Below are 57,671 nucleotides of genomic sequence, written 5' to 3'. Positions count from 1 at the left end.
TGGAAAATTATGAAGCTCAATTAGATTGGGATATTTTGAGTGATAAAGAACAGATTGGAAATCTCTTGTGGAATAAAGCTTTAATAAATAGATTTAAAAATAAATGGAATTGGCATATTTTGTGTAATAATCGTTCAGAATATTTGTGGACAGATGAGTTATATCAAATTTTTAAAGAAAAATGGGATGAACGAGATCTATGCTATCCAATTAAATACAATATAATACAATGTCCCAATTTAGAGTTGTCTATTTCATATAAGGATAATATTAAAAATTTCCATGAAAATCTTTCTTTGATATTGACACATCGGGATGAAAATACATTTTGGGTAGATCTGAATGAGCTTTATAAAAAGATAAAGTGGGATTATTCATTGCTTTCTGTTTTAGAAAATTATTTTTCTCAAATAAAGTTATTTTTTTACGATGAAAATTTTTATCGCTTTTGTGAAGAAAATAATGAAATACCATGGAAATTGTCATGGATACTGCGCTTTAAGGAGAAAATAGAAGTGCATACATTGCGTTCAAATCCATATTTGCCACTAGCCCCTCAGTTACTAAAGGAGATGAATGAAAAATGTGGTAATGATTACGAATTTGTACATAATATTTTGTTTCTTGAAAATATAGAATTGCTTTCTAAATATTGGGATGAGGGTAAAATATCATCTCTCAAATCTGTTAAGATGGGAAACGAGATTAATAGTGACAACTGTTTTTTTAAAAATACTACACCTATTGTTGATTGTTCAATCAGAAGTGGTTTAGAAGAATATCAGTCAGTTGCTGAGGTGAAGGAAAATAGTGTATCTCCTTTATTTTCGATTGAATATATAAGAGCTAATAAAAAAAGTTTGGATTGGAATACTTTAAGTCTTGATGAAAGTTTAGTTTGGTCAGATGATTTTATAGATGAATTTAGAGATAATTGGAATTATTCAAATCTTAGTCGAAATAAATCGATTCCTTGGTGTGAAAATCTAATAGACAAATATATAGATAATTGGAATTGGAAATTGTTATCTTTAAATAATGCTGTTCCATGGAATAAAGACTTAGTTTTGAAATATTTTAGCCGATTGTCAGTGCTTTATATAAAAAATCGTGTCTTATATGATGATGAATGTAAAGAATGCAAAATTGTTCATTTTTTGGAATGTCCAAGTATGACTATTAATAGCGAATGGGAGAAAGTTGAGTTTCTTGAAATAATTAAAAATAATTTAATTAATTATAAGAGAAATATCCATTTTGGAGAAAAGAGTGTAAACAATATATATGAAAAAATAAAACTTGATAAGTGTTTTAGGAGATATTCTGGACTAGATGATGATTTTTAGTATAAATATTGTAAATGATTTGTCTATATTCTTTTATTTGCTGTAAGGCATGAACGTTGAATATGCTTTAAGGAGTATTAATGAATAGCATTGAAATTATAATAGGTGAAAAATATAAAATAGAATGATACTTGCTCCCATCATCATTTCGGCCAGCCGGTCAACGGATATTCCGGCCTTTTATGCCAAGTGGTTCTTTAATCGTTTGGCCAAGGGGTATTGTGTTTGGTATAATCCGTTTAATCGGCGGAAGATGTATGTGTCGTTTGAGCGGTGTAAGGCAATCGTGTTTTGGACAAAGAACCCGAAGCTGATATTGCCTTATTTGCATGAGTTGGATAGGAGGGGTATCCATTATTATTTCCAGTTCACGTTGAATGACTATGTGAGCGAAGGCTTTGAGCCGAATGTGCCGAGCGTTACGCAACGGGTGGAGACATTTCGGGAGTTGTCGGAAATGATAGGGAAGGAACGGGTGATCTGGCGATTTGATCCGTTGATTATGACTCCATCTATCACGCCTCGTGTCCTGCTTAGCCGTATTTGGAAGATCGGCAATCAGTTGAAAGGATATACTGATAAGCTCGTGTTCAGTTTCGTAGATGTAAAGGCGTATCGTAAGGTACAGAACAATCTTATAAAAGAGACGAATTGCTTTACGAAAGAGGATGTGGAAACCGCTGAGATGAATGCGATGCAACGTCAAGAAACTGTAGAGGGATTGGTGAAGTTGAGGGAAATTTGGGCTTCTACTGGTTGGAATGTGACACTCGCTACTTGTGCCGAGGACATTGACCTTGCGGTTTATGGCATTGAGCATAACCGGTGTATCGACGGTGATTTAATGGAGCGTGTGTTTGGGGAGGATTATGAATTGGTTTATTATCTTCGAACAGGCCAATTACCCGAACCGGATCTTTTTGGTACGTTTCCCGCTTTACCCGACAAACGCAAAGAGCTAAAAGACAAAGGCCAACGGAAAGCCTGTAGTTGCATGATAAGCAAAGATATCGGTAGGTATAACACTTGCCGCCATTTCTGTGTCTATTGTTATGCCAATACAAGTAGGGAATGCGTACAAAAGAATGTGGCTCAGTGTTCAGAACGCTCGGGTTCGGGCAATTGCTCCGGTGAGAGCAGGGAGAGATAACCGATTTTTCCAGTTCGTCACGAACTCGCAAGGCCGTGTACCCGCAGTCTTTGTGCCGTAGGCGGAACAGGCGAAGCGGTCGCTATGGTTATTACGGAATATTCCACCAAACTTTCTATTGCATGCATTGACATAACTACAGTAATTTATTAAGGATTGTCTGATTCAATATGAGATTCATGGCAATTCGGAAAGATACTGCTTGATCGCTTTGTCTTTTACCACATCCGCTACATTCTTTTTGCCGACCTGTAAACCGGCTCCATGTTCCACTAAGTACTTCACTATTTCAAGCCCTCCTTTTTTGCAGGCATTCCCCAATGGGGTCTTGCCTTTCTTGTCTTTTGCGTTTAAATCTGCCCCTTTCTCTACCAGCAAAGGTATGATTTTCGGCTTGAGCAAATGGCAGGCATACAGCAAAGGGGTGAAACCTTTATATCGTTCGCGAGTTTCTAGGTTAGCTCCGTTTTCTATCAACATTTGGGCAGCTTCGACATTATCGTGTGTGGCAGCATACAACAATGGGGTCATTCCCATCGTATCGACATTATTGACATCCGCGCCATGCTCAATTAACAGTTGCACAATCTCTGCGTTAGCCCAACGGGCGGCTTCTCCCAACACGCAACAGTTGTTTTCAGTTGTCCGTATCTTCACATCGGCACCTCGTTCTATGAGAAAACGTACCATTTCCGGGTCGTTTCTTGTTACCGCGTCCATCAGTACGGTTCGGTCGCCATCGTTCTTGTCGTTGGCGTCCGCACCTTTATCTACCAAGTATCGGACATCGGCAAGGCTTCCTTTTATCACGGCATAGAACAGGACTGTGTATCCCCAGTTGGCTCTTGCATGAATATTTGCGCCTTTTTCAACCAAAAAACGCATCATGTCGAAATGTTTGAAAGAAGCGGAAGTCATTAAGGCAGTCCAACCTTCCTCGTCACACGCGTCCAGCTCCGCCCCATTCTCCAGCAGGTATTCTGCAATGTCGATGACATTGTTTTTGGCCGCAGACATCAAGGGTGTCGCACCATCGGGCAACCTGTCATTCACGTCAAAGCCTTTTTCCACCAGTGTTTTGACCAGCTCCAGGCTTTTCCGATAAACGGCATGGAACAAGAGACTGCAATTGTATTGGTCCTTGTAAGACGGTTCCAGCATGTAGCCCGAACGAATCATAGACAAGGCTTTGTCAATGTCGTTTTCATCCCGTACGAGTCGAAAGAGTTCTTCCATAAGAAATATTTGTTGACAAATTAAATACCACTCTGTTACCGTAAGCAAAGTTACAGATATTTATTATTCAACCGATGATTTTCCCTAAGAATTTGCACCGGATGCTGTCTGCATTAAATTAAGCCGTCTTTTATAGTAATCGAGACCAATACTATCCTAGAATAGTGTTGTATAACATGCCGGATTTATCTATTTTTGCGCCCAATACGAAAGGTTAAGAATAGGAAGTTTTAGGTATGGCAAAAAAGAAAGGTAAGCCTCAACCCCGGAAAAGCAAGAAGAAGCGGGCATCATCATTCATGTCTTCTGTAAAGAAGATGCTTCTTGGCGCTTTTGCGGTAGTTGTTTGTTTTATCGGTGTATTATTCATATATAACTGGTTTTATCCGGTATCCAAGACACGGCCTGTAGAGAAGAAACAGGATCGGGCGGAGACAATAGTCCGTCCGAAGATCTCGGACAAGGGCGGTTCCGGAACATCGGGTAAGAAAGCCGCGCAAGCGACGAAAAACAAGCAAACGACGAACCCAAAGAAAGAGACCACCGCTTATACTTTTCAAGAGGGAGCTGAGATACCGAGACTAAAGAATAAACAAAAAGAGCAGGTTATAAAGCATGAGGGCTATACGGTTTCTTATAATTCCGATTATAAGATCGCCAATTGGGTAGCCTATGAACTGACCTCGAAAGAGGCGACAAGTAAGAAGAACGAGCGGTCTAATAAGTTCGTCTCGGACCCCATGGTGAAAGGGGCTACCGCCATGAACGAGGACTATACCCGTTCCGGCTATGACCGAGGGCATATGGCGCCTGCCGGCGATATGAAATGGTCCGCCAAGGCCATGCGGGAATCGTTCTACCTAAGTAATATCTGTCCGCAAAAGCCCGGCTTGAACCGGGGTATCTGGAAAGATCTGGAAGAGCAGGCTCGTTTGTGGGCGAAAGAGAATGGCTCTTTGTTGATCGTGACCGGCCCGGTGATCACGGACGACCTGAAACGGTTAGGCAAGAATCGGGTGGGAATCCCGAAGACCTTTTATAAGGTAATCTGTACGATAACGAACGGTAAACCAGAAGGGGTAGGTTTTCTGTTTGATAATAAAGACTATGGAAAGACTCCGTTGAAATCGATGATGATCCCTATCGATAGCGTTGAGAAGGTTACCGGAATTGACTTTTTCCCTTCTTTGCCTGATTCGATAGAAAATCCGATGGAAGCATACGTGAATGATGGTAGTTGGTCTTTTTAAGGCACGTTATGCTCAACAATCTCTAGGCGAGAATGTTTTATATTTACTGTGAAGAAAAAGAAATCATAATTAAATAACAAAATGCAAGTTATCATGAAAGGAAAATTAATCCCTGTGTTTGTTTTGGCAGCATTGGTTTCCTGTAGTCAACCACCCGTTAAGGAGCAAGGTCCTCGTCCAGTTAAATTGGCGGACGTTACTTCTCTGAACATGGTTGAGAAATCATTCAGTGGAGTGGTATCGCCCGATCAATTCAGTGATTTGGCGTTTAAGATGTCCGGCCCGCTGATCTCATTAAACGTGGATGAAGGCCAGAAGGTCCGTACGGGACAGATCGTGGCCGAGATCGATCCGCTGGACTTTAAATGGGAATATGAGGCGAAGAAAGCGTCTTTCCAGACCGCTGAGGCGCAATTGCAACGTGCGAAGAAGTTATTGTCCAAACAAGCTATCTCCAAGCAAGAGTATGAGTCTACGGAAGCCTCTTACTCAAATGCCAAGGCGGCTTTCGAGTATGCGCAAAATACATTGAACCAGACAAAGCTTCGTGCGCCGTTCGATGGATTTATCCAGAAGAAATATGTGGAGAATTACCAGAAGGTACAGGCCGGACAAGGAATCGTTTGCTTGATCAACCCGAATAAGTTACAGGTCGTGTTTACGATGCCGGAGAGTAATATCAATTACTTCTCTTCTCCTTATTCTGTTTATGTGGAATTCGATAATTACAAGGGCGTTCGCTTCAAGGCGAAGGTGAAAGAATACGTGGAAGCCTCTCCGGATGGTTCCGGCGTTCCCGTATATCTGTATATCGACGATCCGAACTTTAATTTAGAGAAATATAAGGTAGCTGTAGGTTTCTCTTGCCGTGTGATCTTGAACGTGGATAGCGAGAGTTTCACGCAAGGCGCCGTATTGGTTCCGCTAGCCGCTGTCGTGGCTGACGATGCCAATAGCGATAAGTATGTGTTTGTTTATAATGGGCAGTCTCAAAAGGTTGAGCGTCGCAAGATTACCGAGTCTATGCTGATCGGCAAGGATGGCGTGATCGTAACGGATGGCTTGCGACCCGGCGAACAGGTTGTCTCAGCCGGAGCCACTCGTTTGGTGGATGGACAACAGGTAAAAGTATTAACAGATTAAGAGATAAACAATGAATATTCCAAAATATTCCTTAGAGAATCAGAAGATTATATACTTTTTCCTAGCGGTCATGCTGATAGGAGGTATATATTCTTTCTTTAAATTGCCGAAGAAGGAAGATTCTCCCTTCGTAATCAAGCAAGCGGTTTTGGTTACCCAATATCCGGGAGCGACACCTCAGGAGGTGGAGAAGCTGGTGACTGAGCCGATCGAACGGGAGATTCAGGCTATGTCGGATGTGTTCCAGATCAAATCTGAGTCTTATTTCGGTATGTCCAAGATTTCTATTGAGTTGCAGCCTACCTTGTCTCCGGATTATATGCCGGTCAAGTGGGACGAGTTGCGTCGTAAGGTGGCGAATATACAGCCCCGCCTTCCGTCTGGCGCCTCCTCGATATCCGTTAGTGATGACTTCGGTGACGTATTCGGAATTTATTATGCCTTGACGGCCGATGAGGGATATACTTACGACGACCTGCGTAATTGGGCGCAAAAGATCAAGACGGAGCTATCTCCTGTACCGGGTGTACAGAAGGTCTACCTATTCGGTGAACAGACACAAGTTGTCAACGTAAAGATCTCTATCCCGAAACTGGCTAACCTAGGTATCGACCCGAACGCTATCCAGCAGGTGATGCAAACGCAGAACTTGTTGGTGAATACGGGAGATATCAATACCGGTAATTATCAATTGCGTTTGCGTGCGGAAGGTACGTATAAGGATATACAAGATATCCGGGACCAATTGATCGTGACGAAAAGTGGCGGTGAGGTTCGTTTGGGAGATATCGCTACGGTAGAGCGTGGTTATATGGACCCTCCCTCGAACCTGATGCGTGTGGACGGTAAGCGTGCCATCGGTATCGGTGTCGCTACCGGTTCGAAAGACGATGTGGTTGCCGTGGGTAACGCCGTGGCGGATCATTTAGCGGAGATGGAGCAGCTGTTCCCGGTGGGTATGGACCTGAAAACGATCTATCCGGAGAACAAGATCGCGGATGAGGCGAACAACGGTTTTATCTTGAACTTGATCGAGTCGTTGTTGATCGTTATCGTGATTATCTTTATCGTGATGGGGTCTCGTGCCGGTATGTTGGTCGGTAGTTCGTTGTTGTTCTCGGTAGGTGGTACCTTATTGATCATGTTGATCTGGGGTGTCGGCTTGAACCGAACCTCGTTGGCGGCCTTTATTATCGCTATGGGTATGTTGGTGGATAACGCTATCGTGGTGACGGATAATGCCCAAGTCGGTATCAAGCGGGGACTTTCCCGTTATCAGGCGTTGATCGATGGCGCGACGAAACCGCAGTGGGCGTTGTTGGGCGCTACCTTTATCGCCGTATGTTCTTTCTTGCCGATGTACTTGGCACCGGCATCCGTGGCCGAGATCGTGAAACCGTTGTTTATCGTATTGGCGGTATCCTTGGGATTAAGCTGGGTCTTGGCCTTGACGCAAACGACTACCTTCGGTAATTTTATCTTGAAAGAGGCGAAACCGGGTGAGAGCAAAGACCCGTACGATACGAAGCTGTATCATAAATTTGAGTCGGTATTGGGCCGTTTGATCAAGCGTAGATATGTAACGATCTCTACCGTGGTAGCTACGTTATTCCTTTCCTTGTTCGTGATGAGCATCATGCCGCAGAGTTTCTTCCCGATCATGAGCAAGCCTTATTTCCGTGCGGACTTGATCTTCCCGGAAGGATATAGCATCTACGACGTGGAGACGAACGTGAAGAAGATAGAGGAGGAATATCTCAGCAAGAATGAGAATATCAAATCATACTCGTTTACCTTGGGAGGTTCGCCGGTACGTTATTACTTGGCCAGTTCTTCTATCGGTCCGAAGCCAAACTTCGCCAATGTGTTGATCGAGACACAAGATCCGGAGGATGCGCAAGCGGAAGAGGGTAAGTTCTACGATTATATGGTCGCTAACTATCCGAATATATTGACCCGTTCGGCTTTGTTCGCCTTGTCTCCGGTTCCGGATGCGGCGATCGAGATCGGTTTTATCGGCGATAACGTAGATACGTTGGTTGCCTTGACGCAAAGGGCGCAGGAGATCGCCCGGAATTATGATCAGGTGATGGAGGTTCGCAATAGTTGGGGTAACAAGGTTCCGGTATGGAAGCCGCTATATTCCCAAGAGAAAGGTTTGCGTCTGGGTATTACCCGTCAGCAGGTGGCTTATTCCTTGCGTTCGGCTACGAATGGCGTACCTTTGGGTGAGTATCGTGAGGGCGACGTGTTTATGCCGATCTTACTGAAAGATGCGGATAAGGATTCTATCAGTCTGAATGATATAAAGACTTTGCCGGTTTATAGCGCTAAAGGCCGTTCGGTAAAAGTGGAGCAGGTGATCGATGATTTCTCGCTGGATTATGAGTTTAACGTAGTGAGACGATTCAACCGTGAGCCGTGTATGCTTATGCAGTGTGAGCCGAAGCGTGGCGCCAATACGATGGCTGCTTTCAGTCATTTGTGGAAAGAGGTACAGGAGAAGATTCAGGTGCCGGAAGGATATAAGATGACGTATTTCGGTGAGCAATCCGAGCAAGATAAAGGTAATAAGGCGATCGCCGCTAATATCCCGTTGATGTTCGGTTTGATTTATGTCACCTTGTTATTCTTATTCCCGAAATATTACCGGAAACCGGTATTGATCATGGCGATGCTGCCGTTGATCTTCATTGGTGTGGTATTGGGATTGTTGGTGTTCGGTAAGTCCCTCGACTTCTTTGCTATGCTGGGTCTGTTGGGCTTGATCGGTATGAATATCAAGAATGCGATCGTGCTGGTGGACGAGATCGGTTTACAATTGAACGCGGGCTTGTCTCCGGTGAATGCCGTGATAGAGGCAACGAAAACCCGTATCGTTCCGGTGACGATGGCTTCCGGTACGACGATCTTAGGTATGTTGCCGTTGTTGGGTGACGCTATGTTCGCCGGTATGGCGGCTACCATCATGGGTGGTCTGTTCGTATCTACGATCTTGACGATCTTCGTGCTTCCGGTTACTTATTGTGTTTTCTTTAAGATTAAATCAGAGTAAAAGGTATGAGAAATAAAATAATCATAGGTTGTTTATTGTTGGGTGCCTTGTCCGCTAAAGCGCAAGACGCCCGGCTATCGGCTGTGGAATATAAGGAACGGGTCCTTGAATACAGCCGTCAGATCAAGCAAAGCTCTGAGGAGCGTATCGCTATGCAGCATGCGATCAAGGCCGCTAAGACCGGTTTCTTCCCTTCTGTGGACTTCTCCGGCAGTTATCAGTACCGTATCAATAAATATGATTTGGATTTCGGACCGGGCATGTCCGTAGAGATGGACCATAATACGTATAGCCTAGGCGCTACGGTGAGCCAGCCCATCTATGCCGGCGGACAGATCTATAATAACTATAAGGCAGCTCAGGTACAAGGCAAGATCACCGAGCAAGCGGAAGAATTGACAACGGATAATATCGTTTATTCCGCCGATTTGAACTATTGGACGGCCGCCGCACGTAAAGGTATGTACGATGTGATGTGTCAGTATGTAGACATTGTCGGGGAGTTGGCGAACGTGTTGACGATCCGTTTCAATGACGGCCAGATCAGCAAGACCGATTTATTGCAAGTGGAGTCCCGCTTGAAAGAAGCGGAATTGAATAAAAGCTCGGCTTATAAGGAATATCAGATCGCGTTACAGAACTTGAACTCATTGATGGGTGTGTCTCCGTTAGACCCGATCGAGGTGGAAGATTCCATTACGACCTATCTGGCCTTGCCGTTGCAAGTAGGAGAGGATGTAGCTCTTCGGAATCGTCCGGACTACGCTATTTCCGAGTTGAACATAGAGTATCAAAAGAGACAGATCAATTTGTCGAAGGCGAAATATAACCCGTCTTTGGCGATCGGTTTTCAAGGTACTTGGGGTACGCCGATGTTGAACGTGAAAGGTTCGGACCAGTTGTGGACTCCGGCCGTCTTCGCTTCCTTGAAGATACCTTTGTTCCGTTGGGGAGCCCGTTTCAAGGAGGTAAATTCCCAGAAGGCCATCCTTCGTAGTAAGGAATACGCCTTGGACAATACGCGTGATAAGATCGCTCAAGAGGTAGCGAACGCATGGACAAGCCTAACCGAGTATACGAAACAAATTACCGTCGCGGAAGAGGCTTGTAAGATTGCCGAGGAGAACCTTGATTTGAATACCTTCAGCTACAACGAGGGTAAACTACCGATCTTGGATGTGCTCTCCGCCCAATTGTCATGGATTCAGTCTTACAGTAGCTTGATCCAGACTTGGTATCAGCAAAAGGCTTCTTTAGCCCAATATAACAAGGCTATAGGTATTCGCCGTTTGCAGTAAAAGAAACATATTTATACTTAGAAGACAAGGTCCCTTATTTTGGAAACGAGATAAGGGACCTTCTTTATGAAATAAAACGTCCTTTATTCCGTTAGGTAAACTGAAGATTGCTACATTTGCATACAATCTTGTCTGTTTGGGATACTCGTCGGAATCCGGACTTTTTAAGTAGAATGATGAAATAATAAGATGTATACAAAGTTACTAGATAAACAAACAAAACTTGCCCTAATCGGACTAGGATATGTCGGGCTTCCTATCGCGATGGAATTCGCTAAACATGTTTCCGTTATCGGATTTGATATCAACGAGGATCGCTTGGACAAGCTTCGGAACGGTATAGATCCGTGTGGTGAGCTTTCCTCTGAGGTATTTGAACATAAGGACATCACATTTACTTCTTCTATAGAGAAGCTAAGGGAGGCTTCTTTTTACGTGATAGCTGTTCCTACCCCGATAGACAGCCATAACGAGCCGGATCTATCCCCTTTGTTGGGTGCGACTCGCACGGTAGGCAAAGTCCTTAAACGAGGCGATTATGTAGTATACGAATCTACCGTATATCCGGGATGTACGGAAGAGGATTGCATCCCGATCTTGGAGGAGGTTTCAGGGTTGAGAGTAGGAGAGGACTTTAAGGTTGGATATTCACCGGAACGAATCAATCCGGGTGATAAGGTACATACCTTGGTAAATACCGTGAAGATCGTTTCCGGCTGCGATGCCGAAGCTTTGGAAACGATATCGGAAGTCTATAAGCTGGTCGTTCAAGCGGGGGTGCACCGTGCGCCTAGTATCAAGGTAGCCGAAGCCGCCAAGATTATCGAGAATACCCAGCGTGATGTGAATATAGCCCTTATGAACGAGCTTTCCATTATTTTCGATCGAATGGGGGTAAATACGTTTGATGTCTTGAAAGCCGCCGGAACGAAATGGAATTTCCTGCCTTTCTCTCCCGGATTGGTAGGTGGGCATTGTATAGGGGTAGATCCTTACTATCTGGTGCATAAAGCCAAAGAATTGCAATATCACACGAAGATGATCAACTCTGGTCGCTACGTGAACGATTCCATGGGACGGTATATCGGAAAGAAGGTCGTGAAAAAGATTATCTCGCAGGGGAAAAATATCCTAGGAGCGCATGTGTTGGTGATGGGTATGACTTTTAAGGAAAACGTATCGGATATACGTAACTCGAAAGTAGCCGATATTATCAATGAGTTTAAGGACTTCGGAGCCGAGGTCGATGTGATGGATCCGTTCGCTTCCCCTTTGGAAGTATTGCAAGAGTACGGTATCCGGTTAGTAGAGAGGCCCGGGAAGAAATATGACGCGGTAGTGGTAGCTGTCGCTCATACGACTTATTTGAAGCTGGATGAGTCCTACTTCATGTCGATCACGAACGAACATGCCGTGTTGGCGGACGTGAAAGGAGTCTATCGAGGTAGCATCCATCAGATGATCTATTGGAGTCTGTAATTGTTAAAAAGTAACACAAGCTGCAAAGAAATTTCGATAAACTTAAAAAAATGTGTTGTACAATATCTTTTTTTATTTGCTCAATTATATTAATTAGCCCATCTTTGCATGCAGATAACCTAAACAATCTTTTTGCCTTAAAGACTAATACCTATTAAAAACCTATAAAGAGAGCCTTTGCGAAAAGGCTCTCTTTATGATTTTCAAGGGATTAGTAGTTCGTTTCCTCTATCTTTGAGGTGATTCTGCTAATAGCCTCATTCAGTTTGTCTTCGGGTAATATTACGTTAAAATCTCCCCAGAAACCCTCGTCGTAGTTGAAGTGAGTATCCGAGAAAACCGTGCGGGTGGGAAGGGATTCAATGCGTGAGAAGCGGTTCACATTGGCTGTATCTATCTTACAGGTAACCATTTCGAACCAAGTATGTAAAATATTTGTGTTAAAAAGTTGTCTTCTTTTTTTAATTTTAAAATGCAGATCTCCCCGGATATGGTTAATGTAGTAGGTGCCATTCCATTGCTTGTAAGATACCGTATAGGCTACTTTCTGGGGCGTGATCCGTAAATTCCGGCTTTTTCTCTCGACGAACATGCCGGCCGCTTGCTCGATATATTGGGGATTGACCTCAAAGTCCACTCTTAATAAGGCATTATTTTCCATGTCGATATATATCTGTCCCCGATAAAGCGGTTCATTGATACTCTTTCGTTGCTCGAAAGAGATGACGTTAGCAAGTCGATCACCCACTACCGTGATGTCGGTATGGGCGTATGTATAGGGTGAATCCGGGCTAGGATCCAGAAACTCCGGTAACTGTTTCATCAAGTCCAAGACAAGGCAGGAGTAGATACCCGACTTCATTTTTGTGATCAATGTGTCCTTTTCCTGCTCGTTACTGATGCGGCGCATCTTTAGTAGTTTCACTTGATCGGCCAAGGCATTGCTGTGGTAAGATGCCTTATATACCTTAAAAACAGCCTCGGTCAGTCCTACGAGTCCTTTTTTACGTTCAACGCCTTCTCTGTAAAATGTGGTAAGGTAAATCGGGTGCTGGGAATAATTGCTTCTTCTCTCGTCCAGCATCTCCTGTAATAAGCGTTTCGGATTGGTTAGACGCACGATAACTTCTTGGATGGAGATTACTTTAGGCTCTAGGGATAAGACGGTATGTTTATCTATTAACTCCCGACCATCTATCTCTTGGGGAAGATAGCCGATATGAGAGAAACGTACCTTGGATAATCGGAGTGAGTCCGGTAATTTCAATCGGAACTCTCCATTCTGGTTGGTGATGGTGCCGATAGCGGCCTCGCCGATTCCTACCGATCCGAACGCGATTGGCTCATGGGTATATTGATCCTGTAAAGAACCTTCTATCGAGAAATAGGTTTGTATGGAATCGGGAGTTACGGATGCGCTTTTAGGAGCGGAGGGACTCTCTGGCAGATAAAGCAAGAGATGGTTCTCTATCGTACGGATCGCCAGATTTTTATTACCGGTAATAGCGTATATAGCTTCTTGTATCGTATAATCTCCACCTTTTATCGATGTTGTTTGTTCATTATCGATAATCTTACTGTCGTATATAAAAAGATAGCCGGAACGTTCCGTGACGAGTCCCAGCAATTGGTAGATATTTCCTTTTGATTTAGGCAATCGTATGACCTGTCCCAGTACGTTACCATTCTGGGCATTCATAGGGATGAGAGCTACGAGTAACAGCAACCATCCTACGATCAGCTGTCTCAAGGTTCGGAAATCATCCATATATTATTTTGTTGCGTACATTTTAGTTTTAACGCCGCGCAGATCAGTTCAGCCATCGTTGCGGGTGAGTTATTATAGAAACTAACGGTCAGCCGTCTATTCTCTAAATCAGCCGTTGTCTTCAATGGCATCATCGGATACTCCAGATTAATTACATGCAAGATATCTCCTAAGCGCTCATCCTTAAACTGGATACGGCGGGTGTAATCGGAAAATTGTTCGTTATCTTGAGTCGGAGCTACTTGTAAACGGTTGGAGAATAAGGATACGGTTTGACCGGCCTTTACCAGCGTTTGTTCTCCGTTCTTCTTGAGTGTCACTTTCACTAATCCCCGGCGAACGGCCAATTCAAAGGCGCTTTTATCCGAGCTTTTGATATTGAATGAGGTTCCCAATACCTCGATCCGGGCCTGCTCTGTCTCGATTAGGAAAGGACGTTCCTTATTCCCGCTTACATCAAAAAGGGCGTTTCCTAATAGAGACACCTCTCTTTTTTCTCTTTGGAAATGTTCCGGATAGCTTAACTGGCTGTTATCGGCCAGATAAACGATAGACCCGTCTTCCAAAGTCGTGACCAAGGTGGTGGAAGCCTCGTTATTATGCAGGGTGAGCAGAGTGGTCTCCGGTGTCCGTTCTTGTCCAAGGAAAATAGCTGTAGCTACCGATACGCAAAGTATAATGATAGCGGCGGCCCATTTCATGAGTCCGATCCGGTATGGGATTTGTGTACCGGAAATTGGCTTATCCAGCAGCCCGTCTTGCTCCAAGCGAGTGTATAATTGTGCCCATGCTTGGTCTGTCTTCGATTTATTTTTTTCTATTTGATTCATAACTGTTAGGTATAATTCTCGATTTCTTTTCTTAGTGTTTGTAGTGCCTTGGTCATTTCCGCTTCTACTGTCTTTATGGACAATGAGAGGCTGGAGGCTATCTCCGCGTATTTCATTCCTTCGAAACGGTGCATCCGAAAGATCCGGAGGCGGCGTTCGGGCAATTTACCTAATGCCCGGTTGACCAAGGATTGCAATTCTTTGTACTCAAGTTGATCTTGCGGGGTATACGATTCGGATTCCGGATTCTCTCCGGCTAAAACCGTATTCCGGTATCGGTATCGTACTTCCCGATGCTCCAGATATTGTAAGGACCGGTTCCGGGTAGCTCCATAAAGGTAGTTCTTGATGGAACGTAAGATTGGAAGAGATTCTCTTTCTTTCCAGAATACATAAAACAAGTCCTGAACGATCTCCTCCGCGACTTCCTGCTCTCCTGTTATACTGGTTGCGTACAGGCAAAGAGGGGTATAATAAAGCCTGAAAATACTTTCGAATGCTTTAATATCCCCTTCCTTGATCTTTTTGAGTACGAACAAATCCATAATAATTTGGTTTCAACAGATAATTGATAATGGACAAAGATAATGATTTGTCCATATCATTGTCGATAGTATATTTACACGGTCAATTTTTATGTTGCTTCTTTAATTTATATACCGCATTCTCCAAAGACTCGGTAGGCTCGATAATGTTGTAAGCTCCCCAGAAGTTCTCGTCGGCGAAGTCCGATACCTTGTCGGATAGAGACTGATCCGCTTTAAAAGACATCCGGTAGGGGATGGAGTTATTTTGTTCTTTACCATCGGTAACGACCATCTCGGATACGATCGTGTAGTTGGTAGAGAAGAGTTTTCGTTTCCAATCGCATTTAAAGCGAACCTCATTGCGGATATAACTCAGATAGCTCATGCCGTCACGTTCTTTGTAAGTTACGAGGAAAGCTACCTCCACGGGTTTAAATCGCAAGCCAAAAGGCTTTTTGCGGAGGATGGCCTCGGTAGCCTTATTCCGGTCATCCATGCTGAGGGCGAATTCCGCACGGCTGAAGGAAAGCCGTTCCTTATCGATATATAATTTGCCGTAATATAAAGCGTAAGGCAAGATCGCTTGAGGTTGGAAACTGATTACGTAATGCGGTCGGTCGTTTAACATCACGCTTTCTTCCATACGGAAGGCGTAATAAGGTAAGATATTCGGGTCGAGCAATAAATCCGGATTCTTCACCACATCCACGTAAACGGATAGGTTTGGGCCTCCCAATAATTTCACGGCTAATGTATCGCTAGCCTTCTCGCTCAATAATTTACGTCCTTTATAGATCTGTACCCGATCCCGTTCCACGTTCCTGTCCTTATAGGGAGTTTTGTAAACATCGATAACCGCTTCCGAGATATTGATGTAACGACGGCCTTTTTGTGCGGTCTCCCGGTAGAACCCGGTAAGCATGCTACCTGTGGCGATGTAATTCTTATTTACTTTCTCAATCGCCTCCTCTACGATATATCGAGGATCTCCGGCCCGGATAATGACTTCGCTAAGCGTATTCATGTTCGGTTCGAGTAATACCGTACATTCTAATATGTCCTTATCGTTCACGGGGATCAAGCCATTCAAATATCCGATATGCGATACTTCTACTTGTCTGGCATGGAGGCCGTTTTTCACTTTGATAGAGAACTCACCGTCATTATTGGTGATCGTTCCCACGTTGGTTCCCGGAATAGAGATATTTACGTATTCCAGTTTTTTTCGTGTTTGCTTGTCTTTTACTACACCGCTGACAGTGATAAACTCATCGTCTGCGCTATCCTGTGCCTTTATAGAGGTTACACCGCAAGCCAACAGTATCATCAGGATAAATCCCATAGTTTGTTTACAGAGCGCTTTCATATTTGTATTGTTTTAATGGTAAATAATCACTTTGTACTTATAGGATCGCTCAGAAAAGAAATACCCTATGGGATTTATCGAAAAAATCACACAACCTTTTGTCCGGGCTGCAAAGTCAACATTTCTTTAGGTACCGCTTTCTTGATGCTCTCTATTAAAATACCCGCTACGGTATGCCGGATAAAATCTTTACGGGTGACAAAGACGATCTCCCGTGTCGGCTTGGGAATGGCGAACGGACGTACCAATTCTTTCTGCTCTTTACTTAATTGCAGGGTAGCCAATTCCGGGATGAACGTAATACCGTTACCGCTTTCCACCATACGCATAAATGTCTCTAGGCTACCTAAACGGTAAGCGGCTTGGCGAACCTTTACCTTTTCCATCTGGCAGAAACGCATCAGCTGGTCACGGAAGCAATGTCCCTCGTCCAGCAGCCACAACCGCTCGTCGTTGATATCGGCGGTACGGATCAAATCCTTTTTGAAGATAGATTCATTATGAGCCACGTATCCGAAGAATTGCTCATAATATAATATGTCTCCTTGTAAATAGGATTCTGTGGGTTGGTTCGCTATGATAGCGGCATCGATTTCCCCGTTTTGCAGGGCGGCCATAGTGGGAGCGGTTTTCATTTCCAGCATACGGATGTCAAGATCCGTATGCTTTTCCGATAATTGCTGGAAAAAGCGAGGTAGCAAATAAGGGGCGATAGTCGGTAGCACCGCTAAGCGGAACGTACCTTTCAATGACTGTTCCTCCTCGTTCACGATATCTTTGATAAGAGAAGCTTGATAGAGGACATTTCTCGCTTGCTCAATAACCTTACGTCCGGCAGGTGTGGGGCGAACGGGCTGCAGGTTTCGATCGAACAATTTAATACCTAGTTCGTCTTCCAGCTTTTGGATCATCATACTCAATGTCGGTTGTGTCACCCTACAATGCTCTGCTGCCTTTGCGAAATGACGATAAGTATCCACCGCTAGGATATATTCGAGTTGCTGTATATTCATAGTACTTAATTTTACAAGCGTTAGAAATTAATGAAGACAAACTTACGGAAAAACGCTGGAATAATCGAATAAAAGTGGAAGAATAAAGCAACTTAATTTGAGTATTAGGCATTTAGGGGGAAATCGGGGAAGTTGGGTGAAAAGCCAAAATACATTTGCTTATCATGGAACAGACGAATGGGCTAACTGGATGATAGATTTACACAGAAAAAATATGTAACTTTGGAGAGTAATTTACAAATGGTTTACAGTCGTATATATAATGAGCTAAAAATTAATTGATTAAAGTATATGTCAGACAGTATCGTCATTATTCCTACATACAACGAGAAGGAGAATATTGAGAATATCATTCGTGCCGTGTTCGGGCTGGAGAAAGTGTTTCATATCTTGGTGATCGATGATGGCTCTCCGGATGGGACGGCGGCTATCGTGAAGGGCTTGCAGAAGGAGTTCCCGGAGCGTCTTTTTATCGTGGAGCGTAAGGGGAAGCTGGGATTGGGTACCGCTTATATCCGGGGTTTTAAATGGGCTATCGAGCATAAATATGATTTTATTTTCGAGATGGACGCCGATTTCAGTCATAATCCCAATGACCTGCCGAAGCTATACGCCGCTTGTACCGGGCAGGGTGCCGACGTAGCCATCGGGTCGAGGTATTGCAACGGGGTGAATGTGGTGAACTGGCCGTTGGGCCGTGTGTTGATGTCTTATTTCGCCTCGGTGTATGTCCGTATCGTCACGGGTATGAAGATACAGGATACGACGGCGGGTTTTAAATGTTACCGCCGTGAGGTGCTGGAGACGATCGATCTGGACCGTGTCCATTTCAAGGGATACGCCTTTCAGGTGGAGATGAAGTTTACGGCTTATAAGTGCGGCTTCAAGCTCGTGGAGGTGCCGATCATCTTTATCAACCGTGCCTTGGGTGTCTCCAAGATGAACTCTTCGATATTCGGGGAGGCTTTATTCGGCGTCCTTCAATTGAAATGGTGGAGTTTCTTCAGGAAGTATCCGAGGAAACATGCGAGCCATGCCTAATGAAAACAGAGTTTGACAATTTATAATAGGATAAGAAAGATGAATAAAATAGTAATCCAAAATCCGAGAATCATCAACGAGGGCCGTTCTTTTATCGGCTCGGTGTTGGTGGAGGGAGATAAGATCGCGGCGGTGTTCGAGGGGGAGGTTCCCGGGAACGTGCGTGCCGAGGCGAACCAAGTGATCGACGCTACGGGGAAATGGTTGATACCGGGCGTCATCGATGATCAGGTGCATTTCCGGGACCCCGGGCTTACCCATAAGGGGGATATCGGGACCGAGAGCCGTGCGGCCGTGGCCGGTGGCGTGACGACCTTCATGGACATGCCGAACACGAAGCCACAGACCACGACGATCGCCGATCTGGAATGGAAATTCAACCGTGCCGCCGAGGTCTCCCGTGCGAATTACTCCTTCTTCTTCGGTGGGACAAACGATAATATGGACGAGATCCGCAGGCTGGATCGTAGCCGTGTGCCGGGACTGAAACTCTTCCTCGGCTCGTCTACGGGAAATATGCTGGTGGACAAGAAAGACTCGTTGGAGCGTATCTTCGGCGAGGCTGGTATGCTGATCGCCATCCATGCGGAGAAAGAGGAGGTGATCCGGCGTAATATCCAGTATTACACGAACCTGCATGGCGAGGATCTGGATATCTCTTTCCATAGCAAGATCCGTAGCGAGGAGGCCTGCTACCAATGCTCGGCCGAGGCGGTTGAACTGGCTACCCGCTTGGATTCCCGTTTGCATATCCTGCATCTCTCCACGGAGAAGGAATTATCGTTGCTCAGTAACCATCTTCCCTTGAGCGAGAAAAAGATAACCGGCGAGGTCTGCGTGCACCATCTGTGGTTTCATGACGGCGACTACGCCCAATTCGGTAATCGTATCAAGTGGAATCCTTCTATCAAGACGATCGAGGATCGCACGGCGCTGCGTGAGGCGGTCAATAACAATACGATCGATATCGTGGCTACCGACCATGCCCCGCATCTACCGGAGGAGAAGCAAGGCTCTTGCTTGAAGGCGGCTTCCGGAGGACCGCTTATCCAGCACTCCTTGATCACGATGTTGGAGCTGGCGATGGAAGGCCGTTTCACGTACGAGAAGGTGGTCGAAAAGATGGCGCATATGCCGGCGGAGCTGTTCCGTATCGATAGGAGGGGATACATTCGTCCCGGATACTACGCCGATATCGTATTGATCGATCCGGAGCAGACTTGGACGGTATCGAAGGAGAATATCTTGTACAAATGCGGCTGGTCTCCTTTCGAGGGCTATACGTTCCACCATGGCGTATGGAAGACTTTCGTGAATGGCGAGTTGGCCTATGGCGATGGAGAGGTGAATGACGCCGTGAGAGGTAAAGAAGTCCGTTATCTATAGCAGTAGAGACGGGGCATGCCCCCGTCTCATCCTATCTATTGGATATCGATCAGTTTATGGGTTTGCAGACTTAGTCTCCACCGGGGATGCCGGAGGATGTAATCCACTACCTCTTTCGTATTTTGGCAGGAGCAGGGTTGCAGGAAATGGTACCGTGCGGGGATTTCGGCGTATGCGGACAGGTCTTGCCCGGTATAAACCACCTTTATCTCGTCGACTCTTTCCAATACCACCGGGGCGTTCTCCTTGGGCGAGCAAGTCACCCAGTCGATGCCGTCGGGCAAGGGGCGTGTGCCGTTGGTCTCGATACAGATCTGTTTCCCCGCCTCACGTAAGCGGGATATAAGCGCCTTGTCGATCCACAGGCTAGGTTCTCCTCCCGTCAGGATTACCATCCGTGCGGGAAAGGAAGATACCTTCTCCACGATCTCCTCGTCCGTCATCATTACGCCCTCCTCGTGGCGGGTGTCGCAGAAGCTACATCTCAGGTTGCAACCGGAGAAGCGGACGAATACGGCGGGAGTCCCCGTATGGAACCCTTCGCCTTGCAAGCTGTAGAATATCTCGTTAATCTTCCTCATAGATCGCCGTGTTACCCTCAGACTCTTTTACCTCTACCTTGAAACAAGACGGGATCTGCTCGTATACCCAAAAGGCTATGTTCTCCGCCGTCGGGTTGAAAGGTAAGATATCGTTCAAGTTCTGGTGGTCCAACAGGGATTTCACCGATCTCTTGATATGACTGAAATCGACTACCATGCCATCGGCGTTTAATTCCTTGGAGCGGCAATAAACCGTGATCATCCAATTGTGACCATGTAGATTCTCACATTTGCTGGGGTAGGACAATCTCAAGCTATGGGAAGCGGAGATCTCCATACGTTTAATTACGGTATACATACGATAATAATGTTTATACGATAAATAATAATGTACCTAATGTCACCTCGGCACACAAAAAAATCCCGGATATTAATCCGGGATGCAAATATACGAAATATTTAGTTTGTTTGTACGACACTTGTCTACGATCGGTAGAGACAGGCGGTACGTCGATCGGCTATGCCTCTTGGTTCAGCGCCTTCATCGAGAACAGGAAGGTCGTTCCTTTGCCCTCGCCCTCGGACTCGAACCAAAGCTTTCCTCCATGAAGCTCCACGAAGTCCTTGCAAAGCATCAATCCCAGACCGGAGCCTTTCTCGTTCTTCGTCCCGTAGGTCGTGAAATGCGAGTCTTGTTTCAAGAGCTTGTCTTGATCCTCTTTCTTGATGCCCTTGCCGGTATCTTTCACGCTAACGGTTACGAAATCCCCCTCGGAGCGTGAGGATAAGGTGATCGTGCCCCCCTCGAAACTAAACTTCATGGCGTTAGAGATCAGGTTACGGATAATCGTCTTGAGCATATCGATATCGACCAAGCCTACCAGCTCTTTATCCAGATTTTCTAGGATAATCTTCACGCCTTTTTGCGCCGCCATCGGGACATACATCTCGGCGGTACTATCGATGATACTGTTTATGTCGGTCTGTTGCTTATATACGTGCTGCTTGTTCAAGCGGTTCTTGGCCCATTTCAGCAGGTTGTCCAGCAAGAGGAAGATCTCCTCGGAGGTCTTGTTCATCATCTGGATCATCTCGTACACCTCGTCGCCTACCCGCTCCTTGTCCACCATCATCAAGATGGCGTTATTCATCATTTTCAACGAGCCTAGCGGGGAACGCAGGTCATGGGCGATAACGGAGTATAGCGTATCCCTAGACTCGATCGTGTTCTCCAGCTCGGCCTTGATGCGCTTGATGCTGTAAAGCTCGTAGCGGTGGGCCACCCTCTTCACCAGCTCCTCACGTTGGAAAGGCTTTGTGACGTATTCGGTGGCGCCCAATTGGTAACCTTTCACGATGCTTTGCATATCGCTTAGGGCGGACATGATAATCACGGGTATATCCGTAGTCTCGGGATTGCTTTTCAGATGCTGGAGGACCTCATATCCGTCCATCTCAGGCATCATGATATCGAGTAATATCAGATTTGGGTGTTTCTCGTTAGCTATGCGTAGCGCTTTTGTCCCGCTGTCGCAAGTCAAAAGCGTATATCCCTCTTTCTTCAGTATGGCTTGTACTAGCATGACGTTTGTAGGGACATCATCTACGATAAGAACTTTATACTCTGAGGCCAATTTATCCATTGTATCTAAATTGTGTTCTAGTTTTCTTGATATTCAAATAGTATCAATAGCGCAAAAGTATTAATTAAAGTCGACATATAACGACTATTTATCCATCTATTTTTTTATTTTTTTATCCCGCGCCTCGTTTGGCTTTTTCCCAAGCGCCTGTGCCTTTATGCTTAGCGAGATAGCTATACCCTCGTATGACATTGATATTCATGAATAAAAAGTAATAAGGAATGAATAATAGCTTGTTCCGGATGTTCCGTTTTTCCATTTTATACCCCAAGTATCCCAGCAGGTAAAACGCTAATTGCAGGGCAAGGATGACCGTGTAAAGGGTATGCCCGGTACAGGCTAGGAGAAGGTTGAGGGGCAGGAGGGCGAAGAGCACGACCGGCGTCAGCGTCCAGCGCAGTACCCGGTGGCTGATGTATTGGAAGCTCAGTATCCCGTACCGGAAGATATTCAATAATCCCCGTAGCCGCCATACCGATTGCAATCCTCCGGCCGATATGCGTACTTTACGTTTCTCCTCCTCCCGCATGTTCAGGGAGGCGCTCTCGAGGGCGTACGCCTCTTTGCTGTAGGCGATCTTGTAGCCTCTCATCGCTATGCGCAGGGAGAGGATGAAATCGTCCAGCAGGGTATCCGGGGGCATCTGCTCGAAGAGGGAGGTGCGGATGGCGAAGAGCTCGCCTGCCACTCCGACGGCGGAGTATAGGCGGTAGTCCAGTCGCTTGAGGGCGGACTCGTATTTCCAGTATATGCCTTCTCCGGCGGTGGCTCCCTGCTCGGCTTGTATCTCTACCCGTTTCTCTCCGGCCACGCAGCCTACCCGTGGGTCGCTGAACTGGCGTATGATCTCCTTGATGGCGCCCTTGTTCAGCATCGTGTTGGCGTCGGTGAAGATGACGTAGGGGGTATTGACGTAGGGGAGGGCTCGGTTCAAGGCGGCGGTCTTTCCTTGTCGCCGCGGTTGGTACAGTACGGTGACCTCCGGGTACTCTTTCAGTCTCTCATTCGTGTTGTCATTGCTTCCATCGGTGATCCAGACCAGTCTCAGCTTATCCGCCGGATAATCCAGTTGTCTGCAATTCACCATCTTGCTCGCCACGATCGCCTCCTCGTTGTAGGCGGCTATCAGCAACGTGGCCTCCGGTAGTGTCTCGGGAAGGCGGGGGAGCCGGGGTTTAACGAACAGCTCCTTGATCTTTACCATAAGGTATAATACGATCCCATACCCCAGATAGGTATAGAAAACGATCCCGATGCCGATCCAGAAGAGGATCTCAATGACTTGACAGCTCTTTTCCATAATTCATATCCTTGTTGATTGCGATTAATCCGTTTATTAATCCCTTGCCTAGCGCCCCGATCAGCCGGAATTTCCCTTTTACGAGATAGATCGAGAGGCGTTTCGGGAAAGCCACTAGGGTTTGGTAGATGTATGAGTAAATCCTTTCATCCCTTTTATCGATCGATCGTTTGGCGAATAAAAGGCGGTTGCGGGTATGATAATAGACCTGAAGCGGACTTTGTTTCCCTACGCTCATGCTCTCCTTATGATAGACGGTGGAGGTAGCCTCGTACCAGATTTTCAGCCCGGCCCGCCTTATTTGCACGCACCAGTCCAGCTCCTCGTAATAGAGAAAATAAAATTCAGGCATCATCCCGAACTTCTTGATATCCGTGGTCCGGATCATCATGGCCGCACCGTGGGCGAATGCCGTATAGCGGGATTTATTGAATTGTCCCGTGTCGGTTTGACCGAATCCGATATTCTCGTTGCGGAGGGTAACCGGGCTCATCGGGGTGGAGCCTGCGTACTGTAGCTGCTTCTTCTCAGGCCAGCACGCTATCTTGGGGGAGACACATCCTATTTGCGGATTGTTGTCGAGAGCCCTTGCTAGGTTCTCCAGTATCGGTTGGTTGATGATCGTGTCGTTGTTGAGAAACAGGATATAATCACCGTCGGCGTATGAAATCCCTAGGTTGTTCCCGCCGGCGAACCCGAGGTTCTTGTCGCTGCGAATCACTATTGGCTTGGGGCTATATTTACTGAGTACATGGTGTTCGCCGTAATTTTTCGAGCCATTATCGATGATGATAATCTCATAAGGATAGGTTTCGTACCGACCGAACGACTCGATTAGGTCTACGGTATCATCCTTCCCATTGTAATTGATGGTGATGATGGATACTTTTTTAGCCATTATTTTCTTTATTTTTTATCGTTATGTCATGAGGAGTACTCTGGAAGCTGGTGTCCTTCTCCTTCACCCGGCGCAAGGAGGCTATATATCCTTTTATCAAGACGCAAAAGAGAAAAGGGAGCTTCGACAGGTTCATGTAGAGCTTCCGGGTATGCATCTTCCGGGGGATAGCCAGCGTATACGTCAAGATGCTGACCAGTATTAGCCCATACCATTTCAGGGCAAGCGGGAAAACCGTGAGGCTCCATGCCAAGGCGAGGAGGGACGGGATGATCAGTTTTAATATTCTCGGGAGCGGGAACCATTGGACCGCCTTGTCCATATAATTCCAGTTGAGGGTACGGAGGTCGAGATGCCGTATGATCAAAGAGAATGCCAGCAGTTGGGCGTGGAACCAGCGGGATCTTTGCCGTGCCATGACCTCTTGGCGTGAGGTCTTCTCGTCGTACACGAGGATGTCCTCGGCGTAATCGACAAAGATATTTTCCGTGGCGAGATAGATCTCCAGCTCCTTGTCCTCGGCGAAAGTGCCGCATTGGGGCATGTGGGATTTCAGCCATCCGAAGTCGAATACCATGCCGGAGCCTATCAAGGAGGAGGAGATCCCGACATTGACCCGCCCCTTGCGGAAGATGGTGTTGTTGATCTCCTCGGAGATACCGTCCCATACCGCTATCGGCGTATTGTCGTTCTTGAGGGTACGGTGCGCTTGCAGGGCGATGTTGTCTTGCGTGATATCGTTGACCCGGGTCAGGAAATCCGTATCCGTGAGGTTGTCGGCATCGAGGATGACGACCTTATCGATTCCCTCTTTCAGGTATTCCAAGGCGTAGGTGATGGACTTATGTTTCATGCTATGCTTGAAATCCGGCGTGAGGAGCTCGATCGGGAGCTTGGCGAGCGCTTGGTTCGTTTCCTCCCGCATATGGTCCGATACCACGATCACCCGGTATTTGTCCGCCGGATAGTCTTGCAAGAGGATGCGCTCCACGGATTCCTGTATGACTTGGTCTTCCTTATAGGCGGCGAAGATGACGGCGAACTTCTGGAGCCGTATGCTCCGGTGCTTCCGGTGCCTCCTCCGAAAAAAGGACGCCAACGTAAAAAATAGGTCATAGCCTATGAAAAAGGCGATGAAAATGAATAGGGCGATATCTATGTAGATCAACAAGTGCATTCGCTTTTTTTTACAAAAGTACTTATAATTTTCAATAAGAGTTTGATTCTGCCGTTTTTTTCTCACCTAAGGGGGCCATATCTTTCCCAGCGAGCTCAGCGCCGCCGAGAGTATCAGCCCCCAGCCCAGCAGGTTCAAGGGGCCGGGCGAGGGGTGGACGAGAGCGAGAGTATCGCCCCGATAGCCGCCAGCGCCGCCTCCCGCATGTCCAGCAGGAGGGAGAGTACCGCCAGCAGGAAGAGGCTGGCCAAGGCGAGCAGGCGGAAGTGGGGGAAAGGGGGGCGTGGGCTCCGTGGGAGTGTCGGTCGTGTCATGGGGCGGTTGTTTTTGGGGCGTGTGAGATCCTAGGTTTAGCAAGAAATCCAGCAGGCTGCGGACGAAGGCTAGTATTTGTCGTATCTTATTCATATCAATTGTTGTTTTTTAGGGATGAGTAAATCGGTTCGATCTCGCGGCAGAGCTGTACCAGCGTCTCCCGGTAGCGCTCCCGGTTGTCGCCGTTCAGCTCGCTGATGTAGGGGCTGTAGGCGATGGCCTTGGCGTAGTCGGCGGGGAAACGGCTCATGGCGGCGGCCTGCGGGTAGGAGCAGACGAGGAGGCGGGCGAAGTCGAGGTAGGAGTTGCGTGCCGAGTCGTAGCGGCGGAATAGCAACTCGCCCCGCTTGTATCGGGCGGTGACGCGGCCCCCGTGCCAGAAGGCGTTGCTCGCCCCGTAGCCGGTGATGCCGAAATGGTTGTTGGCCTCCCGGGCTAGGCGGGAGGTGCCCCAGCCGCTTTCTAGGGCGGCTTGGGCAAGGAGGATGATGGGGTTTAGGTGGAAGCGGTCGCCGGCGGACTGGGCGTCGGCAAGGTGGGTGGAGATATAGGCTTGTTTCATGATATATACGATGAATTATGGTTTGATTTTTCTTGGAAAATTAATCTTAAATTACTATCTTTGAATAAGTTAATAAATAAACAGCATCAGTATGGAAAAGCGGGAGACCGGTGTCGGCGCCTATTATTTTTGTGATATAGCGATGAGTTATTTTCCCTTATTGTCGAAGAAGAAAGCCTCGGATAAGCTGTCCCGGTGGATACGTGTCAGCGGGAAGTTGATGGAGCGGCTGGAGGAGTGCGGATGGCATCCCCGCCAACGGATCTTATCGCCCCGTCAGCGGGAGTGCATCGTTTCTCATCTAGGGGAGCCCTGAGTCAGATCTCGTCGGGGGATTCGCTGTCGCCTCCTCCCGGGGCGGGTGCGTCGGGCACGATCTTCTCGAACTTGGCGAGGCCGGTGACGCTCTTTAGCGTCACGCTCGGACGGAAGACGATCCGGGGACGTTTGATAAGGGAGGCGTTGAAGTCGGCCTCCAGCTTGGTGCCCTTGCTGCCGATCACGGCTTGGAAGTGGCCGAGATCGCCCAGCTGGACGGTCTCCCCTTTCTGGAGGCGTTGCTTGAGGATGTAGAGAAGGCCGTCTACCACGACCTGCACGTCGCCCCGGGAGGCGGTGCTGCGGTCGGCGATCTGGTCGCACAGCTCCTCGAAATCGCAGGTGCCGGTGGACTTGTTCACGGCGTAATACAACTTGGAGCCGGCGGCGGCTCCCTTGGTCATGTCTTTTCGTAAGACTAATCGGTACTTGATCGGCATAATGTCTGGTGTTTTATTGATTACGTCGTAAAGGTACGACATGCCGCCGGTGGGATTCCGGTCAACGGGGACGAAGGGGGGCGAGGTCGGGTGAATGGGGGTAAAGAGGTGATTTTAGGGGGGAGAATGCTTGTTTGTCAAGAAAAATAAGCGTATGTTTGCCTTATCAAAATTCGATTGACATGAAAAATTTACGGTATGAAAGAGAAAGACAAGCGGCGAGACGCGAGAGGTGAGTCCCGTGAACGGGCGAAGTGCCAGCGTGAGACGTTGGGCAAATATTTTTACGATTTGTCAAAACTGACGTTCACGGCGTTGGTGCTGGGTGGAATAGCTATGTTATTCCAATCGGAAAAGATAGAGATAAGTATGATTGGAATGTTCATGGTAGGGATCTTGTTCTCTGTCGGGTTAGCTTTCTGTGGTAATAAAATCTTGAAATAATAAAGAGCTATGAATCCATTGACATTTCTTTTCGGGGTAATGCTATTGATACTTGTGGTGTTTATCGTTTGGATGTACACGCCATCCGGCAAGCGTTGGTTGGATAGCATGAAATAAAAGGACTATCGTATTTCCGGTCCGGACACTACTGTGTTTGGCTTCGGATACTACTGTGTTGGCTTCCCAACACAATAGTGTTCGGTGCCAAACACAGTAGTGTTTTTTTGTGGGCGGCTGATGGTTGGCGGGTCAGCCCTCCACCCGCCTCACGCTCTGGCTTCCCAGCACCCTCCCGATCCGGTCGCTCAAGGCGAAACAATCCCTTAGTTCCCCGAGGCATGCCGCCCGCTCACCGGTCGAGGTAGCGGAGCGGAGGCGTGCGGCCGTGCGTTGTAGCCGGTCGTGTATGAAAGGCTCGGCGTAGAGGAAGAGCTGGCGTTCGGCCTCGTCGGGCAAGAGTTCGTCGGGGAGCCTTTCCGGCGGTCCCTCCTCCGGGTAGGAGGAACGGAGGGAGAGGATGAGGGCGGAAAGAGACTCGTCCGTGATCCCGTCCGGATGGCCGCCTCCCGAGAGGAGAGTCAGCAGGTCGAGATGGGCGGGTTCCGTCAGGGGCATCCCGCCGGTGGACAACTCGGAGGCGACCCATGCCGGGAGGGAGATACCGCTACCATCCCCGGCGTAGAACATCCGGTCGTGGTTGGCGAGGCAGAAACGCAGCAAGGCCCTTTCCCGGAGGCGTGCGGGAGGGAGGCCCGTCACTACTTCCGCCGGCCCTGTCCGGACAGGCTCGCCGGGAGAGGCGGACAACTCCTCACGCAATACGTCGAGAGGGATACCCGTAGCCTTGGAGAGCTCCTCCACCCGCTGGTACACGGCCAGCGGAGAGCCTACGAGACGGATCTCCCCGAGCACCTCCCGTATCCCCCCGGCGTCGGGTCCGCCTTTCCGCCCCGCCGCCTCCCGGATGCGGTGGCTCAGGTAATCCACCGCCTCTGTCCGCACGAGCCTGCGCAGCGCCTCGGCCCCTAGCCGGCGGAACACCTCGTCCGGGTCCATGCCACCGGGCAGGGGAAGGAGGCCCACCTCGCATCCCCGTGCCAGCAAGAGACGGGCGGAGCGGAGGGTGGCGGCCTGTCCCGCCGGGTCCGGGTCGAGGGCGAGCGTGACGTGCCCCGTCAGCCTCCGTATCATCCGCACGTGATCCTCGGTGAGCGCCGTGCCGCAAAGCCCGGCGGCGTGACGGATACCGGCGGCGTGGAAGGCGATCACGTCCTTGTAACCCTCGCATAGCAGCACGTCGCCCTCGGTGCGGACGGCCCTCACCGCCTCGTACAGGCCGTAGAGGATACGTCCCTTGTGGTACGCCTCGCTGTCATCGGAGTTGACGTATTTGGCCGTTCCCGCCCCCTCCGTTCCCCGGTACCGCCCGGCGAAGCCCGCTATCTGCCCTCCGGTGGTCCTTACCGGGAAGACAAGCCGCCTCCGGAAGCGCCTGAAGCCCTCGTGGGCGTCGGGCGGGCAGATACCTACCCCGAAGTGGGAAAAGGCCTCACGGAGCGCCCTGAGGTCTTCCTCGCCGTTCTCGTCCTCGCCCGTTATCCCCTCGGCGGGATCGTAGGGAAGGAGGGAGCGGGCGAAGGCCTCGTTGCCGCGTAAGATCGCCTGTCGTGCCTCGTGCCGTCCGGCCTCTTCCGTGCCCCGTTCCTCCTCCACCTCGATGCCATACTTGCGGGCCAGCAGCCGTACGGCCTCCTCGAAGCCGCATCCCTCCATGTGGCGCACGAGGCGTATGGGGTCCGCCGCCTCGCCGCAGCTGAAGCATTTCCCGATATTGAGCGCCGGGCTGATCCGGAACGAGGGGTGACGCTCGTCGTGGAAAGGGCAGAGCGCCACGAGGTCCTTGCCGGAGCGCCGTAGCGTGAGGTACCCGGCCGCTACCTCGTCGATGCGGGCGGTTTCCCGTACCCGCAGTAAAGTGTCACGTGCGATCATCCGAACAGGTCTTTATCCAGCTCCGCTTTCGCCGGTCTGCGGTCGTTCGGCACCGGCGTGCGGTCGTCGGTGAACCGGGTAACCCCCTTGTTGTGGCAGAAACGCACCTCCCCGGACTCTCCGTGCCGGTTCTTGGCGATCGAGAGGGTACCCCGGCCCTCGGTGGAGAGACGGGTCTCCGGGTCCTCGTCGATGTTCATCACGGAGAGGCGGCGGAGGAAGAATACCGTATCGGCGTCTTGCTCGATGGAGCCGGAGTCACGCAGGTCGGACAGCATGTTCTTCAGCGTGGGTCTCGCCTCGCAATTCCGGTTCAGCTGGCTCAGCAGCACGACGGGGATGTCGTTCTCCTTGGCGATCAGCTTTAGTTGCCGTGTGATGGCCGATATCTGGTCGTTCGTGCTCTTGCGGTCCTCGGAAGGCGAGAGCATCAGTTGGAGGTAGTCCACGATCACCATCTCGCACCGCCCCTGCTTCCGCCGGAGCGAGATCTGGTAACGCAGGTCGGCCACGCTCAGGTCCGTGCGCTCGTCGATCCATATCGGCAGTCGCTCCAGCTCGTCGGAGGCCCTTTGTATCCTCTTCATCTCGGGGGCGGAGAGGGTCCCTTTCAGGATCTTGGAGGGCTCTATGTCCGCTATGCATCCCAGCAGCCTGAACACCAGCTGCTCCTTCGACATCTCTAGGCTGTAGAGGCAGACCGGGTGCCCGTTCCTCGCCGCGTTCAGCGCCATGAAGAGGGCGAAGGCCGTCTTGCCTACCCGGGGGCGTGCGGCGATCACGTTGAGCGTGCCCGGCATCATGCCGCCCGTCATCCGGTCCAATCCCTCCAGGCCGGTATGTATGCCCGGCGTGCGTCCTTCCGTCACCCTGCGTTGTATCTCCAGCATGCGCTCCTTGGCCAGCAGGGTGGCTTCCTTCATGCCTACGCTGTTCGTGGCGTGCGAGAGCCGTTCCATCAGCCGGCCCACGTGCGAGTCCATCTCCTTCAGCAAGGCCTCCGTGTCACGGTCCGGCCGTGAGGCTTTCAAGGCCGAGTCGTAGCAGCTCAGCATGAACTGCCTCGCCACGTAGGCCTCCCGCAGGTGCCGTGCGTGGGTAGGCATGTACTCGTCGCTGGTTTCCAGATACCGTCCGCCCAGCGCCAGCTGGTACAGGTCGGTGGCCAGCGTCTCCTTATCGGGCGCTATCCTCCGCAGCTCCTTCTCCACGGAGAGGGCGTCGGCGCTCTCCCCCCGGTTGTAGATGTTCAGGTACGCCTCGAAGGCCATCGCCACTTGCGGTAGCGTGAACATCTCCGGCAGCAGTTGCGCCGCCAGCGTGGGCATATGCCGGTGGGAGGCCATAAGCCCCGATAAGATCGCTTTCTCGATCTCCTGCTCCTGCGGGAGGGCGAGGCCGTCGGGCAGTGTCGCCGGGCGGTCGTTCTTGTTTTTGCTCGTGTTTGCCATGCTTTACTCCTGTTCTTGTTTGTCGTTATCTTTCTGTATCTTCTCCTCCTTGATGAAGAGGGACTTGTAGAAGGGTACCTTGATGGCGAGGCCGTTTCCTGCCTTGATCTTATGGATCATGTTTTCCTCGGCCAGCTCGTTCAGCGCTTTCCTCGCCGCGTATAAGGAACATCCCAATGCCCTGGCCATGGTCGTGATATGGATGATGCACTGCCCCTCGTAGATAGATACCCGCTTGCCGCCGGCGTATCGATAGTTGTAAGGCTTGTTGGCTAGTTTACCGAAAATGTATATGAACACGCCGATCTTAAGGCGTGTTTTGTTCTTCGGATAGTAATCTTGCAGTAATAGGTCGATAAATAACCTCGGAAAACGTGTGTAACCTCCACTTTTTAACTCTTTGACGCTAACTGTCTGTTTCATTGTACTTTGTATTGTTTTGAATGGTGAAAATAAAGAATCGAACCTAGTTTCGAACCCCCGATCGAATGGGGGGTTTAAGGATTAACAATCTGTTAAATAGTGGTTTGTCTTGAATAGGTGTCTATTTTTCGAATGCCCTTTTTAACGTCATTTCGCACTATATAAGATATAAATAGGTATTTATAATAAAAATAAAAGAATAGAAAACGAAACGTTTCCTTCTTTTTTTGAATTAATAATTATTTATTTTGTATCTCATTAAATCAACTTATTTGTATTTCCTACTTTCTTTACAAAGGTAAGGTTATGTTTTGGTTTATGCAAGCATTATTATTGGTTAATTATTTTGTTTTATAACATGGTATAATTTTTTCTAATGTGGGTTTAAATGATTAATTTGATTCTTTATTATGACTAGATTGGGGTGAGTAACCTTTTGCTTAAAAATGAATTTATTATCTTTAAAAAATTATGTTTGTTATAGAGACGGGGTATATCCCGTCTCTTATTATATGATAATGTTACTTATTTAATTAAATTAGATTCCTCGTCTTGATACTTTTCTTGTTTGGTGAAAAGCTGGTGTATGTTCCTTAACGCTTTGTATACCCTTACTTTTAGGCTATTGAGCAAGGAGCCGTCTTGACCCACCGTTCCGTACCCTGTGACGGCCCTCGCCTTGCGATCGTGAATGAATACGATCTTACCTACTTCTCTTAGATGCATGGCTAATGTACCGTCTTCTCCTCTTTTTATATCTACCCGAATCCCGATTCTCCGGGCCGGCTCTGTATGATAGGCGAAAACGAGCCCTCTTACGCTTAGTTCCGGGCGCTTGAATGATAGAAAGTATAGATAGATATCCCGTGACAACTCGTAGAAGAACAGGTCGAGCCTTGAGTGTCGCTCATCCGGGATATAGCTCCATGAGGAGCAGCAGGCTACGTTTCCCGGAATCCGCAAATGATCTACTAGGATCTGGACGTATAGGGGAGGGTACATGGTATCTGCGTCGATATTGATATGGTATCTGCCTCGTGCGTGGTCTAGTCCGCATTGGCGGGCATATCCACAACTATGTCGTTTTTCCAAATAATGCGGGAGGCCTACGAGACGGAATATCTCACCGGTCCTATCGGATGAATCATTGTTTACGCCGATGATCTCCACGGGATATTCGCATCTCATCTCACTCAGCGCCCATAGGCAAGGCAATAAATGCCTCTCCTCATTGTAAGCTATGACGGATACGGTAACCACGGGCTCGTCGCTTTGTACCTTCGCTAGTTTTTGCTTGATTTCTTGAATGATCCCCTCATGGACGTTGTCTAGGGGTTGATTGTATATGGATATGTATTTTTTTGCCCATTTCATGATAATTATCGTTTTAATAGCATCTTCTCCAAAGACCTTACGGCCTTGTATCCGAATATCTTGATGAATAATGTCCGTGTACGGTAGTAGGCGAAAGCCTTATGCGAAAACCATGAGTTTTGGTAATGATGAATCGCATGGGTCTCAGGGGTGAGGAATACCTCTCTCGAATCGAATACCTTAGGCGAGAAGTATTCCTTGGGCAAGACATAGACAGCCTCTCCTAGGTCTTTTTTCTTCAGATCGTCGATATTGCTACCGCTGGGCATGTTTATGACGGGCTTTAGACGGAGTATGGTCTCGTTCAGGATCTCCGGTAGCATACGGATATCATAACTTCCGTCTTCACGTATGAAATTTCGTCCTTCATAATAATCCAAGCAGCATTTGATCCAGTCACAACCTTTTTCGGCTCCTAATATGGCCGCCTCAATCGTACCGGAAGTTTCCGCCCCGACGAAATAGGGCAGCTCAAGAAAGTTATCGAGGCTCTTCAGTATCTCCACGTCTGAGTCTAAGTAGATTCCTCCATGGTGGTAAAGAGCGTACAACCGGATGTAATCGGCGGCGAACGCGTATTTCTTGGTGTTGAACGCTTGCTCTACCCATGGGACTTCGTGGATGTTAAAACGTTTCGTGTCCCATAAAATGATCTCGTAGCTAGGAAGGTGTTTTTTCCAGCTATCAAGGCAGTCTTGTATTTTCCGTGGATATGGATCACCACTTAACCAACAGAGATGTATGATTTTAGGAATCATGGCTTATTCTATTTTTTGTTTTCTATATCAATTTCACTTAATACTTTACTCATTTGGCTCTCCCACGAAAGCGATAGGACGGACTCCCTGATCTGGCAGGGAGATAGCGTTTGCCCCCTATGAAATTCCAGGATAGCGGGAATCTCGATCGGGCTTTCATCTGCTTTGGCTTTCAGTATATAAGACTTTCCCTCGAAATCACTGTCCATCTCGGAGTAAATGAAAGGGAGTCCTCTTGCTGCGTACTCTCTGTTTTTCAGTGTTTTGATGTGGGTGATGCCGCTTCTATGGCGTGCGAGGCTCCCTATGCCCATATCGGCCTGTTCGAAGAGCTCATCCAATTCTTCCCCGTGTCTCATCCCGTGTAGGATCACATATCTCTCTAAGTTATATTTCTTGATGAGTGGGAGAATATCGTTCTCTTCCCGTTTCGCCGCGAAATTGCCGACGATGTGGAAATATACATTATATCCGGAGTTTGCTTGGTAATAATTGACTAAGCCTTTTACTAGGCGGTCGAAGCCATGCCAGTAATGGATTTCCGCCACCCCGATCAAGTGGAGCTCATGGCTCGTGTCGTTTATGTGTTTCTTTAGCTTGATTTGTTTGAAGTCTATCCCGTTCGATATTTGTATGGTACGGCTACCGAATATTGTTTGGTAATCGGAAAAGGTGATGACCCCGCTTAACCGCTTAGCTAACGTATGGCGGAAGCATTTGTCGATAAGCAGCGTTGCCTTACGGGAGAAACCGATATATTCTTGGTCATAGGGGTATGTAGGTATCTCCATGACCACTTTCACGTGGTTTTTACGCATCTGCCATACCATGTGGAGCGTGAAAGGGTTCGCGTTATTGTCTGAGCGCATATAGACGAGGTCGATACCTTCTTTCCTGACGTATTCCACTATAGAGGAATACTCGATTCTTTTAAGGATCTTGCCTTTTATGCCAGTTCCGTAATCCCGTAAAATCTCGGAGTCGATCATGCGTAGTTTCCTGCCAGCTGGTTCTCGCATGTAGCAAAGCCTTGTATCCACTCCGCATGCCTGTAAAGCGTCTACTTGATATTGTATCTTCTTGCTGATCCCGTTCGCCGGGTTAAATCCATGGAATATAAGGAATAGGGCTTTCATCTTTTTATCTTTGATTTTAGGAAGTTAATTATGTTATATACGCCACTCAATTGAATATATATGCAGGAGATGAGAACGGCAATAACCGCTTTTATGAACAAGTTTGCCAGCTCCGGTAATATAATGGATGATTGGTGGATAGACCATAGGCATACTATCAATATACCCACGAGCGGAGCTGGGGAAATAAGTTGTCTGATTAAAGACGCTAGGCTGCGTTTTAGCGTCACTTTATACATCCATACATAACATTGTATGAAATTGATGGCGAAGGTCGCACATATACACCATGCGACAGCTTCGAGGCTCTTGAATATGAATATGCCGGCGAGGATGCCTGATACGTTCAATAGGGCTGAGAATACGCCACATATGAACAGGCTTTTCGTATCGTTGGCTGCTTGGTAGATGGAGCCGGAGGTGGACAGGATGATCTGTATGCCTACGGATAAGGATAGGATCTGAAATACGGGAACGGATGGCAGCCATTGGTCTCCGAATAGGATGAGCGTAATCTCCTTGGCGCAAAACCATAATAATACTGATAATGGGAACCCGATGAATGCTAGGATGCGGATGACTTTCTCGTAGGAGAGGGCTAATTTAAGCGGATCATCTTGAAAATTGGAGAAGACGGGATGCATGACTGGTGATATGACATGTGTTATGTTTTGCAACGGGAGCATCATCAAGCGGTACGACTTCTCGTAATATCCTAAGGAATTCATACTCATATACTTTCCTATTAATAATTTATCAAGGTTTCTGCTGAAGTAATTTATCACATTAAACATGAATTGATATGCGGAATAACTGAATATCTCATGAATGGATTTTGATCCAAATGTGTATTTTAATTTCTGGGGCTTTTTTCTTATGGAAATAATGAATATAAGGATGCTTGAGAATATAGGATTGATAATTAAGGCATATAATCCAGCTCCTGATATAGCTGCTAAGATTGCTATGATTCCTCCAATGCATTGAACAAATAAACTCCTGTATGCTATAAATTTAAATTCTTTGTCCTTGAATAATAGTGCGTTTGGAACGATGTTGGCTGAGGCAAAGAATAAGTTGAAAGATAATAAATGACATATGGATAGCAATGAACTCTGTTTGTAAAATAAGGAGATTGGCCATGATGACAAGAAGAATAAAATGGAGATCCCTATCCCGGTCCATAGTGTAAAAGAGAATATATCGTTAAGTTTATCCTCTGTTAAATGCTTGTTTTGAATGATAGCTGGAGCGATCCCTAAATCACTGAAAATACTGAAAAATGAAATGATGACGGTGGCGATCGCTACGACCCCGAATTCCTCTGGATCGATCAGCCGGGCCAGTACACCTGCCACGGCTAAAGAAATGATGATTCCTGAGTATTTTGATATAGCTGTATAGATTATTCCAGATGCCAACTCTTTTTGTATTGATGCCATATTTTTCTAGTAGAGGTGTATTATTCTCCTAATAGGCAAATATATGTTTTTTATTTAAATTATTCATGAGGTGTTCCTTATTTTCGATAAAAATACATACCTTTACATTAAAACAATAAAATTAAATGAGAGTCCTATTTGTCTATAAAGAGAAAAATGGGGATAATTTATTTGTTCCCGTGATTCGAACGAGGCTTTCTGTTCATGGAATAGAGGCTATCAGCTCAGTTGATGAGTTTTGGAATCCATCCCGGTCTTATGATATCATCCACATTCATTGGCCTGAGGAAGTGGTGGGATGGAATGTGAATGACGTGGATATCGATAAGCGGCTGGAGACCCGGCTGAGATATTTTAAGGAGAAGGGCTCTCGGGTTTATTATACGTGCCACAACTTATCCCCTCATTATGGAAGTCCTTTGCATCAAGCTTGCTATAGAGTGGTAGAGAGAATGGCCGATTGCATGGTACACCTCGGTAACTATAGTCTAGGCAAGATGGCCGGTCTATATCCTGATTGTAGGCATGTCCTAATTCCTCATCCGATTTATCTGGGCGCTTATGACGATACTCTGACGAGAGAGGCGGCAAGAGAATATTGGGGCATTGACCGGAGGACTTTTGTGGTTACGGCGTTTGGCAAATTCCGGAGGAGAGATGAGGTCTGGATGACGTTGAAAGCTTTTTTCTCTTTGCCTCGAAGGAAGAAGCTCTTGCTGGCCCCAAGAATGCTTCCGGGGAGTTATCCGAAGCCTTTATTGTCCGTAATACGTTGTTTATTACATCTTTTAGGGGTACGAACGGAGAATAATGAGCGGATTATATCAGATGAGGATTTACCGTATTATTTTGCGGTGTCTGATGTTGTCTTTATACAGCGTTGCGTTATCCTTAATTCCGGAGTAGTTCCGATGGCTTTCTTGTTCGGGCGGGGTGTCATTGGCCCTGATAGCGGGAATGTGGGTGAATTACTGAGGGTGACAGCGAACTTGGTCTTTTCCCCCTCGGATCAAGGGTCTGTCAATTCAATGCTTCGCTCTGCCATGAACATGGATTTGGACGATTTAGGAGCTAAGAACCGGAGGTATGCCGACAAGTATCTCCATCCCGATAAGATAGCCGGTCTTTATGCGAAATGTTATCATTTTGAGGAATCGCATTGATCCCTTTTATCGGGTTCGTTTCCATTGCTGTCCGCATGGGTCATAATGTTTGACAACTTTAGCAGGATTGCCTACGGCCACAGAGTAATCTGGTATATCTTTTGTGACGACACTGCCTGCGCCGATCACGCAGTGCTTGCCGATATGTACGCCTGAGGTAATGACCGTGTTCGCTCCTATCCAAGACTCATCTTCTATGATCACAGGGGAGGTAGTTATGCCTTGTTTTACGATTGGTTTAGAAATATCATGGTATGTATGGTTGAGCCCGGATATAGTGATGTTCTGAGCCAAGATAACTTGATTCCCAATAAAAACGGGACCGATGATCGTATTATGTATGCCTATGCGTGAATGATCACCGATGTGTACGTGGCCTACCCCGTTGTCTATCGTGACGTAATGCTCAATTATACTTTCCTGTCCAAGTATGAATGAGTTAATGGGACTGACATTCATTATAGCAGATCTTCTGATCTTGCTCCGTTTTCCATAGGTTAACATAAATGGATTGACAAACCATTTAACCCATAACCTAGGGCAAGAGCCTCTTTGATTCATTATTAAGTAATGAACCGTTCTCTTTAATCTGTCATTTTTCTTTATCTTTTGTTTAAGATCGCTGATATTCATTTCTTTAAGGATTGAATGACTTCCATATAAACTTGCAATAGTTTCCTAGCCGTATGATTCCATGAGAATAATCGGGATCTTTGTAATCCATATTTTATTTGTTCATCATGGAATGCTTGATCTTCTTCTAGCCGCAGCAATAAGGAAGCTACTTCTTCTTCGTTGAAAGGATCTGCCAATAATCCTCCCTTTCCGGCGATCTCAGGCATGGCCGAGGTATTCCCCGTTATCACGGGTGTACCGCATGCCATAGCTTCTAGCATGGGGATACCGAAGCTTTCCCTTAGGGAGGTGTATAGGAAGACGAAGGCCCCATTGTACAAGTATGCCAAATCCTTGTTGGAGATGTAACCTGGGTAAGACAGGTAAGGCTTGATTTCCTCTATATGCTGCTCTCTCAATATCATATCCAGCTTGTCTTCGCGTAAGTCCGCTATTAATAGAGGACGCTTTCTTGATGAGCGCTTGAGATACAGACTGTATGCCTTCAAGGTGCGGGGTACATTTTTCTTAGGGTCCGTATTTCCTAGGAAGAAAAGGTAATCGTCCGAATGAATGTATTTATGGGTGATGGCGGATATGCCTGATAGGGGATGAAAATGCTGGCTGTATCCATTGTAGATCGCCATGATTTGTTCTTTGGGCAGACATAAGGCCTCTCGAATCCGATCACGTTCAAAATGAGATACGGTAATGATTCTCTTACACTTAGGGAGTATACGGGGAACTACTAAACGTCGGTAGTGCCAACCCATGTTTTGGTACCATGATGTATTACCTCCCTGCTTGGGCTCAAGGAAGATGATGTCGTGCAAGGTCAATACCAATGGGACGGGGCAATGAATCGGAGCCGTGTTACTCGTACAATGCAATAGGTCTGGCCTTATCTTGGCTACAGCCCGTGGCAACGCCACCTGCTCCCAAAGGGGGTAGGTGGGGCATTTTACCTCCACGATGTGCGTATTGCTTGTTTCTTCTAGGCAATGATCTTCTCCCGGACTTACGAATATGAAATATTCATTTTCCTTGTCGATTTTCTGTAGCTCTCGAATGCTCTCGAGCGCTACAAAATCCATCCCGTGCTTATTCGTACGGAAAATTCGCTGGGCTTCAATGGCTATCTTCATGATTTGGAGAATGTTTGGTGTGAGAGAATGTATGCTTTTTCCCTATTCGGAACGTGTTTAGGAACATGAGGAAGAATAGGATGGGAACACTGGCGATCGCCTTCCTGAATTTTTGGTCCACTAAATAGTCTGGAACCGCTACGCTAAAAGTGATGCCTAGCCATATCAAGAGGAACCACCATTTAATGGAGATTATGATATCAAGTGGACTTAGGATGGCGGCAATTAACGTGATAAACCCTAGCAATAAGACACGAGGGGGCATCATCCATTGAAATAATTTATCGCAATAGTCCCAATTTCCTTTTATTAGTGCTCCCGGTATCTGGAGAATCCCTGAGAGTAAGTTGTGGAATTGTGTGGCAAGCCAGCGCTGTCTTTGATTATAGAAGTCTTTCTTGCCTCTTACTTTCTCGTCGTATGTATAGACATCTTCAAGATATTCGATATATATATTTTGGAGTAACAGTTTTCGCTCCATGTACTTATCTTCTCCGATATCGTTGCAACCTTGTATGATATTCTTGAAAAGACCGTATTCGAAAGCCATACCCGAGCCACTTAGGGCGGACGAGAAACCTAGGCGGGTATGTCCTTTCCTGAAAATAGAGTTGTTGATCTCCTCGCTAACGGCGTCGAGCACCGCTATGCTGCTATCTCTGTTCTTGGCTACCCTATGCGTCTGTATGGCTGAACAACCTGCGTAAATAGCATCGTTTATTTTCTCTATATAATTGTTTTTTACGATATTATCGGCGTCAAGGATAATCACGTTGTCATATTTTGTTTTTCCTTCTTCAATGTAACGGATGGCTGCCTTGAGGGCCTCTATTTTGGTACTTTGTGGGTTCTCCATTTTTATAATCTTTACGGATAATGACTTTAGCCTATCGAGGGTTTCCTGACGCATTTGGTTGGCTATCACGATAATATCATATAATTCTCTTGGATAGTCTTGCTGAAGGAAACTTTTGACGGAGTCTATAATTACCTCATCCTCCCCATAGGCCGGAAATAAGGCCGCAAAACGGTATTTTTTCATAGTCGTAGGGTATTTATAAGTCGATTTCCTTTTAGAGTAAACGGCGAATACGAATAAATACAGTACGCATACCATAAAACATAGGAATACGATGGCGTCTATCAATTGAAATAGATACTCCTCCTTGTCTATCCAATTTTCTCCTATTTGAAAGAATTGCTCAATCATGGTGTTTTATATTTGAATCAGTTGATTTTTTTTCTTGTATTTCTTGATCTAGATAGGGTCCTACCATTATAAAAGTAAGTCCCGTAAAGGAAATTACCATTGTCGGGAATTGTCCCCAGAAAGAGTTCCCGTATGCATTGATAAACATTCCGAATATGCCACAAAGTAACCCTGTCAGTAGCCCTTTCAGCTCCGGATCTCTGAGCCGCATGGCTATGATCCATCCTCCCCATCCAATGGATAGAAAGATCATGCTTAGGTAAAGTGTCAAGCCAACCGCTCCTGTCTCCACCCAGATTTTGACATACCATGAATCTGTTGGAATGGAGGTGGTAAAGCGTTTTGATATTCTCTCTCCAGCCCTGTCACCTGATAATCCCAGCCCTTCTCCAAAAGGCTTGTATTTCATGTAGGATGCCAATTTCTTTTGATTTTCTTTTCGAACATTGAATGAGGCGTCTTCTGTCGGGGTGAATGCGGTACGCATCCTTCGGATGGTAGCGTTGCTATTTCCTATAGTAGTAAGGGCAAAAAAAACATAAGTAAGCAATAATAAGGTCGAGCTTGTGATAATGGTTTTGGTTTGTTTACTGACGAATGTATAAAGCGCCAATCCCGCTAATGGAACGATCATGGCCCCTCTTGTACCGGAAAGGAACATCGCATAAATGGCTAGGATAGCTATGCTTAAATAATATATTCTACATAAATAGGAGCGCATGTGGAATGCTGCGATCCCAAAGAACATAGTGGCGGCTCCCATATTCGCCCCCATATTGCTAGCGTCGGTGAAAAAAGAGAAATAGCGGACTCCGGACCATATGATATGAGTCGTAGCTCCCCCTTCATTAAGCCATTTGGTCTCGAAACTGTCAAATCCAATATATTTTTGCATGAAGGTTTTAGTTATAGCTAAAAGGGTGAATAGGGATAAACAAAATATCAAGGATTTTAAAAAAGAGTAACGAGTGCATAATAACGATGTAATAATAACAATGATAAACCCATTGAATATCAGTCCTCTTGATAATATCCAAGCCTCAAGTACTCCGGAGGGGTTAGCGATTTCAAAGATACAATATCCCATCCATATACAGCACATGACGCTTAAGGGGTGAATTGCTCTTTTCCATTCGATGTTCTGATAAAGGGCCGCATGAATGGATAGTAATACTAAGGCTGTTACGTATAGGATATCCATGATTACGCTAATGCCTTCTATTGGAATATATCGGGTAATACCCAATATGAAATAGTTGATCGTAAAAATGACAAATAGTATGAACCAAGGATATTTCAATAATAGGATACAGGTTATACATAACAAAGGCAAAGCTATTATCATCCCGAAAAGAGGGATGTTATTAAATAGTAAAGCTCCTCCTATTCCTACTAGTCCTATGACAAGGATTAATAGGGTCATATTGAAAGAAGAATCCTCTTTTATCTCTCTTGAAGTATCCATGAGCTTCGCTATTTTATGGCCGAATTGGTTGCGGTTAACCCCATATACATCATACGGTTCGTGAAAGAGCGCATGGAGGTCTGAGGGGGCAATTGCCCGGTGAAATCTTCTACGGCTTCTCGTGAGGCGTTATTCAAGTATAAATACAAAGATGTATTTTTAGTTATCTCACGCAAATAACTAACAAATTCCTTATCGCTATTTTTCCATACTCTGCGTACATTAGCTATTAGAATATTAACTTGACTTGAGCTTAGCAAATGTGGAGGCACACTGTTTCCTTGAATGGAAGGATATTCGATTAATACAATGTCTGGTTGACTTTCGGCTTTAATATACTCTTCTATATTTTCTGTGGTGAATAGTGACGATTCAATGTTTATCTCTTCTCCGATCCTTATATATCGTACTTGGAAACCTAGCTCTTCCCAACGTTCTTGAAAATATTTGGCAACGAATGTCTTCCCTTCTCTTTCTTCTATACTTAATATATTTATGTATAGAGTCTTATTTTTTTGCAAATAAGGAGCCAACCGATTGCAAGCGTATGCGGCTGATATTCGGTTACAGGTCTTTACAAATCCCCTGTATTTCAATTGGGAGTTGCGTCCGTTGAAGGCTCCTAATATATTCATTCCTGTGAGGCGTTTAGCCCGTTCTGCATCCCGGAGGGTACGGTCTAGTAATTCAATGACCAAATTTAGGGCTATAATGAAAATTAAACTACCGATAAAAGCGGCTATGACTAAAAACATGCGCTTACCTTTGTCACTAAACAATGGATAAGCGGCCTCTGAGATAGTTGTTAAGTTTGATGAGGTTAATTGTAAGTTCACCTGTTTCATCTTAGCCATATTTAAGGCATGGAGAACTTGTAGATAAGACTGTTCAGTGACATTGATCTCTCGTTCTTGCTGGTTGATCTTAGTCCCAATGGGAGAATAATTCTTATACTGCTCCTCGAAATCGTGCTTTCTTTTGTTTAAAATCTCTAAGTCTGCCTTGGATTTCACTTGTATCAAGGTCTGTGACAACCATTCTTGTACTAATCCGTCAATAGCGACTCCTTCTTTACTTTCTTTATAGCTGTTAATTTTATCTGTCAGTAATGCTATTCTCTTCTCGACATCTTTCAGTTGATCTTGATATCGTGTTAATTCTGTATCCTTGTTTAATGCGTTTTCAGAGGTGAAAGTCTCTATCTCGGTGATTTTACCACTGATGCGGGAAACATCTTCCAATGCGTTGATAAACTCTTCATTCGTTTTGACAAGTTTAGTACGAACTTCCATGTATTTCTCTAACTCGTTGATGATTTTGGTTGAGCTCTCGTAACTTCGTTGTGTTTCTTCGTAACGGTTCTCAAAATCAGCAAAAGAGTTTGCGATAGATTTTGTTTGTTCTGTATAATTTATGACGCTGTTTTGTACGTTATAATCTGTAAGATCATTTTCTTGTTGATTGAGTTTTGTCCTTAATTTATTCAATTCCTGCTCATAATATTTTACGATATCATTTGCTGTTTTATATTTTAAATTATCGTAAGAATATTTCATTTCTTCGCTGACTAACTTAACCGTATTCCATGTGATTCCGGGATCTGAGCTAGTGTAGGCTATCTCTATCAAATCGCTATTACCTTGGCGTCTAATAATTATGCTGGATAAAGCTGCGTAGCTATAGAATGCAGCTCCTCCGTTGAGCAATTCATGCAAATAATTGCGGCTATCACTGTTTTTATATTCTTTAAATCTGTTTATAGTGTTATCGAGAGAAGCCGTGTCTATTAAATTTATTATTTCTTCAGGTATAGATGCTGTTAATTTCTTGTAATTGTCAGCTGTTATATAGAGATTATCTATTTCAGGATTTCCTTGTGTTAGGTTTAATGCTAATAATTTTAGTGATACGTTTTCTAGGGTTCCTCTTGATTTTGTTAAATTAACCAAGTTATCATATGTGTTGTTTACTGCCTGCCAATCAGGTTTTGTCTCTTCATCTAAACCCGTGTTGGAGGTAATACCTGTGTAGATCGAAGTTGTCACGGTGTATTTTTTCTCCATGAATTGACTGAAATAGGCAACCAATGCTGTTACAATAAGCGTTCCAAATATCAGTTGGTGACGAATTCTATATAAAAAACGGGATATGTATAGTGTAATATCCATAAATTATCGATTTATGATTTTTACATTTGTAAGCATCTCTAATAGGGTTACCGCATTGTGTAAGGTAGCTCTACCCTCTTGATAAGAGATTACGGCTCCAGAACGACGTCCTCTTTCCATGGCCAAAGTCGTAATGTCAATTTTACCGTTGATGAAGTCTTGTTCCGATATTTTCATTTGGGCGTTGTAAAGGGCAGCAGCGTCTGATTTAGCTTTCAAAGTAGCTAAAGCTTGCAATACGTTATTATAAGCTTCCAATATTTTTAATTTCCGTTCTTCTATTGAGATCTCATATTCATAATCTAATTGCCGGAAACGAGCTTTCCGAGCTCGTACCTTTTGGCCACGGCTAAATAGGTCACCAAATGGGATAGACACCGATATGCCTGCGCTATAAGTATGTTGATTACTACCCAGACTTGTGAGATATTCAGGATATTCTACGGTTTCATGAGAGGATAGCTGCACTAATCGTCCATATTGGTACTGTCCGTATACCCTGAAATAATCTAGCCATTCTCTTTTGGTCACTTTCATTTCAGCATTAGCTTCATCTTTCTTAGCTTCGTAAATCTTGATCGAAGGGTGATCATATACTGATTCTAAAAAAACAGATAAAGGTGGTAATTGGATACGTTCATAATCATCTAGCATCGCTTGAATAGAGTCTGAGCCAGATGTTACTTCCACGGTTGTAGCTTTATCGAAATAGGTTTTCTTTTTCTGAGCTATAGCCGAAAGGATACTGAATATGAATAGGATGATAAATAAGTTCTTCATACGATTTATTAATGGATCTATACGTCCTCTTTCTGTACGAACGCCGTAAAGGTCTTAATGATGATCTTCATGTCCAGCCAGAAAGAAAATGTATGAGCGTATTTAATATCTAATTGTTTACGTTCCTCGGCGGACATACTACCAGAATTGCCACGTTTCTCTACTTGCCAAAGACCTGTAAGGCCGGCAGGAGCCATGAAGCGTTGTATGTATTCATCGCTGGTCAATAATTCCGCCTCGTATACGGGAAGAGGGCGGTTACCAACTATTGACATGTCTCCATTTAATATATTGAATAGCTGGGGAAGTTCGTCAATGCTGTATTTCCGGATAATATGGCCGATCTTTGTTATACGGGGATCATTCTCTAATTTGATGAAAGCGTTGGAGCGTTCGTGACGTTTTACTTTTAAATAGTCGTTTTCAGGAGTAGCGTCATTGTCGGAATATAAAATGATATTTTGCTCATCGTCTTTAAAAAAAGAAGCTTGCTTCTGTGAATTCACAGAAGTTGCTGAAGAGGCTACAGCCTCTTCATCAATAGATTCCATATACTGATTAAGTTTCTTATATTCAGCCAAGCGCTTGTCCGCGTCCATATACATAGAGCGGAACTTATAAAAATCGAAAACCTTGTAATTGCTGCCTACTCGTTTCGACTTGTAGAAAGCGGGGCCTTTGTCCTCTAGCTTGATCCAAATCACCGTGATGATAAAGATAGGGGAGAGGCAGAGGAGCGCCATGGATGAGAAAATGATGTCGAAGACCCTTTTCCATAAAGGCAGCTTGAAAATGGCGAGATCAGGCTCTTTTATTTGAGGCTTACGCGCTTTTTCCATTCTCTTGCATTTCTCGGCGATACCCAGTAGCTTCACTAAATCTTCCTTAGAGGTAGACTCGGAGATGACACAGTCCGTTCCGGCTTGCAAATAGGATATTTTCTCCTCCCGGGTCATTTCCGGGGCGATTAATACGATATATATATTTTGAAACGTCTTATGCAAATGCATGATCGCAGGAATGTTTAACGTAGGATCTGTTTTCTCGATGAATACACAATAATCCATTTCCTCGGCAGGAAGAAGCGTGTTTTTCATCTGCAGAAGCGTTATACATTCTATGACCCCGGTGCCTAATGCCTTACGTAAACGTTCGGCCAACGGCACGTTATTACCGAAAAAGACATAATTCATTATCTTAATATTCGTTTTACCCTTACCCTTAATTCCTCTGGATTGAAAGGCTTCAAGATAAAGTCTTCCGCCCCTTCCTCAAACAAACGTATTCTATTTGAGCTGCTCTCTACGCTCGATAGGATCAAGACCGGTATATGGCTGAACATATCGTTCGCTTTTAAATAAACCAAGAATTCCTCTCCGGACATTTCTGGCATATTCAAGTCAGAGATGATCAAATCCGGTAAATTGCCTTCTTGAAGCCAAGCGATCGCTTTCAAAGGATTTTCTTTATAGGATACCTTGTAAGTACTTGATAAATAAAGCATGATTATCTTTGCGATTTCTTGCTTGTCATCCACTAAAAGAACAGATTTCTCCATAGAGTCGTATAATATTGTCGTCTTTTGTTTTATCTATTATGCAAATTTAGGATATTAAATTGAAAAAATCTATGTTTTTCAATTGTTTTTTTGAAAAAACAGTTCGGACTTTGAAAATAGGGGAAACTGCGATTTTTTGATTAAGTTTGTACGCACATAAATGAGATGAGTATTCGAAGATGCGTTGGAGGAAATATATAGATTTTGATGTTATTCATTTATTGGTTGGCGCTATTGTCGGGATGGGCTTGTCCTCTTGCCAGCCGGAGATGCCGGTGATCTCTACGATAACCGTGGAGGCGGATGGCCTGACGGTTCCCGTGAACCCGGATCTGTATGGTTTGACCATTGAGGAGATCAACCACGGGATCGATGGGGGGCTGTACGCCGAGCTGATCCAGAACCGGAGCTTCGAGGATGGCGTGCCACCCTTGAACTGCCCTTACGACGCCGCCCGGAACGTCTTGATTACCCCGAATGGATGGACGATCCCTTTCATGCGGGGAGATTCCGTACCGGGATGGAGGCGGATCGTCCCTAATACACAGATATACCCGGATATGAAGGAGCTGGTGAATGATAAGAACCGGCGGTCGTTGCTCGTGGCCGTATCGACTTCCGGGGAGTCGGGGCGCGGAGGCGTGATAGCCGAGGGATACCGGGGGATACCGATCCGGAAAGGGGAACGATACGATCTCTCGTTTTTCGCCAAGGGGGCGAATATGGTGCCCCGTACCATCCGGGTGGCCTTGGAGGACTCGATGGCTAATACGGTCTTGAGCGATGTGTTTCAGGTAGCGCCGCTATACGAGTGGAAACGATACAGGCATACGTTTACGGCTACGGAGGACGCGCCGAACGCGGTCTTGACGATCACGGCCGATACCTCCGCCGTGTTTTGGCTGGATGTGGTATCGCTCTTCCCGGAGGATACGTGGAAGGGACGGAAGAACGGGCTGAGACCGGACTTGGCGGCGCTGGTCGATTCCTTGGCCCCTCGTTTTATCCGTTTCCCCGGAGGCAGTTTCGTGGAGGGGTATACGGCGGGTACGTACCCTATCTGGAGGGAGACGCTGGGTGATATCTCGGAGCGTAAGCATTTCTGGAACGTATGGGCCTATGGTACGACGAACGGCATGGGCTACCACGAGTACTTGCAAATGTGCGAGGATATGGGGGCGGAGCCTATCTACGTTATTAATAGCGGGATCACGAGCCAAAGCCGCCGGCCCCGCTACGAGGATATCACGGCGATGGATAAGCTCACGGGAGATGCCTTGGACGCTATCGCCTACGCGAACGCCCCGGCGGATTCCCTGCCGGGCGCCCTGCGTGCGAGGAACGGGCATCCGGAACCTTTCAACTTGAAGTATGTCGAGATCGGCAGCGAGAACTATGGCGGGGAGTATTTCAGGCGCTTTGAGCTTTTCCGCAAGGCGATCAAGGAGGCCTATCCGGAGATTACCGTTATCAGCAGTTCGCCCCTCACGAAGCGAGGCCGTAGCGAGTGGGTGGATTCCCATTATTACGCCGGGGAGAATTTCTTCCTATCGAACTCCGGCCGGTTTAATAGCGACCGGTATTCCCGACGTTCGCCGGCGGTGTTTATCGGGGAGTTTGGGACGACGGAGCGGCCCTTGGCCGGTACGCTCCGGGCGGCGGTGGCCGAGGCCTGTTTCTTGGTCGGGGCGGAGGAGAACCCGGATATGGTACGCCGCTTGGCGTATGCCCCGGTATTGGGCAACGCCGGGTTCGAGAACCAGCGCCATCCGTTGATCTCTTTCAACACCCATCAGGCGGTGGTCTCTCCTTCCTACCATTTATTAAAGATGTTTACCCGCCATCGGGGGGATGAGGTGCTGAAGACGATCGTGGATACCTACGAGAAGCCACAGGTACGTACGGGCCGGGCGGGCGTGGAGATGTTTGATAATAGCTATGAGTTCAAGGACGTGCGGATCGACGGCGTGCCCGTATCGGATATATCCGTGATGAGCGGGGGATGGAAGGTCCCGGAGGCTGGTACGTTGGTGCCGGAGGCCAACCGGTGGAACCAGGTATTGTTCGGCGACTCTACGAGCTACGCCTATGAATATACGGCTACCGTCCGGCGTACGAAAGGTAGCGGGCAGATACAGCTTCGCCTCCGCGACAACGGGCGGACGGGCGAGCAGGCGGATTATATCGCCCTGACGATCGGGGCGGGAACGAGCGAGCTGTACCATCAGGTAGGTGGCGTGAAGGATAGCTTGGTCTCTCCCGTGCGGTTCCCTTTTGAGAGTAACCGGTGGTATACGGTTCGCATGACGTGCGAGTACGAGCGCGTCCGTTGCTATGTGGACGGCGTATTGCTGCATGAGGTGGATATGCGCCCGATCCCGTCGTTGGTATCCGTCGCTACCCTCGACAAGGAGAACCGGGTGATTTACTTGAAGGTCGTGAATACGACCCGCCACGAGGAGAAGACCTCTTTGCGTATCGAGGGAGTGAATATCCGTAACGAGGCGGAGCTGATCCAATTGAGAGGGGAGCCGGAGGCTCGTAATACGTTTGAGAACCCGGGGGCCGTAACGCCTGTCACCGAGCCTATCGTATTCCCGATGAGCGGCCCGTTTATCTATAATTTCCCGCCTAATTCAGTGACGATCTTGAAATTATACATGGAGTAGGTCAGATAGGGCAGGAGGGCCGGTACACTTTATCTGTATTTATCCTAACTTCGCGGCGACTTTAACAAAAAAATGTGTTATGGAACCAATGCATAAGATAAACAAGGTAGAGCTCCGGAGTTTGCAGCTTGAGGACTATACGCAGTTGTCGCAATCTTTCAAGAGGGTATACGCCGACAAGGATGTTTTCTGGACCCGCAAGCAGATCGAGACGTTGATACGGATATTTCCCGAGGGACAGGTCGTGACGCTGGTGGATGACCGGATCGTAGGATGCGCCCTCTCCATCATCGTGGATTATGACATGGTGAAAGGGGATCATACCTACGCCAAGGTAACGGGCAACGAGACGTTCAGCACGCATAACCCGAACGGGAATATATTATATGGTATAGAGGTGTTCATCCATCCGGACTACCGGGGCCTCCGGCTGGCCCGCCGTATGTACGAGTACCGGAAGGAGCTGTGCGAGAAGTTGAACCTGAAGGCGATCATGTTCGGCGGACGTATCCCGAACTATTATAAATACGCCGATCATATGCGTCCGAAGGAATACATCGAGAAGGTGCGCTCACGCCAGATCTACGACCCGGTGCTCACCTTCCAGCTCTCCAACGATTTCCACGTGCGGAAAGTGATGATGAACTATTTGCCGAACGACGAGGAGTCGAAGCATTGCGCTACCCTGCTGCAATGGGATAATATCTATTACCAGCCGCCTACGACGGATTACGTGGATAAGAAGACAACCGTGCGTGTCGGTCTGGTACAATGGCAGATGCGGCCTTATAAGACACTGGACGACGTGTTCGAGCAGGTGGAGTTCTTCGTCGACGCCGTATCCGATTACAAGAGCGACTTCGTCCTTTTCCCCGAGTATTTCAACGCTCCGCTGATGGCCAAGTTCAACCATCTGGGGGAGGCGCAGAGCATCCGTGGGCTGGCACAGTACACCGAGGAGATCCGTGAGCGATTCGTGAACCTCGCCATCAGTTACAATATCAATATCATCACCGGTAGCATGCCTTTGCTGAAGGAGGACGGGGCGCTATATAACGTGGGATACCTGATCCGTCGTGACGGCTCCTACGAGATGTACGAGAAGGTACATGTCACCCCGGACGAGCAGAAGAGCTGGGGACTCTCGGGCGGGAAGATGGTGAAGACGTTTGATACGGATTGCGCCCGGATCGGCGTGCTGATCTGTTATGACGTGGAATTCCCGGAGCTTTCCCGTATCATGGCCGACCAAGGGATGCAGATCCTCTTCGTGCCTTTCCTTACGGATACGCAGAACGGTTACTCTCGGGTTCGTGTGTGTGCCCAAGCCCGGGCGATCGAGAACGAGTGCTTCGTGGTGATAGCGGGCAGCGTGGGCAACCTGCCTCGTGTGCATAATATGGATATACAGTACGCCCAGTCGGGTGTGTTCACGCCTTGCGATTTCGCTTTCCCTACCGATGGCAAGCGTGCGGAGGCAACCCCGAATACGGAGATGATCCTTGTATCGGACGTGGACCTTGATTTGCTCAACGAGTTGCATACGTATGGTAGCGTGCGTAACCTTCGGGACCGTCGCCACGACTTGTATGAGTTGAGGGTAAAAAAACAGTAGTGTTTGCGGTTGAACACAATAGTATTCATGGTTGAACCCAGTAGTGTTCGCTATTAAACACAATTATATTCGCCGGAAGAATGCAGTAGGGGCGGGATCTGTCCGCCCTCCCGTGTATGCGTGGGAGGGCGGACGAATCCCGCCCCTACGGTTTATATCGGGGGGAGGATCGCTCGCTTCCCCCCTTCGGAAATGATCTTAATGACTTAGCATCTCAGCCGTGATCGGCGTGAATTTCTCGGCATCCGATTTACGGAGTTGTACGCTGCCGTCGTTCCAGTTGGAAGGCCAACCTCCGATGATGTGTCCGAGGAATACCAGCTTGATCTCGTGCAAGCCCTTTGCCAAGGCCGCGGAGGTGTCATGACGGGAGAAGCGTTTTACCTCGCCACCGTTATTGACCATCAACTTGCCGTCGATCCATACCTCCTCTAAATCCGAAGAGATGTAATAAACGCCATCCTCCGGGATGTTCACGTAGCCGGTAGCGATAGCGGCGTATTGCTTCACGCCTCGCATGGATTCGGGGGCGGGCACTTGGTTGGTCAGTTCACGGGTCGTCTTGATGACCTGTTTCTTACCGGTCTTCTGAGCGGCCTCCAGATTATTTACGCTTAGGTACATGCCATCGAATACCTCCATGTCGAGGCCCGGGGTCGTCTTGGCTACCTCCTTGGCGGGAGCCAGCGTTTGTTTCTCCACGAGGATCGTGCGGGGCTTACCCATCTTGCCGGAAGGCAACACGGAAGCGATCTTCACGGTCGTAGTCTCTGTGATGTCGAAAGGAGCCGTATATACGGTAGATTCCGGGGTAGGCTCGGTGCCATCCAGCGTGTAGACCATCTTCATCGGACGGTTCGTGGTGAATGTCATGGTAGCCTTGTCCGTGAAAGCCACGAAGTTGCAAGAACCGTTCGGTTGCTCGGGCTGCGGGATGTAGTAGTTGATACCGTGTCCGTCTAGGCGAACCTGAGCGTTGTCCAGACGGCGTTCGAAGTCCTTGTAATCCTTCCGGTCCAGCGGGCTCCAAGCGATCTCGGAGAGGGCTAGGATACGAGGATAGATACGGTACTCCATGATGTCCGTGTTATAAAGGTACTCACTCCATACGTTGCATTGCACGCCCTTGATGAAATGCCCTTTACCGGCGGTGGCCAGCGTGTCGGGGACGGGGTTGTACTTATAGACCCGCTCCGCCGTGGTGAATCCTCCGATAGATACCGGGTTGATCTTGTAGTCGCCTTGGAACTGGTCGATATACATACCCTCGCTTCCCGGGGTCATGATCACGTCGTGGTTCATGCTAGCGGCGGCGATACCGCCTTCCTCACCTCGCCAAGACATTACCGTGGCCGATGGAGCCAGACCTCCCTCAAGGATCTCGTCCCATCCGATCATCTTCTTGCCGTGCTTGTTTACGACCTTCTCCATGCGTTGTACGAAATAGCTCTGCAATTTCTCCTCGGCGGAATGTTCCTTGTCGCCTTTCAAGCCTTCCTTACGGATACGGGCCTGACAAAGCGGGCATTTCTCCCAGCTCGTCTTCGGGCACTCATCGCCTCCGATATGGAAATACTCGCCCGGGAATAGGGGAGCTACCTCGGCGATCACGTCCTCGAAGAACTGGAAGGGTTCTTCCTTCCCGGCGCATAATACGATGTCTTCCACGCCCCAGATGATACGGGGAGTACCCTGCTTACCCTCGCAAGACAGTTCCGGATAGGCGGCGATAGCGGCCATCTCGTGTCCCGGAAGCTCTATCTCGGGAACGATCGTGATGAAACGATCCGCCGCGTATTTAACGATATCCTTCACCTCCTCTTGAGTATAGAAGCCTCCGTACTCGGTACCCTCGCCATCGATGCGCTTAGAGCCGATCTCGGTCAGTTTCGGGTACTTCTTGATCTCGATACGCCATCCTTGGTCGTCGGTCAGGTGCCAATGCATGCGGTTGATCTTGAACAAGGCCAATACATCCAGCTGCTTCTTGATATTCTCTACCGGGATGAAATGGCGGCAGGGGTCTAGCATGATACCACGGTAGCCGAAACGAGGCTCGTCCTTGATAGATACGGCCGGAGCGGTCCATGCGATACCTTTCACGGCGGAAGGACTCTCGATCTCGGCGGGCAGCAATTGCAAGAACGATTGCATACCGTAGAAAAGACCTTGAGGGGTCTTGGCTTTGATACGAACGCCGCTGTCGGCTACGTCTAACGTGTATCCCTCGTCGTTTACGTCCAGAGAGCCGTCGATAACCAACGAGATACCGTCGGAGGTCTCTTTGTCGGCGGTAGCTATCTGGTAGCCTGTCGCCGTGTTCATTTTAGCCGCGAAGAACTCGGCTACGGTTTTCGCCTCCGGGGTGGAAGCGTAGATCTTCGTGTTTTTGTTTAGCTTGAAGTTTCCCTCGTTCTGCGTAAGGCTGACCGGTGTCGGGATGATGTTGATACCTTGGTTGTAAGCTTTCGCTTTACCGGGAGCATCATCACACGAGGCCATCAGGCCCAAGACAGCGCCGGCGCAGATTGTAGCAAGGAGCTTTTTCATAGAATTAAAAATTGAAAGTTGAAAATTGAATATTGTTTAGATGTTTTTGAGAGTTTAAAAAGAGAATTGAGAGTTGAAGATAAGATGCCGTTTGGCATCCTTTTCAATTCTCAATTCTCAATTTCCTATTTACCATGCGAAGATAGGATATTCCTTCATGATACCGTTCACCTTCTCACGAACGGCGCCGATAGTCTTATCGCATTCGGGAGCGGCCAATACGGTGTCGATCAGTTCCACGATCTCGCCCATAAGCGGCTCTTTAGCGCCACGGGTCGTGATAGCGGGCGTACCCACACGGATACCGGAGGTCTGGAAGGCCGAGCGGCTGTCGAACGGAACCATGTTCTTGTTCACCGTGATGTCGGCGGCTACCAAGGCTTTCTCGGCCACCTTACCGGTCAGGTCGGGGAACTTCGTGCGCAGGTCGATCAGCATACTGTGGTTGTCCGTACCGCCGGAGATGATCTTGTACCCTTTGTCCGTGAAGGCCTTGGCCATAGCGGCGGCGTTCGCTTTCACCTGTGCTTGGTACGTCTTGTATTCCGGCTCCAAAGCCTCTCCGAAGGCTACGGCCTTGGCCGCGATCACATGCTCCAGCGGACCACCCTGGATACCCGGGAATACGGCGGAGTCCAACAACTGAGACATCTTCTTGATCTCGCCTTTCGGTGTCTTCTTGCCCCAAGGATTCTCGAAATCCTTACCCAGCAGGATGATACCGCCACGAGGACCCCGCAGGGTTTTATGCGTCGTAGACGTTACGATGTGAGCGTACTCCAGCGGGTTGTTCAGCAAACCGGCGGCGATCAGGCCTGCCGGGTGAGCCATATCGATCATCAATAAGGCGCCTACCTTGTCGGCAATCTCGCGCATACGTTTGTAATCCCAGTCACGGGAATAAGCGGAACCACCGCCAACGATCAATTTCGGTTTCTCACGAAGGGCTACTTCCTCCATCTGGTCGTAGTCCACCCGTCCGGTATCTTCCTTTACATTATATTCGGTAGCGTGATAGAGAACGCCGGAGCTATTTACTGGTGAACCGTGGGACAGGTGTCCGCCATGCGACAGGTTCAACCCGAGGAACGTGTCGCCCGGATTCAATACGGCGAAAAATACGGCTGCGTTGGCCTGCGCCCCGGAGTGAGGCTGCACGTTGGCCCATTCGGCGTTGAATAGCTTTTTCAACCGTTCGATAGCGATCGTCTCACTTTGGTCTACTACCTCGCAACCCCCATAATAACGCTTGCCGGGATATCCCTCGGCGTATTTGTTGGTCAGACAGCTTCCCATGGCCTGCATGACCTGGTCGCTGACAAAGTTCTCGGAAGCGATCAACTCAATGCCTTTCAATTGGCGTTGGTGCTCCTTCTCGATAATGTCAAAAATGATGTTGTCTCTTTTCATTACCTCTTAAATTGGTTATTGCAATGATATGTTCCTCATTGAAAAGGAATCCTCGCGAATGTACTATATTATTTTAATACTATTTAAAAGATTCCGTTTAATTATTACAGATGCGCCGGAAACGGCTCCGCTTACCACTTGGTGAGGGTTACGTTTCTGAACTCAACCTCCTTACCCTCGCTCTGTAGCCCGATATGGCCTTCCTTCACCTTGTTGGTTCCGGTGTTCTGGTATACGCCGTTGATGTAAACGGTGATGACGCCGTCTTTCACGAAGATGTTCGCCTCGTTCCACTCTCCGGCGGGCTTCTCGCTGGACGGGTTCACGTTCTTTACGACAGGGAAGAAGGGACGTTCCTCTCCCGGGCGTTGCTGGTACTCGACAAGGTCGGAGCCTCCCAGCAGTACGAACAATCCGGCCCTCCCGGCTTGCAGATTACACTCGATCCCGTTCGGGAAGGGGTTCTTTAGGTCTGCGATATGCAGGAAGATGCCGCTGTTTGCGTTGGAATCCCCATTCGGCCAACGCCATTCCACGTGCAATTTATAGTCGCTGTATTTCTCCTTGGTGTACATATAGCCGAAAGGCTGGCCGGTGATGAAGATCTTACCGTCGCGTACGGAATAGACCTGATCGGCGGGGACGGAGTTTTTGTCGACTACGAAATTCCAGTTAGACAGGTCTTTCCCGTTGAACAGTTTCTCGGTCTTCTGTGCGTTCGCCCCATCGGAGAAACAGAAGAGGGAAGCGGCTAATACAGCCAAAGATAGCATTCTTTTTTTCATGGCATTAAACTCTATTTATAGTATGATTAATCAACGATTAGTTTGCGATAGCGTACCCGTTTCGGCTCGGCGTCGCCCAAGGTCTTACGTTTGTATTCCTCGTATTCGGAATAGGTCCCTTCGTAGAAGACCACGTTGGAATCGCCCTCGAACGACAGGATATGGGTACAGATACGGTCCAAGAACCAACGGTCGTGAGAGACGACGACGGCGCAACCGGCGAAGTTCTCCAGCCCCTCCTCCAAGGCACGTAGCGTGTTCACGTCGATATCGTTGGTCGGCTCGTCGAGCAGCAATACGTTCGCGTCCGCTTTCAGCGTCAGCGCCAGATGCAGGCGGTTACGCTCTCCTCCGGAGAGTACGCCGCATAGCTTCTCTTGATCCGCTCCCGCGAAATTGAATTTAGACAGGTAAGCGCGTGCGTTCACCTCCTTGCCGCCCATACGGATGAATTCTTGTCCGCCGGATACGACTTGGTAAACGGTCTTTTTCGGGTCTATATCCTTATGGGTCTGGTCGGCGTAACCTACTTGTACGGTCTCGCCCACCTCGAAGGTCCCCTTGTCGATGCTTTCCATGCCCATGATCATCTTAAATAAGGTAGTCTTACCGGCACCGTTTGGCCCGATGACTCCCACGATACCGTTCGGGGGAAGCATGAAGTTCAAATCATCGAACAGCAGCTTATCGCCGAACGCCTTCGCCACATGCTGTGCCTCGATCACCTTATTGCCCAAGCGAGGGCCGTTCGGGATGAAGATCTCCAGCTTAGCCTCACGCTCCTTCTGGTCCTCGTTCAAGAGGGCCTCGTACGAGTTCAGACGTGCCTTACCCTTGGCGTGACGGGCCTTCGGCGCCATATTGATCCATTCCAGCTCACGCTCCAAGGTCTTACGGCGCTTGCTGACTTGCTTCTCTTCTTGAGCCATACGCTTCGTCTTCTGGTCTAGCCAAGAGGAGTAATTACCCTTCCAAGGGATACCCTCGCCACGATCCAGCTCAAGGATCCATCCGGCCACGTGGTCTAGGAAGTAACGGTCGTGCGTGATGCAGATAACGGTACCGGCATATTGTTGCAGATGTTGCTCCAACCAGTCGATCGACTCGGCGTCCAAGTGGTTGGTCGGCTCATCCAACAGCAATACGTCCGGCTGCTGGAGCAGCAATCGGCAAAGGGCCACCCGACGACGCTCGCCTCCGGACAACGTATCCACCACCTGATCCTCCGGCGGACAACGCAAAGCGTCCATGGCACGTTCCAGACGGCTGTCGAGGTTCCATGCGTCCGTAGCGTCGATCTTGTCCTGCAACTCCGCCTGACGGTTGATCAAGGCATCCATCTTATCCGGATCTTCCAGCACCTCCGGATCGCCGAATCGCTCGTTCACCTCCTCATATTCTTTCAAGGTGTCCACGATCTCCTGCACGCCTTCCTGCACGATCTCCTTCACGGTCTTGCCCGGCTCCAACTTAGGATCCTGCTCCAGATACCCTACGGAATACCCGGGGGAGAAGACCACCTCTCCTTGATAATCCTTATCAATACCGGCGATAATCTTCAGCAACGTAGATTTACCGGAACCATTCAATCCGATGATTCCGATCTTCGCCCCATAGAAAAAGGACAGATATATATTCTTTAAAACCTGTTTTTGAGGCGGAAAGATCTTGTTCACGCCTACCATCGAGAAAATAATCTTCTTATCGTCTGCCATATAATTTTTTGTGTGTTAATTGGTTCCTTAACTTAAAATAATGGTGTACAAATCTACGTAAATATCTTTTATTTTACAAATGAACAAAGATCATAGGTATCAGATATCTACCGATTGCCAAGTTTGGCGTGTGGAGATTACTCGGTTCAATTCTCTTGTGCAAGAAGCCGGTAGATATGCTATTCCTCGGAAGTTGAGTTTTAGCGTTATCATAAATGAAGGGTAGGAGAGGTTGTGCGGCGTTGTGGTTAGGACTGTGCGATCTTGTGGCTTTAGGTTGTGTGATCCTAACGATTTAGGATTGTGGTTCGTCTTCGTCTCGTGAAGATATGTAACCGGTTTATGCATGATGTAATACGTGATGTAAAGTGCTTATATCTTGTTTCTTGCATTTGCTCCCCATGAAAAAACTAAAATTTACCCCTCTTGAAATTTGTATAATAAAATAAAACCCCCTATCTTTGCACTCGCATTACAAAAGTAACGCACAGGATGATTCGCTAGCTCAGCTGGTAGAGCACAACACTTTTAATGTTGGGGTCCTGGGTTCGAGCCCCAGGCGGATCACTGAAACAACAAGAAGAATCAAGTAAATCCCTGATAATCAAGCATTATCGGGGATTTCTTTTTTCTGGCGGTAGCAGTAAATAGCTGTTTCAAGCATATTATGGCTCACCCGATAAATCAGGGGGAAAATTCTTTAATTCTATAGAAAATTTG

General features: G+C 47.4%; 47 protein-coding genes and 1 tRNA gene (1 of these 48 running past the window's edge). 15 read left to right on the top strand and 33 right to left on the bottom strand.

From position 1 onward, the window contains the following. Together DW033_RS16550 and DW033_RS16545 are read left to right on the top strand one after the other, a co-directional pair. Positions 1–1,346 carry the 3' end of a hypothetical protein gene (locus DW033_RS16550; RefSeq protein WP_122382946.1) on the top strand. Its footprint begins 2,011 nt before the window's first position, so 1,346 of the gene's 3,357 nt are visible here — the last part of the coding sequence; its start codon lies off the left edge, out of view; its stop codon occupies positions 1,344–1,346. 124 nt (positions 1,347–1,470) lie between these two features. After that, entirely contained in the window at positions 1,471–2,496 is a 1,026-nt protein-coding gene (locus DW033_RS16545; RefSeq protein WP_122382945.1) for a DUF1848 domain-containing protein, read from the top strand. 177 nt (positions 2,497–2,673) lie between these two features. On the opposite strand, the gene DW033_RS16535 is transcribed toward DW033_RS16545, so the two are convergent. After that, the gene (locus DW033_RS16535; protein WP_122382944.1) at positions 2,674–3,732 is read right to left on the bottom strand and encodes an ankyrin repeat domain-containing protein; all 1,059 of its coding nucleotides are present in this window, start codon (positions 3,730–3,732) and stop codon (positions 2,674–2,676) included. 236 nt (positions 3,733–3,968) lie between these two features. Between DW033_RS16535 and DW033_RS16530 the strand changes: the two genes are divergently transcribed. The 5 genes from DW033_RS16530 (at position 3,969) to DW033_RS16510 (ending at position 11,957) form a co-directional block, all read left to right on the top strand. Beyond that, entirely contained in the window at positions 3,969–4,982 is a 1,014-nt protein-coding gene (locus DW033_RS16530; protein WP_122379713.1) for a DNA/RNA non-specific endonuclease, read from the top strand. Positions 4,983–5,075: 93 nt separating this feature from the next. Beyond that, on the top strand, positions 5,076–6,125 hold the full coding sequence (locus tag DW033_RS16525) for an efflux RND transporter periplasmic adaptor subunit (RefSeq protein WP_008778321.1): 1,050 nt from the start codon (positions 5,076–5,078) through the stop codon (positions 6,123–6,125). Positions 6,126–6,135: 10 nt separating this feature from the next. Next, complete coding sequence (locus DW033_RS16520) at positions 6,136–9,180, top strand: efflux RND transporter permease subunit (RefSeq protein ID WP_005868335.1); 3,045 nt, start codon at positions 6,136–6,138, stop codon at positions 9,178–9,180. Positions 9,181–9,185: 5 nt separating this feature from the next. Continuing rightward, positions 9,186–10,478, top strand: a complete 1,293-nt coding sequence (locus tag DW033_RS16515; protein ID WP_009276023.1) for a TolC family protein — start codon at positions 9,186–9,188, stop codon at positions 10,476–10,478. Between the two features lie 189 nt (positions 10,479–10,667). Continuing rightward, positions 10,668–11,957 carry a nucleotide sugar dehydrogenase gene (locus tag DW033_RS16510; RefSeq protein WP_122382943.1) on the top strand — a complete coding sequence of 430 codons (1,290 nt, stop codon included), beginning with the start codon at positions 10,668–10,670 and terminating at the stop codon, positions 11,955–11,957. A 211-nt stretch (positions 11,958–12,168) separates the two neighbouring features. Here DW033_RS16510 and DW033_RS16505 read toward each other — a convergent pair whose 3' ends face one another. The 5 genes from DW033_RS16505 to DW033_RS16485 form a co-directional block, all read right to left on the bottom strand. Next, the gene (locus tag DW033_RS16505; RefSeq protein ID WP_122382942.1) at positions 12,169–13,725 is read right to left on the bottom strand and encodes an STN and carboxypeptidase regulatory-like domain-containing protein; all 1,557 of its coding nucleotides are present in this window, start codon (positions 13,723–13,725) and stop codon (positions 12,169–12,171) included. Then, complete coding sequence (locus DW033_RS16500) at positions 13,704–14,555, bottom strand: FecR family protein (RefSeq protein ID WP_005868343.1); 852 nt, start codon at positions 14,553–14,555, stop codon at positions 13,704–13,706. Before DW033_RS16500 ends, DW033_RS16505 begins: the two co-directional genes overlap by 22 nt. 5 nt (positions 14,556–14,560) lie before the next feature. Further along, positions 14,561–15,100: an RNA polymerase sigma-70 factor gene (locus DW033_RS16495; protein ID WP_005856513.1), complete on the bottom strand. Its 540-nt coding sequence runs from the start codon at positions 15,098–15,100 to the stop codon at positions 14,561–14,563. Between the two features lie 82 nt (positions 15,101–15,182). Continuing rightward, a complete protein-coding gene (locus DW033_RS16490) occupies positions 15,183–16,448 on the bottom strand; it encodes a carboxypeptidase-like regulatory domain-containing protein (protein WP_005868347.1) in 1,266 nt (421 codons plus the stop codon). A gap of 86 nt (positions 16,449–16,534) precedes the next feature. Beyond that, positions 16,535–17,461: a hydrogen peroxide-inducible genes activator gene (locus DW033_RS16485; RefSeq protein WP_005868349.1), complete on the bottom strand. Its 927-nt coding sequence runs from the start codon at positions 17,459–17,461 to the stop codon at positions 16,535–16,537. Positions 17,462–17,752: 291 nt separating this feature from the next. On the opposite strand from DW033_RS16485, the gene DW033_RS16480 reads away from it, so the two are divergent. Beyond that, positions 17,753–18,502, top strand: a complete 750-nt coding sequence (locus tag DW033_RS16480) for a polyprenol monophosphomannose synthase (protein ID WP_005856519.1) — start codon at positions 17,753–17,755, stop codon at positions 18,500–18,502. Between the two features lie 39 nt (positions 18,503–18,541). Then, complete coding sequence (locus DW033_RS16475) at positions 18,542–19,888, top strand: dihydroorotase (protein ID WP_122382941.1); 1,347 nt, start codon at positions 18,542–18,544, stop codon at positions 19,886–19,888. Between the two features lie 35 nt (positions 19,889–19,923). On the opposite strand, the gene DW033_RS16470 is transcribed toward DW033_RS16475, so the two are convergent. From DW033_RS16470 to DW033_RS16435, 7 genes are all read right to left on the bottom strand, one after another. Further along, on the bottom strand, positions 19,924–20,469 hold the full coding sequence (locus tag DW033_RS16470) for a radical SAM protein (RefSeq protein WP_005868354.1): 546 nt from the start codon (positions 20,467–20,469) through the stop codon (positions 19,924–19,926). Further along, positions 20,456–20,788, bottom strand: coding sequence for a 6-carboxytetrahydropterin synthase (locus DW033_RS16465; RefSeq protein WP_005856525.1), 333 nt, complete (start codon positions 20,786–20,788; stop codon positions 20,456–20,458). Before DW033_RS16465 ends, DW033_RS16470 begins: the two co-directional genes overlap by 14 nt. A 160-nt stretch (positions 20,789–20,948) precedes the next feature. Further along, positions 20,949–22,073 (bottom strand): hybrid sensor histidine kinase/response regulator, encoded by a 1,125-nt coding sequence (locus DW033_RS16460; RefSeq protein ID WP_005856527.1) that lies wholly within the window; start codon positions 22,071–22,073, stop codon positions 20,949–20,951. A gap of 112 nt (positions 22,074–22,185) precedes the next feature. After that, positions 22,186–23,373: a glycosyltransferase family 2 protein gene (locus DW033_RS16455; protein ID WP_122382940.1), complete on the bottom strand. Its 1,188-nt coding sequence runs from the start codon at positions 23,371–23,373 to the stop codon at positions 22,186–22,188. Beyond that, on the bottom strand, positions 23,348–24,271 hold the full coding sequence (locus DW033_RS16450; protein ID WP_048927376.1) for a glycosyltransferase family 2 protein: 924 nt from the start codon (positions 24,269–24,271) through the stop codon (positions 23,348–23,350). The genes DW033_RS16455 and DW033_RS16450 overlap by 26 nt, the downstream gene beginning before the upstream one ends. Next, the gene (locus tag DW033_RS16445) at positions 24,264–25,448 is read right to left on the bottom strand and encodes a glycosyltransferase family 2 protein (RefSeq protein WP_122382939.1); all 1,185 of its coding nucleotides are present in this window, start codon (positions 25,446–25,448) and stop codon (positions 24,264–24,266) included. Before DW033_RS16445 ends, DW033_RS16450 begins: the two co-directional genes overlap by 8 nt. Before the next feature lie 409 nt (positions 25,449–25,857). Beyond that, complete coding sequence (locus DW033_RS16435; protein ID WP_044545083.1) at positions 25,858–26,325, bottom strand: glucosaminidase domain-containing protein; 468 nt, start codon at positions 26,323–26,325, stop codon at positions 25,858–25,860. A gap of 91 nt (positions 26,326–26,416) precedes the next feature. Between DW033_RS16435 and DW033_RS16430 the strand changes: the two genes are divergently transcribed. Next, the gene (locus tag DW033_RS16430; RefSeq protein ID WP_005856539.1) at positions 26,417–26,641 is read left to right on the top strand and encodes a DUF4248 domain-containing protein; all 225 of its coding nucleotides are present in this window, start codon (positions 26,417–26,419) and stop codon (positions 26,639–26,641) included. Between the two features lies 1 nt (position 26,642). Here the strand turns inward: DW033_RS16430 and DW033_RS16425 are convergent, their stop codons facing one another. Then, entirely contained in the window at positions 26,643–27,083 is a 441-nt protein-coding gene (locus DW033_RS16425) for an HU family DNA-binding protein (protein WP_122377405.1), read from the bottom strand. Between the two features lie 198 nt (positions 27,084–27,281). Between DW033_RS16425 and DW033_RS16420 the strand changes: the two genes are divergently transcribed. Next, on the top strand, positions 27,282–27,527 hold the full coding sequence (locus DW033_RS16420) for a DUF6722 family protein (protein WP_044545084.1): 246 nt from the start codon (positions 27,282–27,284) through the stop codon (positions 27,525–27,527). A 249-nt stretch (positions 27,528–27,776) separates the two neighbouring features. Here the strand turns inward: DW033_RS16420 and DW033_RS16415 are convergent, their stop codons facing one another. The 7 genes from DW033_RS16415 to DW033_RS16385 form a co-directional block, all read right to left on the bottom strand. Further along, complete coding sequence (locus DW033_RS16415) at positions 27,777–29,519, bottom strand: DNA primase (protein ID WP_122382938.1); 1,743 nt, start codon at positions 29,517–29,519, stop codon at positions 27,777–27,779. Further along, a complete protein-coding gene (locus DW033_RS16410; RefSeq protein ID WP_121960923.1) occupies positions 29,516–30,970 on the bottom strand; it encodes a DnaB-like helicase C-terminal domain-containing protein in 1,455 nt (484 codons plus the stop codon). The genes DW033_RS16415 and DW033_RS16410 overlap by 4 nt, the downstream gene beginning before the upstream one ends. 3 nt (positions 30,971–30,973) lie before the next feature. Continuing rightward, the gene (locus DW033_RS16405; RefSeq protein ID WP_011966385.1) at positions 30,974–31,393 is read right to left on the bottom strand and encodes a hypothetical protein; all 420 of its coding nucleotides are present in this window, start codon (positions 31,391–31,393) and stop codon (positions 30,974–30,976) included. A 525-nt stretch (positions 31,394–31,918) separates the two neighbouring features. Beyond that, a complete protein-coding gene (locus tag DW033_RS16400; protein ID WP_022192103.1) occupies positions 31,919–32,767 on the bottom strand; it encodes a glycosyltransferase family A protein in 849 nt (282 codons plus the stop codon). A gap of 5 nt (positions 32,768–32,772) precedes the next feature. Beyond that, the gene (locus DW033_RS16395) at positions 32,773–33,525 is read right to left on the bottom strand and encodes a glycosyltransferase family 32 protein (RefSeq protein WP_005856556.1); all 753 of its coding nucleotides are present in this window, start codon (positions 33,523–33,525) and stop codon (positions 32,773–32,775) included. 8 nt (positions 33,526–33,533) lie between these two features. Further along, complete coding sequence (locus tag DW033_RS16390) at positions 33,534–34,661, bottom strand: glycosyltransferase family 1 protein (protein ID WP_048927371.1); 1,128 nt, start codon at positions 34,659–34,661, stop codon at positions 33,534–33,536. Continuing rightward, positions 34,658–36,103, bottom strand: a complete 1,446-nt coding sequence (locus DW033_RS16385) for a lipopolysaccharide biosynthesis protein (protein WP_005856560.1) — start codon at positions 36,101–36,103, stop codon at positions 34,658–34,660. Before DW033_RS16385 ends, DW033_RS16390 begins: the two co-directional genes overlap by 4 nt. Positions 36,104–36,228: 125 nt before the next feature. Between DW033_RS16385 and DW033_RS16380 the strand changes: the two genes are divergently transcribed. Further along, positions 36,229–37,266, top strand: coding sequence for a hypothetical protein (locus DW033_RS16380; RefSeq protein ID WP_122297337.1), 1,038 nt, complete (start codon positions 36,229–36,231; stop codon positions 37,264–37,266). Positions 37,267–37,272: 6 nt separating this feature from the next. Here the strand turns inward: DW033_RS16380 and DW033_RS16375 are convergent, their stop codons facing one another. The 8 genes from DW033_RS16375 to DW033_RS16340 are packed head-to-tail and all read right to left on the bottom strand — an operon-like array spanning position 37,273 to position 46,207. Continuing rightward, a complete protein-coding gene (locus DW033_RS16375) occupies positions 37,273–37,899 on the bottom strand; it encodes a DapH/DapD/GlmU-related protein (protein ID WP_005856563.1) in 627 nt (208 codons plus the stop codon). Further along, a complete protein-coding gene (locus tag DW033_RS16370) occupies positions 37,896–39,026 on the bottom strand; it encodes a glycosyltransferase family 1 protein (protein WP_011966382.1) in 1,131 nt (376 codons plus the stop codon). Before DW033_RS16370 ends, DW033_RS16375 begins: the two co-directional genes overlap by 4 nt. Continuing rightward, positions 39,010–40,236, bottom strand: a complete 1,227-nt coding sequence (locus tag DW033_RS16365) for a glycosyltransferase family 2 protein (RefSeq protein ID WP_005856568.1) — start codon at positions 40,234–40,236, stop codon at positions 39,010–39,012. The genes DW033_RS16370 and DW033_RS16365 overlap by 17 nt, the downstream gene beginning before the upstream one ends. Continuing rightward, entirely contained in the window at positions 40,229–41,701 is a 1,473-nt protein-coding gene (locus DW033_RS25340; RefSeq protein WP_048927370.1) for an O-antigen ligase, read from the bottom strand. The genes DW033_RS16365 and DW033_RS25340 overlap by 8 nt, the downstream gene beginning before the upstream one ends. Positions 41,702–41,709: 8 nt before the next feature. After that, on the bottom strand, positions 41,710–43,869 hold the full coding sequence (locus DW033_RS16355; protein WP_009276008.1) for a hypothetical protein: 2,160 nt from the start codon (positions 43,867–43,869) through the stop codon (positions 41,710–41,712). A gap of 3 nt (positions 43,870–43,872) precedes the next feature. Then, positions 43,873–44,649, bottom strand: a complete 777-nt coding sequence (locus tag DW033_RS16350; RefSeq protein WP_005856573.1) for a TolC family protein — start codon at positions 44,647–44,649, stop codon at positions 43,873–43,875. 17 nt (positions 44,650–44,666) lie between these two features. Next, positions 44,667–45,842, bottom strand: coding sequence for a sugar transferase (locus DW033_RS24945; protein ID WP_057318782.1), 1,176 nt, complete (start codon positions 45,840–45,842; stop codon positions 44,667–44,669). Then, the gene (locus DW033_RS16340) at positions 45,842–46,207 is read right to left on the bottom strand and encodes a PleD family two-component system response regulator (protein ID WP_005856577.1); all 366 of its coding nucleotides are present in this window, start codon (positions 46,205–46,207) and stop codon (positions 45,842–45,844) included. Before DW033_RS16340 ends, DW033_RS24945 begins: the two co-directional genes overlap by 1 nt. Before the next feature lie 179 nt (positions 46,208–46,386). On the opposite strand from DW033_RS16340, the gene DW033_RS16335 reads away from it, so the two are divergent. Together DW033_RS16335 and DW033_RS16330 are read left to right on the top strand one after the other, a co-directional pair. Further along, a complete protein-coding gene (locus DW033_RS16335) occupies positions 46,387–48,876 on the top strand; it encodes an alpha-L-arabinofuranosidase C-terminal domain-containing protein (protein WP_122382937.1) in 2,490 nt (829 codons plus the stop codon). 79 nt (positions 48,877–48,955) lie between these two features. After that, positions 48,956–50,491: a carbon-nitrogen hydrolase family protein gene (locus DW033_RS16330; protein WP_005868392.1), complete on the top strand. Its 1,536-nt coding sequence runs from the start codon at positions 48,956–48,958 to the stop codon at positions 50,489–50,491. A 198-nt stretch (positions 50,492–50,689) separates the two neighbouring features. On the opposite strand, the gene DW033_RS16325 is transcribed toward DW033_RS16330, so the two are convergent. The 4 genes from DW033_RS16325 to ettA form a co-directional block, all read right to left on the bottom strand. Further along, complete coding sequence (locus tag DW033_RS16325; protein ID WP_122382936.1) at positions 50,690–53,041, bottom strand: family 20 glycosylhydrolase; 2,352 nt, start codon at positions 53,039–53,041, stop codon at positions 50,690–50,692. A 129-nt stretch (positions 53,042–53,170) separates the two neighbouring features. Then, the gene (gene glyA / locus DW033_RS16320) at positions 53,171–54,451 is read right to left on the bottom strand and encodes a serine hydroxymethyltransferase (protein WP_005856586.1); all 1,281 of its coding nucleotides are present in this window, start codon (positions 54,449–54,451) and stop codon (positions 53,171–53,173) included. Between the two features lie 131 nt (positions 54,452–54,582). After that, a complete protein-coding gene (locus DW033_RS16315) occupies positions 54,583–55,236 on the bottom strand; it encodes a DUF1080 domain-containing protein (protein ID WP_036651046.1) in 654 nt (217 codons plus the stop codon). Between the two features lie 26 nt (positions 55,237–55,262). Further along, the gene (ettA, locus tag DW033_RS16310; RefSeq protein WP_005856590.1) at positions 55,263–56,951 is read right to left on the bottom strand and encodes an energy-dependent translational throttle protein EttA; all 1,689 of its coding nucleotides are present in this window, start codon (positions 56,949–56,951) and stop codon (positions 55,263–55,265) included. A gap of 494 nt (positions 56,952–57,445) precedes the next feature. Here ettA and DW033_RS16305 point away from each other — a divergent pair. Beyond that, positions 57,446–57,518, top strand: a tRNA-Lys gene (locus DW033_RS16305). Positions 57,519–57,671 lie beyond the last annotated feature (153 nt).

Source organism: Parabacteroides sp. AF39-10AC, assembly GCF_003635405.1.
In the GTDB taxonomy this organism is placed as follows: domain Bacteria; phylum Bacteroidota; class Bacteroidia; order Bacteroidales; family Tannerellaceae; genus Parabacteroides; species Parabacteroides distasonis.
This window is presented reverse-complemented; position numbering and strand designations above follow the sequence as displayed.

Bases quoted from the DNA above. Each gene is read 5' to 3' on its own strand.
- DW033_RS24945 (WP_057318782.1), bottom strand. From the start codon at position 45,842: ATGAATTATGTCTTTTTCGGTAATAACGTGCCGTTGGCCGAACGTTTA.
- DW033_RS16445 (WP_122382939.1), bottom strand. From the start codon at position 25,448: ATGCACTTGTTGATCTACATAGATATCGCCCTATTCATTTTCATCGCC.
- DW033_RS16370 (WP_011966382.1), bottom strand. From the start codon at position 39,026: ATGAAGATAGCCATTGAAGCCCAGCGAATTTTCCGTACGAATAAGCAC.
- DW033_RS16475 (WP_122382941.1), top strand. From the start codon at position 18,542: ATGAATAAAATAGTAATCCAAAATCCGAGAATCATCAACGAGGGCCGT.
- DW033_RS16335 (WP_122382937.1), top strand. From the start codon at position 46,387: ATGCGTTGGAGGAAATATATAGATTTTGATGTTATTCATTTATTGGTT.
- DW033_RS16400 (WP_022192103.1), bottom strand. From the start codon at position 32,767: ATGAAATGGGCAAAAAAATACATATCCATATACAATCAACCCCTAGAC.
- DW033_RS16545 (WP_122382945.1), top strand. From the start codon at position 1,471: ATGATACTTGCTCCCATCATCATTTCGGCCAGCCGGTCAACGGATATT.
- DW033_RS16505 (WP_122382942.1), bottom strand. From the start codon at position 13,725: ATGGATGATTTCCGAACCTTGAGACAGCTGATCGTAGGATGGTTGCTG.
- DW033_RS16470 (WP_005868354.1), bottom strand. From the start codon at position 20,469: ATGAGGAAGATTAACGAGATATTCTACAGCTTGCAAGGCGAAGGGTTC.
- DW033_RS16390 (WP_048927371.1), bottom strand. From the start codon at position 34,661: ATGAAAGCCCTATTCCTTATATTCCATGGATTTAACCCGGCGAACGGG.
- DW033_RS16385 (WP_005856560.1), bottom strand. From the start codon at position 36,103: ATGGCATCAATACAAAAAGAGTTGGCATCTGGAATAATCTATACAGCT.
- DW033_RS16415 (WP_122382938.1), bottom strand. From the start codon at position 29,519: ATGATCGCACGTGACACTTTACTGCGGGTACGGGAAACCGCCCGCATC.
- DW033_RS16480 (WP_005856519.1), top strand. From the start codon at position 17,753: ATGTCAGACAGTATCGTCATTATTCCTACATACAACGAGAAGGAGAAT.
- DW033_RS16325 (WP_122382936.1), bottom strand. From the start codon at position 53,041: ATGAAAAAGCTCCTTGCTACAATCTGCGCCGGCGCTGTCTTGGGCCTG.
- DW033_RS16465 (WP_005856525.1), bottom strand. From the start codon at position 20,788: ATGTATACCGTAATTAAACGTATGGAGATCTCCGCTTCCCATAGCTTG.
- DW033_RS16375 (WP_005856563.1), bottom strand. From the start codon at position 37,899: ATGAATATCAGCGATCTTAAACAAAAGATAAAGAAAAATGACAGATTA.
- DW033_RS16350 (WP_005856573.1), bottom strand. From the start codon at position 44,649: ATGAAGAACTTATTTATCATCCTATTCATATTCAGTATCCTTTCGGCT.
- DW033_RS16420 (WP_044545084.1), top strand. From the start codon at position 27,282: ATGAAAGAGAAAGACAAGCGGCGAGACGCGAGAGGTGAGTCCCGTGAA.
- DW033_RS16405 (WP_011966385.1), bottom strand. From the start codon at position 31,393: ATGAAACAGACAGTTAGCGTCAAAGAGTTAAAAAGTGGAGGTTACACA.
- DW033_RS16380 (WP_122297337.1), top strand. From the start codon at position 36,229: ATGAGAGTCCTATTTGTCTATAAAGAGAAAAATGGGGATAATTTATTT.
- DW033_RS16340 (WP_005856577.1), bottom strand. From the start codon at position 46,207: ATGGAGAAATCTGTTCTTTTAGTGGATGACAAGCAAGAAATCGCAAAG.
- DW033_RS16530 (WP_122379713.1), top strand. From the start codon at position 3,969: ATGGCAAAAAAGAAAGGTAAGCCTCAACCCCGGAAAAGCAAGAAGAAG.
- DW033_RS16430 (WP_005856539.1), top strand. From the start codon at position 26,417: ATGGAAAAGCGGGAGACCGGTGTCGGCGCCTATTATTTTTGTGATATA.
- DW033_RS16410 (WP_121960923.1), bottom strand. From the start codon at position 30,970: ATGGCAAACACGAGCAAAAACAAGAACGACCGCCCGGCGACACTGCCC.
- DW033_RS16490 (WP_005868347.1), bottom strand. From the start codon at position 16,448: ATGAAAGCGCTCTGTAAACAAACTATGGGATTTATCCTGATGATACTG.
- DW033_RS16460 (WP_005856527.1), bottom strand. From the start codon at position 22,073: ATGGATAAATTGGCCTCAGAGTATAAAGTTCTTATCGTAGATGATGTC.
- DW033_RS16395 (WP_005856556.1), bottom strand. From the start codon at position 33,525: ATGATTCCTAAAATCATACATCTCTGTTGGTTAAGTGGTGATCCATAT.
- DW033_RS16520 (WP_005868335.1), top strand. From the start codon at position 6,136: ATGAATATTCCAAAATATTCCTTAGAGAATCAGAAGATTATATACTTT.
- DW033_RS16510 (WP_122382943.1), top strand. From the start codon at position 10,668: ATGTATACAAAGTTACTAGATAAACAAACAAAACTTGCCCTAATCGGA.
- DW033_RS16485 (WP_005868349.1), bottom strand. From the start codon at position 17,461: ATGAATATACAGCAACTCGAATATATCCTAGCGGTGGATACTTATCGT.
- DW033_RS16450 (WP_048927376.1), bottom strand. From the start codon at position 24,271: ATGGCTAAAAAAGTATCCATCATCACCATCAATTACAATGGGAAGGAT.
- DW033_RS25340 (WP_048927370.1), bottom strand. From the start codon at position 41,701: ATGGATACTTCAAGAGAGATAAAAGAGGATTCTTCTTTCAATATGACC.
- DW033_RS16495 (WP_005856513.1), bottom strand. From the start codon at position 15,100: ATGGATTTGTTCGTACTCAAAAAGATCAAGGAAGGGGATATTAAAGCA.
- DW033_RS16435 (WP_044545083.1), bottom strand. From the start codon at position 26,325: ATGAAACAAGCCTATATCTCCACCCACCTTGCCGACGCCCAGTCCGCC.
- DW033_RS16455 (WP_122382940.1), bottom strand. From the start codon at position 23,373: ATGGAAAAGAGCTGTCAAGTCATTGAGATCCTCTTCTGGATCGGCATC.
- ettA (WP_005856590.1), bottom strand. From the start codon at position 56,951: ATGGCAGACGATAAGAAGATTATTTTCTCGATGGTAGGCGTGAACAAG.
- DW033_RS16365 (WP_005856568.1), bottom strand. From the start codon at position 40,236: ATGATTGAGCAATTCTTTCAAATAGGAGAAAATTGGATAGACAAGGAG.
- glyA (WP_005856586.1), bottom strand. From the start codon at position 54,451: ATGAAAAGAGACAACATCATTTTTGACATTATCGAGAAGGAGCACCAA.
- DW033_RS16315 (WP_036651046.1), bottom strand. From the start codon at position 55,236: ATGAAAAAAAGAATGCTATCTTTGGCTGTATTAGCCGCTTCCCTCTTC.
- DW033_RS16535 (WP_122382944.1), bottom strand. From the start codon at position 3,732: ATGGAAGAACTCTTTCGACTCGTACGGGATGAAAACGACATTGACAAA.
- DW033_RS16425 (WP_122377405.1), bottom strand. From the start codon at position 27,083: ATGCCGATCAAGTACCGATTAGTCTTACGAAAAGACATGACCAAGGGA.
- DW033_RS16525 (WP_008778321.1), top strand. From the start codon at position 5,076: ATGAAAGGAAAATTAATCCCTGTGTTTGTTTTGGCAGCATTGGTTTCC.
- DW033_RS16500 (WP_005868343.1), bottom strand. From the start codon at position 14,555: ATGAATCAAATAGAAAAAAATAAATCGAAGACAGACCAAGCATGGGCA.
- DW033_RS16330 (WP_005868392.1), top strand. From the start codon at position 48,956: ATGGAACCAATGCATAAGATAAACAAGGTAGAGCTCCGGAGTTTGCAG.
- DW033_RS16355 (WP_009276008.1), bottom strand. From the start codon at position 43,869: ATGGATATTACACTATACATATCCCGTTTTTTATATAGAATTCGTCAC.
- DW033_RS16515 (WP_009276023.1), top strand. From the start codon at position 9,186: ATGAGAAATAAAATAATCATAGGTTGTTTATTGTTGGGTGCCTTGTCC.